This window comes from Ruegeria conchae (assembly GCF_000192475.1).
GTDB classification, from domain to species: domain Bacteria; phylum Pseudomonadota; class Alphaproteobacteria; order Rhodobacterales; family Rhodobacteraceae; genus Ruegeria; species Ruegeria conchae.
Map to the genome: position 1 here is coordinate 114650 of NZ_AEYW01000013.1, position 56175 is coordinate 170824.

General features: G+C 56.4%; 58 protein-coding genes (2 of these 58 only partly in view). 28 read left to right on the top strand and 30 right to left on the bottom strand.

Annotation, left to right across the window (positions count from 1 at the left end):
• From G7G_RS0112445 to gloB, 3 genes are all read right to left on the bottom strand, one after another.
• On the bottom strand, nt 1–113 hold the start of the coding sequence (locus G7G_RS0112445) for a DJ-1/PfpI family protein (RefSeq protein ID WP_010441756.1). The gene continues 496 nt to the left of window position 1, outside the view; the window shows 113 of its 609 coding nt (coding positions 1–113); its start codon is at nt 111–113; the stop codon falls past the left edge of the window.
• Between the two features lie 89 nt (nt 114–202).
• Nucleotides 203–2527, bottom strand: coding sequence for an ATP-dependent Clp protease ATP-binding subunit ClpA (gene clpA / locus G7G_RS0112450; RefSeq protein WP_010441757.1), 2325 nt, complete (start codon nt 2525–2527; stop codon nt 203–205).
• A gap of 170 nt (nt 2528–2697) precedes the next feature.
• Nucleotides 2698–3465, bottom strand: a complete 768-nt coding sequence (gene gloB, locus G7G_RS0112455) for a hydroxyacylglutathione hydrolase (protein WP_029621977.1) — start codon at nt 3463–3465, stop codon at nt 2698–2700.
• A gap of 61 nt (nt 3466–3526) precedes the next feature.
• On the opposite strand from gloB, the gene G7G_RS0112460 reads away from it, so the two are divergent.
• The 8 genes from G7G_RS0112460 (at nt 3527) to G7G_RS0112495 (ending at nt 10672) form a co-directional block, all read left to right on the top strand.
• Entirely contained in the window at nt 3527–4261 is a 735-nt protein-coding gene (locus G7G_RS0112460; RefSeq protein ID WP_010441759.1) for a class I SAM-dependent methyltransferase, read from the top strand.
• A 302-nt stretch (nt 4262–4563) separates the two neighbouring features.
• Nucleotides 4564–5124: a F0F1 ATP synthase subunit delta gene (locus G7G_RS0112465; protein WP_010441760.1), complete on the top strand. Its 561-nt coding sequence runs from the start codon at nt 4564–4566 to the stop codon at nt 5122–5124.
• Nucleotides 5125–6663: a F0F1 ATP synthase subunit alpha gene (gene atpA / locus G7G_RS0112470; RefSeq protein WP_010441761.1), complete on the top strand. Its 1539-nt coding sequence runs from the start codon at nt 5125–5127 to the stop codon at nt 6661–6663.
• Nucleotides 6664–6675: 12 nt separating this feature from the next.
• Nucleotides 6676–7551, top strand: a complete 876-nt coding sequence (locus G7G_RS0112475; protein ID WP_010441762.1) for a F0F1 ATP synthase subunit gamma — start codon at nt 6676–6678, stop codon at nt 7549–7551.
• A gap of 20 nt (nt 7552–7571) precedes the next feature.
• Nucleotides 7572–8996: a F0F1 ATP synthase subunit beta gene (gene atpD, locus G7G_RS0112480; protein WP_010441763.1), complete on the top strand. Its 1425-nt coding sequence runs from the start codon at nt 7572–7574 to the stop codon at nt 8994–8996.
• A 12-nt stretch (nt 8997–9008) separates the two neighbouring features.
• Complete coding sequence (locus G7G_RS0112485; protein ID WP_010441764.1) at nt 9009–9419, top strand: F0F1 ATP synthase subunit epsilon; 411 nt, start codon at nt 9009–9011, stop codon at nt 9417–9419.
• A gap of 111 nt (nt 9420–9530) precedes the next feature.
• Entirely contained in the window at nt 9531–9881 is a 351-nt protein-coding gene (locus G7G_RS0112490; RefSeq protein ID WP_010441765.1) for an H-type lectin domain-containing protein, read from the top strand.
• A 98-nt stretch (nt 9882–9979) separates the two neighbouring features.
• Nucleotides 9980–10672 (top strand): nitroreductase family protein, encoded by a 693-nt coding sequence (locus tag G7G_RS0112495; protein ID WP_010441766.1) that lies wholly within the window; start codon nt 9980–9982, stop codon nt 10670–10672.
• 51 nt (nt 10673–10723) lie between these two features.
• On the opposite strand, the gene G7G_RS0112500 is transcribed toward G7G_RS0112495, so the two are convergent.
• Nucleotides 10724–11743, bottom strand: coding sequence for a ribose-phosphate pyrophosphokinase (locus G7G_RS0112500; protein WP_010441767.1), 1020 nt, complete (start codon nt 11741–11743; stop codon nt 10724–10726).
• Between the two features lie 108 nt (nt 11744–11851).
• On the opposite strand from G7G_RS0112500, the gene G7G_RS0112505 reads away from it, so the two are divergent.
• Nucleotides 11852–12451: a 2-hydroxychromene-2-carboxylate isomerase gene (locus G7G_RS0112505; RefSeq protein WP_010441768.1), complete on the top strand. Its 600-nt coding sequence runs from the start codon at nt 11852–11854 to the stop codon at nt 12449–12451.
• 18 nt (nt 12452–12469) lie between these two features.
• Here G7G_RS0112505 and G7G_RS0112510 read toward each other — a convergent pair whose 3' ends face one another.
• The 7 genes from G7G_RS0112510 to G7G_RS0112540 form a co-directional block, all read right to left on the bottom strand.
• Nucleotides 12470–13504 (bottom strand): threonine aldolase family protein, encoded by a 1035-nt coding sequence (locus G7G_RS0112510; RefSeq protein WP_010441769.1) that lies wholly within the window; start codon nt 13502–13504, stop codon nt 12470–12472.
• Entirely contained in the window at nt 13504–13977 is a 474-nt protein-coding gene (locus G7G_RS0112515) for a YcgN family cysteine cluster protein (RefSeq protein ID WP_010441770.1), read from the bottom strand. The genes G7G_RS0112510 and G7G_RS0112515 overlap by 1 nt, the downstream gene beginning before the upstream one ends.
• Complete coding sequence (locus tag G7G_RS0112520; RefSeq protein ID WP_010441771.1) at nt 13974–14906, bottom strand: bifunctional riboflavin kinase/FAD synthetase; 933 nt, start codon at nt 14904–14906, stop codon at nt 13974–13976. The genes G7G_RS0112515 and G7G_RS0112520 overlap by 4 nt, the downstream gene beginning before the upstream one ends.
• 60 nt (nt 14907–14966) lie before the next feature.
• Nucleotides 14967–15410 (bottom strand): MaoC family dehydratase, encoded by a 444-nt coding sequence (locus tag G7G_RS0112525; RefSeq protein WP_010441772.1) that lies wholly within the window; start codon nt 15408–15410, stop codon nt 14967–14969.
• Between the two features lie 100 nt (nt 15411–15510).
• Nucleotides 15511–16386, bottom strand: coding sequence for a TIGR01459 family HAD-type hydrolase (locus G7G_RS0112530; protein WP_010441773.1), 876 nt, complete (start codon nt 16384–16386; stop codon nt 15511–15513).
• Nucleotides 16387–16582: 196 nt separating this feature from the next.
• Nucleotides 16583–17503 (bottom strand): manganese-dependent inorganic pyrophosphatase, encoded by a 921-nt coding sequence (locus G7G_RS0112535; RefSeq protein WP_010441774.1) that lies wholly within the window; start codon nt 17501–17503, stop codon nt 16583–16585.
• 99 nt (nt 17504–17602) lie between these two features.
• A complete protein-coding gene (locus G7G_RS0112540) occupies nt 17603–18583 on the bottom strand; it encodes a TraB/GumN family protein (protein WP_010441775.1) in 981 nt (326 codons plus the stop codon).
• A gap of 121 nt (nt 18584–18704) precedes the next feature.
• Between G7G_RS0112540 and G7G_RS0112550 the strand changes: the two genes are divergently transcribed.
• Nucleotides 18705–19379 carry a DUF2161 domain-containing phosphodiesterase gene (locus tag G7G_RS0112550; protein ID WP_010441777.1) on the top strand — a complete coding sequence of 225 codons (675 nt, stop codon included), beginning with the start codon at nt 18705–18707 and terminating at the stop codon, nt 19377–19379.
• Nucleotides 19380–19404: 25 nt separating this feature from the next.
• Here the strand turns inward: G7G_RS0112550 and bla are convergent, their stop codons facing one another.
• The gene (bla, locus tag G7G_RS0112555) at nt 19405–20286 is read right to left on the bottom strand and encodes a class A beta-lactamase (RefSeq protein WP_010441778.1); all 882 of its coding nucleotides are present in this window, start codon (nt 20284–20286) and stop codon (nt 19405–19407) included.
• A 228-nt stretch (nt 20287–20514) separates the two neighbouring features.
• Between bla and groES the strand changes: the two genes are divergently transcribed.
• The 5 genes from groES (at nt 20515) to G7G_RS0112580 (ending at nt 25448) form a co-directional block, all read left to right on the top strand.
• A complete protein-coding gene (gene groES, locus G7G_RS0112560; protein WP_010441779.1) occupies nt 20515–20802 on the top strand; it encodes a co-chaperone GroES in 288 nt (95 codons plus the stop codon).
• Between the two features lie 55 nt (nt 20803–20857).
• Nucleotides 20858–22501 carry a chaperonin GroEL gene (gene groL / locus G7G_RS0112565; RefSeq protein WP_010441780.1) on the top strand — a complete coding sequence of 548 codons (1644 nt, stop codon included), beginning with the start codon at nt 20858–20860 and terminating at the stop codon, nt 22499–22501.
• 144 nt (nt 22502–22645) lie between these two features.
• The gene (locus G7G_RS0112570; protein WP_010441781.1) at nt 22646–23488 is read left to right on the top strand and encodes a DMT family transporter; all 843 of its coding nucleotides are present in this window, start codon (nt 22646–22648) and stop codon (nt 23486–23488) included.
• A gap of 38 nt (nt 23489–23526) precedes the next feature.
• On the top strand, nt 23527–24300 hold the full coding sequence (locus G7G_RS0112575) for an alpha/beta hydrolase (RefSeq protein ID WP_010441782.1): 774 nt from the start codon (nt 23527–23529) through the stop codon (nt 24298–24300).
• The gene (locus G7G_RS0112580) at nt 24297–25448 is read left to right on the top strand and encodes an alpha-D-ribose 1-methylphosphonate 5-triphosphate diphosphatase (RefSeq protein ID WP_010441783.1); all 1152 of its coding nucleotides are present in this window, start codon (nt 24297–24299) and stop codon (nt 25446–25448) included. The genes G7G_RS0112575 and G7G_RS0112580 overlap by 4 nt, the downstream gene beginning before the upstream one ends.
• Nucleotides 25449–25510: 62 nt before the next feature.
• Here the strand turns inward: G7G_RS0112580 and G7G_RS0112585 are convergent, their stop codons facing one another.
• The 4 genes from G7G_RS0112585 to G7G_RS0112600 form a co-directional block, all read right to left on the bottom strand.
• Nucleotides 25511–26578, bottom strand: a complete 1068-nt coding sequence (locus G7G_RS0112585; protein WP_010441784.1) for a 5-(carboxyamino)imidazole ribonucleotide synthase — start codon at nt 26576–26578, stop codon at nt 25511–25513.
• A gap of 2 nt (nt 26579–26580) precedes the next feature.
• Entirely contained in the window at nt 26581–27336 is a 756-nt protein-coding gene (locus tag G7G_RS0112590) for an NAD(P)-binding domain-containing protein (protein ID WP_010441785.1), read from the bottom strand.
• A complete protein-coding gene (purE, locus tag G7G_RS0112595) occupies nt 27333–27818 on the bottom strand; it encodes a 5-(carboxyamino)imidazole ribonucleotide mutase (RefSeq protein WP_010441786.1) in 486 nt (161 codons plus the stop codon). The genes G7G_RS0112590 and purE overlap by 4 nt, the downstream gene beginning before the upstream one ends.
• A gap of 77 nt (nt 27819–27895) precedes the next feature.
• The gene (locus G7G_RS0112600; protein ID WP_010441787.1) at nt 27896–28120 is read right to left on the bottom strand and encodes a YdcH family protein; all 225 of its coding nucleotides are present in this window, start codon (nt 28118–28120) and stop codon (nt 27896–27898) included.
• A gap of 164 nt (nt 28121–28284) precedes the next feature.
• On the opposite strand from G7G_RS0112600, the gene G7G_RS0112605 reads away from it, so the two are divergent.
• The 3 genes from G7G_RS0112605 (at nt 28285) to G7G_RS0112615 (ending at nt 29902) form a co-directional block, all read left to right on the top strand.
• Nucleotides 28285–28698 carry an Hsp20 family protein gene (locus G7G_RS0112605; protein WP_010441788.1) on the top strand — a complete coding sequence of 138 codons (414 nt, stop codon included), beginning with the start codon at nt 28285–28287 and terminating at the stop codon, nt 28696–28698.
• A gap of 5 nt (nt 28699–28703) precedes the next feature.
• Nucleotides 28704–28928 carry a DUF1150 family protein gene (locus G7G_RS0112610; RefSeq protein WP_010441789.1) on the top strand — a complete coding sequence of 75 codons (225 nt, stop codon included), beginning with the start codon at nt 28704–28706 and terminating at the stop codon, nt 28926–28928.
• Nucleotides 28929–29014: 86 nt separating this feature from the next.
• A complete protein-coding gene (locus G7G_RS0112615; protein ID WP_010441790.1) occupies nt 29015–29902 on the top strand; it encodes a PhzF family phenazine biosynthesis protein in 888 nt (295 codons plus the stop codon).
• 20 nt (nt 29903–29922) lie between these two features.
• Here the strand turns inward: G7G_RS0112615 and G7G_RS0112620 are convergent, their stop codons facing one another.
• The 5 genes from G7G_RS0112620 to trxB all read right to left on the bottom strand — a co-directional run bounded on the left by G7G_RS0112620 (nt 29923) and on the right by trxB (nt 35972).
• The gene (locus G7G_RS0112620) at nt 29923–30765 is read right to left on the bottom strand and encodes a glycosyltransferase family 32 protein (protein WP_010441791.1); all 843 of its coding nucleotides are present in this window, start codon (nt 30763–30765) and stop codon (nt 29923–29925) included.
• A 136-nt stretch (nt 30766–30901) separates the two neighbouring features.
• Entirely contained in the window at nt 30902–32620 is a 1719-nt protein-coding gene (locus G7G_RS0112625) for a bifunctional sulfate adenylyltransferase/adenylylsulfate kinase (protein ID WP_010441792.1), read from the bottom strand.
• Nucleotides 32621–32821: 201 nt separating this feature from the next.
• The gene (locus G7G_RS0112630; RefSeq protein WP_010441793.1) at nt 32822–34477 is read right to left on the bottom strand and encodes an adenylate/guanylate cyclase domain-containing protein; all 1656 of its coding nucleotides are present in this window, start codon (nt 34475–34477) and stop codon (nt 32822–32824) included.
• Nucleotides 34478–34570: 93 nt separating this feature from the next.
• Nucleotides 34571–35029, bottom strand: a complete 459-nt coding sequence (locus G7G_RS23005) for an RES family NAD+ phosphorylase (protein WP_010441794.1) — start codon at nt 35027–35029, stop codon at nt 34571–34573.
• A gap of 1 nt (nt 35030) precedes the next feature.
• Nucleotides 35031–35972, bottom strand: coding sequence for a thioredoxin-disulfide reductase (trxB, locus tag G7G_RS0112640; RefSeq protein ID WP_010441795.1), 942 nt, complete (start codon nt 35970–35972; stop codon nt 35031–35033).
• A gap of 227 nt (nt 35973–36199) precedes the next feature.
• On the opposite strand from trxB, the gene G7G_RS0112645 reads away from it, so the two are divergent.
• The gene (locus G7G_RS0112645; protein WP_010441796.1) at nt 36200–36700 is read left to right on the top strand and encodes an Lrp/AsnC family transcriptional regulator; all 501 of its coding nucleotides are present in this window, start codon (nt 36200–36202) and stop codon (nt 36698–36700) included.
• Nucleotides 36701–36819: 119 nt separating this feature from the next.
• Here G7G_RS0112645 and G7G_RS0112650 read toward each other — a convergent pair whose 3' ends face one another.
• From G7G_RS0112650 to lgt, 4 genes are all read right to left on the bottom strand, one after another.
• The gene (locus G7G_RS0112650; RefSeq protein ID WP_010441797.1) at nt 36820–37602 is read right to left on the bottom strand and encodes a Hint domain-containing protein; all 783 of its coding nucleotides are present in this window, start codon (nt 37600–37602) and stop codon (nt 36820–36822) included.
• Nucleotides 37603–38327: 725 nt separating this feature from the next.
• A complete protein-coding gene (gene pgeF, locus G7G_RS0112655) occupies nt 38328–39086 on the bottom strand; it encodes a peptidoglycan editing factor PgeF (RefSeq protein WP_010441798.1) in 759 nt (252 codons plus the stop codon).
• Nucleotides 39083–40150: a class I SAM-dependent methyltransferase gene (locus tag G7G_RS0112660; protein WP_010441799.1), complete on the bottom strand. Its 1068-nt coding sequence runs from the start codon at nt 40148–40150 to the stop codon at nt 39083–39085. Before G7G_RS0112660 ends, pgeF begins: the two co-directional genes overlap by 4 nt.
• Entirely contained in the window at nt 40147–41034 is an 888-nt protein-coding gene (gene lgt / locus G7G_RS0112665) for a prolipoprotein diacylglyceryl transferase (protein ID WP_010441800.1), read from the bottom strand. Before lgt ends, G7G_RS0112660 begins: the two co-directional genes overlap by 4 nt.
• A gap of 97 nt (nt 41035–41131) precedes the next feature.
• Here lgt and G7G_RS0112670 point away from each other — a divergent pair, with 97 nt between their 5' ends.
• The 5 genes from G7G_RS0112670 (at nt 41132) to G7G_RS0112690 (ending at nt 44325) form a co-directional block, all read left to right on the top strand.
• Nucleotides 41132–41380, top strand: a complete 249-nt coding sequence (locus tag G7G_RS0112670; RefSeq protein ID WP_010441801.1) for an accessory factor UbiK family protein — start codon at nt 41132–41134, stop codon at nt 41378–41380.
• A 314-nt stretch (nt 41381–41694) separates the two neighbouring features.
• On the top strand, nt 41695–42195 hold the full coding sequence (locus G7G_RS0112675; RefSeq protein ID WP_010441802.1) for a type III secretion system chaperone family protein: 501 nt from the start codon (nt 41695–41697) through the stop codon (nt 42193–42195).
• Between the two features lie 33 nt (nt 42196–42228).
• Entirely contained in the window at nt 42229–43044 is an 816-nt protein-coding gene (proC, locus tag G7G_RS0112680; RefSeq protein ID WP_010441803.1) for a pyrroline-5-carboxylate reductase, read from the top strand.
• The gene (locus G7G_RS0112685; RefSeq protein WP_010441804.1) at nt 43037–43375 is read left to right on the top strand and encodes a tRNA-binding protein; all 339 of its coding nucleotides are present in this window, start codon (nt 43037–43039) and stop codon (nt 43373–43375) included. The genes proC and G7G_RS0112685 overlap by 8 nt, the downstream gene beginning before the upstream one ends.
• Nucleotides 43375–44325 (top strand): 2-hydroxyacid dehydrogenase, encoded by a 951-nt coding sequence (locus G7G_RS0112690; protein WP_010441805.1) that lies wholly within the window; start codon nt 43375–43377, stop codon nt 44323–44325. The genes G7G_RS0112685 and G7G_RS0112690 overlap by 1 nt, the downstream gene beginning before the upstream one ends.
• Here the strand turns inward: G7G_RS0112690 and G7G_RS0112695 are convergent.
• Entirely contained in the window at nt 44322–44900 is a 579-nt protein-coding gene (locus G7G_RS0112695; RefSeq protein ID WP_010441806.1) for a thymidine kinase, read from the bottom strand. The two genes, G7G_RS0112690 and G7G_RS0112695, sit on opposite strands and share 4 nt — an antisense overlap.
• 358 nt (nt 44901–45258) lie before the next feature.
• Here G7G_RS0112695 and G7G_RS0112705 point away from each other — a divergent pair, with 358 nt between their 5' ends.
• Nucleotides 45259–45720 (top strand): hypothetical protein, encoded by a 462-nt coding sequence (locus tag G7G_RS0112705; protein WP_010441808.1) that lies wholly within the window; start codon nt 45259–45261, stop codon nt 45718–45720.
• Nucleotides 45721–45833: 113 nt separating this feature from the next.
• Here the strand turns inward: G7G_RS0112705 and G7G_RS23705 are convergent, their stop codons facing one another.
• Both G7G_RS23705 and G7G_RS0112715 read right to left on the bottom strand, forming a co-directional pair.
• On the bottom strand, nt 45834–46478 hold the full coding sequence (locus G7G_RS23705) for a hypothetical protein (RefSeq protein WP_029621981.1): 645 nt from the start codon (nt 46476–46478) through the stop codon (nt 45834–45836).
• Nucleotides 46479–46665: 187 nt separating this feature from the next.
• Nucleotides 46666–47790, bottom strand: coding sequence for a beta-ketoacyl-ACP synthase III (locus G7G_RS0112715; protein WP_010441810.1), 1125 nt, complete (start codon nt 47788–47790; stop codon nt 46666–46668).
• 154 nt (nt 47791–47944) lie between these two features.
• Here G7G_RS0112715 and G7G_RS0112720 point away from each other — a divergent pair, with 154 nt between their 5' ends.
• Genes G7G_RS0112720 through G7G_RS0112730 form a run of 3 tightly spaced genes read left to right on the top strand, consistent with a single transcriptional unit; the run spans nt 47945 to nt 52498 of the window.
• A complete protein-coding gene (locus G7G_RS0112720; protein WP_010441811.1) occupies nt 47945–48412 on the top strand; it encodes a MarR family winged helix-turn-helix transcriptional regulator in 468 nt (155 codons plus the stop codon).
• The gene (locus G7G_RS0112725; RefSeq protein ID WP_010441812.1) at nt 48409–49446 is read left to right on the top strand and encodes an efflux RND transporter periplasmic adaptor subunit; all 1038 of its coding nucleotides are present in this window, start codon (nt 48409–48411) and stop codon (nt 49444–49446) included. The genes G7G_RS0112720 and G7G_RS0112725 overlap by 4 nt, the downstream gene beginning before the upstream one ends.
• 10 nt (nt 49447–49456) lie before the next feature.
• A complete protein-coding gene (locus tag G7G_RS0112730) occupies nt 49457–52498 on the top strand; it encodes an efflux RND transporter permease subunit (protein ID WP_010441813.1) in 3042 nt (1013 codons plus the stop codon).
• Here G7G_RS0112730 and G7G_RS0112735 read toward each other — a convergent pair whose 3' ends face one another.
• Together G7G_RS0112735 and carB are read right to left on the bottom strand one after the other, a co-directional pair.
• On the bottom strand, nt 52499–52909 hold the full coding sequence (locus tag G7G_RS0112735) for a VOC family protein (protein WP_010441814.1): 411 nt from the start codon (nt 52907–52909) through the stop codon (nt 52499–52501).
• A gap of 109 nt (nt 52910–53018) precedes the next feature.
• Nucleotides 53019–56175 carry the 3' portion of a carbamoyl-phosphate synthase large subunit gene (gene carB, locus G7G_RS0112740; RefSeq protein WP_010441815.1) on the bottom strand. It continues 188 nt past the right edge of the window, so only the last 3157 of its 3345 coding nucleotides appear in the window; its start codon lies off the right edge, out of view — the gene reads right to left on this strand; the stop codon is at nt 53019–53021.

Genomic DNA, 56175 nt, shown 5'->3' on the forward strand with positions numbered 1-56175 from the left:
TCAGCGACAAGTTCCAATTGGAAATCGTCCTCCAGAAGACCGAACATCTCCATCGGACCAAAGACATCCAGCAATTCAAACCCGGGAAATATCAACGCACCGATTCTACGCAATTCTGCACCTGTTCTCAGCCGACTTATGCAAATGAAAAACGCCTGCCAAATGAAGTTGGCAGGCGTTCAAGCAGGTTTCAAGATTAAGGTCAGTCTGCTGTCAGCAGCGGGGGCTTGTCACCGGGTATACGTGGCTGATCGGGCCCCAGGATTTCAAGGCTCAATTCGCCTTTTTTGACCGAAACACGGACCACGCCACCTTTGGCCAATTTACCGAACAGCAGCTCCTCGGCCAGAGGCTTCTTAATGTGCTCCTGAATGACACGTCCCAGCGGACGTGCACCCATCTTGTCATCATAGCCCTTGTCGGCCAGCCATTCGGCGGCACGGGGGGTCAGATCGATGGTCACGCCACGATCCAGCAATTGAGCTTCAAGCTGCAGGACGAACTTTTCGACGACCTGCAAGATGACCTCTTTCGGCAGCGGCGCAAATGAGATCACGGCGTCTAGGCGGTTGCGGAATTCCGGCGTGAACATGCGTTCGATCGCTGCAGTGTCCTCGCCTTCGCGACGGTCGCGGGCAAAGCCGATGGCGGCCTTGGCTTGTTCCTGAGCCCCTGCATTCGAGGTCATAATCAGCACGACGTTGCGGAAGTTCACCGTTCGACCGTTGTGATCGGTCAACTCGCCATGATCCATCACCTGCAGCAGGATATTGAACACATCCGGGTGTGCCTTTTCGATTTCATCAAGCAACAGCACACAATGCGGATGCTGGTCGACGCCATCGGTCAACAGACCGCCCTGATCAAACCCGACATAACCCGGAGGGGCACCAATCAGGCGGCTGACCGCGTGCTTCTCCATATATTCCGACATGTCAAAGCGCAGCAGTTCCACACCCAGCGTATCCGCCAGTTGTTTCGCCACCTCGGTTTTACCCACACCGGTAGGACCAGCAAACAGGTAGTTTCCGATGGGTTTCTCTGGTTCCCGCAGACCGGCACGGGCCAGTTTGATGGCGCTGGACAGCGCTTCGATGGCTTCATCCTGACCAAACACCACGCGTTTCAGCGAGGTTTCGAGATCTTTCAGAACCTCGGCGTCATCCTTGGTAACGTTCTTGGGCGGGATACGCGCAATCTTTGCAACCACCGCCTCGATCTCTTTGACGCCAATGGTTTTGCGCCGTTTGCTTTCGGCCAGCAGATGCTGTGCCGCCCCGGCCTCATCGATTACGTCGATAGCCTTGTCGGGCAGTTTGCGGTCATTGATGTAGCGCGCCGACAGTTCGACAGCCGTCTTGATCGCATCCGCCGTGTATTTGATCGAGTGATGCTCTTCAAAATACGGTTTCAGACCACGCAGAATCTTCACGCTGTCTTCGACCGAAGGCTCGTTTACGTCAATCTTCTGGAATCGGCGGCTAAGCGCACGGTCTTTTTCGAAATGCTGACGGAACTCCTTGTAAGTGGTCGAGCCCATGGTGCGCAGTTTGCCACCCTGCAGCGCCGGCTTCAGCAGGTTCGATGCATCCATGGCCCCACCCGAAGTCGCTCCGGCACCGATTACGGTGTGAATTTCGTCGATGAAGAGAACCGCATCTGGGTGTTCTTCCAACTCGGTCACAACCGCTTTCAGCCGCTCTTCGAAGTCACCGCGATAGCGGGTCCCTGCGAGCAAGGCCCCCATGTCGAGCGAATAGATAGTGGTTTCCGCAAGAACGTCGGGAGCTTCTCCAGCCACTATCTTATGTGCCAAGCCTTCCGCGATGGCTGTTTTGCCAACACCGGGGTCCCCTACCAACAGGGGATTGTTTTTGCGGCGGCGACACAGCACCTGGATGCAGCGTTCAACCTCGTCCGAGCGTCCGATCAGCGGATCAACATCTCCCGCGCGCGATTTTGCGTTCAAATCGATGCAATACTTGCCAAGCGCGCTTTCCTTTTGATCGGCCTCGCCAGAGGTGGTCTGCGCTTCTTCTTCGGCTTCATCCGCACCAGTCACCGGCCGGTTTTCACCATAGGCCGGGTCCTTTGCGACACCGTGGGCGATAAAGTTCACCGCGTCATAGCGGGTCATGTCTTGCTCTTGCAGGAAATAGGCCGCGTTGCTTTCGCGTTCGGCGAAGATAGCGACCAGAACATTCGCCCCGGTCACTTCGGTGCGGCCAGAGCTTTGAACATGGATCGCTGCACGCTGGATGACACGTTGGAACGCAGCCGTTGGCACGGCCTCGGACCCGTCTATGTCGGTGACGAGGTTAGACAGGTCTTCGTCGATGAATTCGACCAAGGTGCTGCGCAACTCATCAAGATCAACGCTGCATGCTTTCATAACGCGTATCGCGTCGGGTTCTTCCAGCAGCGCCAGCAGCAAATGCTCTAGCGTTGCAAATTCATGTCGCCGTTCATTCGCCGCCGCAAGGGCCGCGTGGATGGCTTGTTCAAGTGTGCTCGAGAATGAAGGCACGCGGGTGCTCCTCTGTATTGGGCCGGAAGGGGGCCTTAGGCCGGATCCCCATCCCAACCATGTCCTCATACTATTAGAGTTTGGTTGATCGTGGCCCGGCTTCAAGGGTTTTCTTTCACTTGACAGTCACATTTGTTGTGACCGTGGCCGTGATAGGGGCTTGAAAGGCACTAAAAGCGGTCTTTTCGGGCACGTATTTCGGCAAAAACCGACGCTGGGTCAGAATTTTTCATACCCAGATGGGCCTGAATCACCGGATCCGCAGCGCGCAGAAACGGATTTGTCGCCTTTTCCTGCCCCAAAACTGAGGGCACTGTGGGTTCTCCGGCAGCGCGGGCGCGGTTGATATCGGCCACGCGATCCAGCAGGGCAGCGTTGTCAGGATCGATTGTCAGGGCGAATTTGGCGTTTGACTGCGTATATTCGTGGCCCGAGCACACGATTGTTTCATCTGGCAGGGCCGCTAGCTTGCTGAGAGAGGCCCACATTTGTGCGGGCGTGCCCTCGAACAACCGACCGCATCCCAAAGCCATCAGGCTGTCCGCCGTAAAGACGGCGCCGGATTCCGGCATGTAGAATGCAATGTGCCCGACGGTATGACCCGGGACATCCAGAACTTCGACCGGTTCGCTGCCTATATAGAATGTGTCACCTTCAACAACTGCCTGGTCGAGTTTTGGTAGCCGGTGTTCATCCGCCTTTGCGCCGATCACGCGCGCAGGTTGTTTTTCCAGTATACCACTCAACCCATCCACATGGTCCCAATGGTGGTGAGTCAGCAACACGTGGCTTAATTGCCAGCCTCGCGCCTCAAGTTCCGCCAGTATCGGAGCGGATTCTGGCGCGTCAACCAATGCGGTCTCGCCACTAGCGGGATCGTGGGTGAGAAAGGCATAATTATCGCTCAGGCAGGGGACGGTTACGATCTCAAGAGGCATGGCCTTTTGCCCTTTCATTGCTAGACTGCGCCCAGCTAAGCCGATTGACCGGGTGTCCGCAATGCATCTTGATGTGCAGGATCTGAGGAATTTTTACTATCGCAGCACCCTAGGTCGCGCGGCCCAAGCGGCGATCCGTGGGCGACTGGTGGATCTTTGGCCCGAAGCCAAAGGGCAAACTGTAGTAGGTTTTGGTTTTGCTGTACCTTTGTTGCGGCCCTACCTCAAAGATGCACGTCGTGTGATCGGCTTGATGCCGGGGCCGCAGGGCGTAATGCCATGGCCAGCGGGAATGCCCAATGTCTCGGTTCTGACCGAAGAGACGATGTGGCCAATCGAAACTGGTCACGTTGATAAACTGGTGGTGATGCATGGTTTGGAAAACTCTAACCGGCCCAGCCAGTTGCTGGAAGAATGCTGGCGCGTGTTGGGACCCGGTGGGCGGGCACTATTTGTCGTACCGAACCGGGCCGGACTTTGGTCACGTTCAGACCGGACGCCGTTTGGCTTTGGGCAGCCCTATTCGACTACGCAGCTTGAGAACCAACTGCGCGCGCATCATTTTGTACCCGAAAGCCATTGCTCGGCGCTATATCTTCCGCCCTCGTTTCGTCGGTTTTGGCTGAAATCAGGTAGCCTGATCGAAAAAACTGGACAGCGGATTCCAACCGTCATGGCCGGAGGGGTGCTGATGGTTGAGGCGACCAAACTTATCCGGCCACCCAGTGGAAACGTCACCAAAGACGCCGCGAAACGTCCGATCAAAGCGCTGGATGGTTTGTTGAAACCTGCGTGACAATCCGGGGCACTTCGAATGGAAAAAATGCGGGAAAAAGGTCACAGGAATCGCAAAAACCTGCATATTCGTAACATTTTTCAACTGCCGCAATCGGTCCAAAGGGTCGCACTTAGCTTAAGTGTATGAAAAATATAGATTTGTGGATAAATCTGTTACCGCTATAGCGTATTGCTTGGTTGGAACACCTCTGCTACATCCCCGGTGATTTTGATCCCCGCCCTAAATGGACGGGGTTTCCTCACGCCCCAAGGTAGCGGCCGCTACTCGAAATCGGGGCCTCAAATATCGGAAGGGTGGACGTGTCCGAACCAGCTTCGATTTCCACAGGCATCGCAGAGCGCTATGCCACCGCGATCTTCGAGATCGCGAAAGAGAATAATGACCTCGCAGGTCTGGAAACCGGAATCAACGATCTGGCAGCAGCATTGGGCGACAGCGCCGAATTGCGCGACCTGATTGCATCGCCTCTGGTTTCGCGCGCCGAACAGGAAAGCGCAATCACCGCAGTTGCCGACAAGATGGGCCTGCATGCCATCCTGCGCAATACGCTGGGTCTGATGGCGCAGAAACGCCGCCTGTTTGTTGTACCGCAGCTGGTACAGGTTCTGCGCGACATGCTGGCGGATGAGCGCGGCGAAGTGACTGCCGATGTCTCATCGGCCAAGGCACTGACCAAGACTCAAATGGATAAACTGTCCAAGACGCTGTCCGAGCGTGTTGGCAAGACCGTGACAATCAATGCGACCGTTGATGAAAGCCTCATCGGCGGTCTTGTCGTTAAAGTGGGCTCGAAAATGATCGATAGCTCGATCCGTTCGAAGCTGAACTCCCTACAGAATGCAATGAAAGAGGTCGGATAAATGGGAATCCAAGCTGCAGAGATTTCTGCAATCCTGAAGGACCAGATCAAGAATTTTGGTCAGGAAGCCGAAGTGGCCGAAATCGGCCGCGTGCTGAGCGTCGGTGACGGGATTGCCCGTGTATACGGCCTGGACAACGTGCAAGCGGGTGAGATGGTCGAATTCCCCGGTGGCATCATGGGCATGGCGCTGAACCTAGAAAGCGACAACGTCGGTGTCGTTATCTTCGGTTCTGACCGTGACATCAAAGAAGGTGACACTGTTAAGCGCACCAACTCGATCGTGGACGTTCCGATCGGTGACGAACTGCTGGGCCGCGTTGTGGACGGTCTGGGCAACCCGCTGGACGGCAAAGGCCCGATCAATGCCTCCAAACGTGGCGTTGCAGACGTTAAAGCCCCCGGCATCATCCCGCGTAAATCGGTGCACGAGCCGATGGCAACCGGCCTGAAATCGGTTGACGCGATGATCCCGATTGGTCGTGGCCAGCGTGAGTTGATCATTGGTGACCGTCAGACCGGCAAAACTGCCGTTGCCCTGGACACCATACTGAACCAGAAAGTCTATAACGACGCAGCAGGCGACGACGAGTCGAAGAAACTGTACTGCGTCTACGTTGCGGTTGGTCAGAAGCGTTCAACCGTTGCGCAGCTGGTGAAGAAACTGGAAGAGTCCGGCGCGATTGAATACTCGATCGTTGTGGCCGCGACCGCGTCCGATCCGGCACCGATGCAGTTCCTGGCGCCTTACGCCGCGACTGCGATGGCTGAATACTTCCGTGACAACGGCCGCCACGCGCTGATCATATATGATGACCTGTCGAAACAGGCTGTATCCTATCGTCAGATGTCGCTGCTGCTGCGTCGTCCGCCCGGACGTGAAGCCTATCCTGGCGACGTTTTCTACCTCCACTCGCGTCTGCTGGAGCGTTCGGCGAAGCTGAACGAAGACTTTGGTGCAGGCTCGCTGACGGCTCTGCCGGTTATCGAAACTCAGGGTGGTGACGTTTCGGCGTTTATTCCGACCAACGTGATCTCGATCACCGACGGTCAGATCTTCCTGGAAACAGAACTGTTCTACCAAGGTATCCGTCCTGCTGTGAACACCGGTCTGTCGGTTTCGCGTGTGGGCTCCTCGGCTCAGACCGATGCGATGAAATCGGTTGCTGGTCCGGTTAAGCTGGAACTGGCTCAGTACCGCGAAATGGCTGCGTTTGCGCAGTTCGGTTCGGACCTCGACGCCGCAACTCAGCAGCTGCTGAACCGTGGTGCGCGTCTGACCGAGCTGATGAAACAGCCTCAGTACTCGCCGCTGACCAACGCCGAAATCGTCTGCGTCATCTTCGCAGGCACCAACGGCTACCTCGACAAGATCGACGTATCTGACGTTGGCCGCTATGAGGCTGGCCTGCTGGCACACCTGCGCGGTAAGCACGCTGACCTGCTGAAGTGGATCACCGACGAAGATCCGAAGATCAAAGGTGACGCAGCAGACAAACTCAAGGCAGCGATCGACGAATACGCCGCGACCTTCGCTTGATAGGGGGTTCCGATGCCTAGTCTGAAGGACCTTAAAAACAGGATCGAGTCGGTCAAATCGACCCGCAAGATCACCAAGGCCATGCAGATGGTCGCGGCAGCAAAACTGCGCCGCGCCCAGGAATCTGCCGAAGCCTCGCGCCCTTATGCCGAACGGTTCAATGCCGTGATGGCGGGGCTGGCGGCGTCGGTAGGGGGCAGCGACAGCGCTCCCAAGTTGCTTCGTGGTACGGGCAGCGATGATGTCCATCTGCTGGTTGTGATGACAGCTGAACGCGGCCTGTGTGGCGGCTTCAACGCGAACATCGCCAAGCTTGCCCGCGCCAAAGCGGACGAGCTGCGCGGCAAAGGCAAGACGGTCAAGGTTTTGACCGTCGGCAAGAAAGGCCGCGATGCGCTCAAGCGTGATTTTGGCGATCTTTTCGTTGGGCATATCGACCTGAGTGAGGTCAAGCGCATTGGCTACAACAACGCGCAAGACATCGCCAAGGACGTCCTGTCACGTTTCGACGGGGGTGAGTTCGACGTTGCCACGATCTTCTACTCGAAGTTCGTCAACGTTGTGACCCAGATCCCGACAGCACAGCAGGTCATCCCCGCCTCGTTCGAGGAAACCGAGGGTGACGACAGCGGTGCCGTGTTCGATTACGAGCCCAGCGAAGAGGCCATCCTGGCCGACCTGCTTCCCAAGGGGGTCGCGACCGCGATCTTCTCGGCTCTGCTCGAAAACGGAGCGTCTGAACAGGGTGCACGGATGTCCGCGATGGACAACGCGACACGCAACGCGGGTGAAATGATCGACAAACTGACGATCCAGTTCAACCGCTCGCGTCAGGCCGTGATCACCAACGAGCTGATTGAAATTATTTCCGGCGCCGAAGCGCTGTAGAGACATACCGGAGACGAAACATGGCGAATGCAAAAGGCAAAGTCACACAGATCATCGGGGCCGTCGTCGACGTGCACTTCGAAGATCAGCTGCCTGAAATTCTGAACGCGCTGGAAACTACCAACAACGGCAAGCGCCTGGTGTTGGAAGTTGCTCAGCACCTGGGTGAAAACACTGTCCGCACCATCGCGATGGACGCGACCGAAGGTCTGGTCCGCGGCGAAGCCGTGACCGACACCGGCGCACCGATCTCGGTACCGGTTGGCAACGCCACCCTGGGCCGCATCCTGAACGTGGTTGGTGAACCGATCGACGAAAAAGGCCCGGTTGAAGCATCTGAGGCCCGCGCGATCCACCAGCCCGCACCGACATTCGACGAACAGTCGACCGAGTCGGAAGTTCTGGTTACAGGCATCAAGGTTGTTGACCTGCTGGCCCCCTACGCCAAAGGCGGTAAAATTGGCCTCTTCGGTGGTGCCGGCGTTGGTAAAACCGTTCTGATCATGGAACTGATCAACAACATCGCAAAAGTGCACTCGGGCTTCTCGGTGTTCGCGGGTGTTGGTGAACGGACCCGTGAAGGGAACGACCTGTATCACGAAATGATCGAATCGAACGTTATTAAGCCGGACAACCTGTCAGAATCGCAGGTTGCGCTGGTTTACGGTCAGATGAACGAACCTCCCGGAGCGCGTGCACGTGTTGCTCTGACCGGTCTGACTCTGGCCGAGCAGTTCCGCGACCAGTCCGGTACCGACGTTCTGTTCTTCGTCGACAACATCTTCCGCTTTACGCAGGCGGGTTCCGAGGTTTCGGCTCTGCTGGGTCGTATTCCTTCGGCGGTGGGCTACCAGCCGACGCTGGCCACCGACATGGGCGCCCTGCAGGAACGCATCACCTCGACCAAGTCGGGCTCGATCACGTCCGTGCAGGCGATCTACGTGCCTGCGGACGACCTTACCGACCCTGCGCCGGCAACCTCGTTTGCGCACTTGGACGCGACCACTGTTCTTAACCGTGCGATCTCGGAAAAGGGTATCTACCCTGCGGTTGACCCGCTCGACTCGACCTCGCGTCTGCTCGATCCGGCCATCGTTGGTGAAGAGCATTACAAAGTTGCGACCGACGTTCAGCAGATCCTCCAGCGCTACAAGTCACTGCAGGACATCATCGCCATCCTCGGCATGGACGAACTGTCGGAAGAGGACAAACTGACCGTGGCCCGTGCCCGTAAGATCGAACGCTTCCTGTCACAGCCGTTCGACGTGGCCGAAGTCTTCACCGGTTCGCCCGGCGTACAGGTTCCTCTGGATGTGACCATCGCGTCGTTCAAAGCGGTTGTCGCTGGCGAATACGATCACCTGCCCGAAGCGGCCTTCCTGATGGTTGGCGGCATCGAAGAAGTGATCGCCAAAGCGGAGAAGATGGCCGCAGAAGCCGCCTAAGGAGTATCCCTGATGGCAAACACGATGCAATTCGACCTCGTCAGCCCCGAGCGGAGCCTCGCTTCGCTTGAGGCGACGGCGGTCCAGATTCCCGGCGCGGACGGGGACATGACGGCAATGCCCGATCATGCCCCTACAATTACCACGCTGCGCCCGGGCATCCTGAAGGTCGAGGCACCTGCAGGAGCCAGCGAATACCTGGTCACCGGCGGGTTTGCCCAGATCAACGGCGATGGCCTTTCTGTTCTGGCAGAAAAAGCCATTCCGGTCGCGGAAGTGACCCGGTCGCATATGGATGACCTGATCGCGGAAGCCCGAGCCTCGCATGAGGCCGCGAAAGCGGGTGACGATCAATCCATAGTCGACGATGCAGCTAAGTTGCTGGCTGATATGGAAGCCCTTGGAACGCATATGAGCTTATAAAGGTTCATCTCAACCCATTCGAAACGGCCCTGCTTTGCGGGGCCGTTTTTTTGTCGTGATTTCGTCAAAGGTGCAGGGTAAGGTGCCGGAATTGAAAGAAAAGACGACACGATGAAGAAATTTCTGACCCATCCCATCGGTATTGATCAGGGCGAATCCGTTTTGTTTTCCGATTTCGCCGACGGTGGAGATATGTGGACCGGGCAAGGCGCGCGCGAACGCCGAACCGCCATTCGGTTCAAAGAGGCGTTTCGATCAGTGCCATTTGTGCAGATCGGTGTGGCGCTTTGGGATGTGGATACGTCATCTGCGCTGCGAGCTGAGGTGCAGGCAGAAGATATTACCCCCGAGGGATTTAATGCTGTGTTTCGGACTTGGTCTGATACGCGCATTGCCAGAATTCGGGTATCCTGGACAGCGATCGGCGAGGTAGCGCATGAGGATGATTGGAATATCTCCTGAGTCCGTATTGCACGTAAGAGGAGATTGCACCTTTTTGACAGCCGTACCATAACGGAAAAAGCGCCTGCGACGCGCGATGGATACGGAGGACTTTGCCGGTGTTTGCACGCGAGCACATTGAATACAAAGCTTTGAATCTGCCTGATCGTATGGACATGCCGGATGACGAGATGTTGAGTGAGGCGCTGGCATTTTATGACAAGATGAAGCGTCGCCATACCGTACGGGATTATTCGGACCGCCCTGTGTCACGCGCAGTCATTGAAGAGTGTATTCGGGCCGCAGGAACCGCCCCATCAGGGGCTAATCATCAGCCTTGGCACTTCGTCGCAATTTCAAATCCCGAGATGAAGCGCCGAATTCGTGAGGAAGCGGAAGAAGAGGAACGCAAGTTCTATGATGGCGGTGCCGGGGATGAATGGCTGAAAGCGCTGGAACCGATTGGGACAAATGACCAGAAGCCGCACCTTGAAGATGCGCCGTGGTTAATTGTGATATTCGCTCAGAGATGGGGCCATTTCGACGATGGGGTACGGTTCAAGAATTACTATGTGCCTGAGAGTACAGGTATTGCGACTGGCTTCCTGCTAACGGCATTACATCACGCTGGGTTGGTCTCCCTGACCCATACACCCAACCCTATGAAATTCCTTAATAAACTATTGGATCGCCCTGATCACGAAAAACCGATCATGATCGTTGCGGTTGGTCATCCTAGTGAAGATGCGAAGGTACCGAAAGTGGCAAAGATGAAAAAGCCGTTGGATGAAATCATGACGGTCGCCGAGTAGCAGGCCGTCAAGATATCAAATGGCAGAAGCTGTGGTCAGCAGCTTTGCTGATTAGTCCATGTGATAGAGCGACTCGTAAATCGGGGTCAGCGTCTTATCCTCAAATAGGGATGAAACGCTGGTGCCGTTCCAGATATTCAGGATCGCCTGCGTGAAGATCGGAGCCGTAGGTACGATGCGGATATTTGCGGCCTTTTCGATCTCGGCTGTTGGTTGGATTGTGTCCGAAAGCACCAAAGACTTCATGACCGAATTGGTTACACGTTCAACTGCAGGTCCGCTCATGACGCCATGTGTGATATAGGAATGCACCTCTTTGGCGCCATTATCTATGAGAACCTGGGCAGCTTTACATAGTGTACCAGCTGTATCGCAGATGTCGTCCACGATCAGGCAGATCTTGTCTTTGACGTCGCCGATTACTGTCATCTCAGCAATTTCACCGGCTTTTTCGCGGCGCTTGTCAACGATCGACAACGGAGCGTTGATACGTTTGGCCAATTCGCGGGCGCGCGCTACTCCGCCAACATCTGGCGAGACCACCATCAGATCGTCCATCTGATCTTTGAATTGCTTCTTCACATCCAGGGCAAAGATTGGTGAGGCATAGAGATTGTCCACCGGCATGTCGAAAAAGCCCTGAATCTGGGCGGCGTGCAGATCCATCGTAAGGATACGCTCGATCCCTGCGCCAGTCAGCATGTTAGCCACCAGCTTGGCACTTATTGGTGTGCGCGCTTTAGTGCGGCGGTCCTGTCGGGCATAGCCGAAATAGGGGATCACAGCAGTGATGCGGGCCGCGGACGAACGGCGCAGGGCATCGGCAATGATCAGCAACTCCATCAGGTTGTCATTGGCCGGATTCGAGGTCGGCTGGATGATGAACATATCCTCGCCGCGCACGTTCTCGAATACCTCAACGAAAATCTCGCCGTCGTTGAACCGTTCGACCCGCGCATCGACCAGTCCCTGGTCAACGCCGCGATGTAGGCTCATGCGGCGGGCAATGGTTTCGGCAAGCGGAAGATTGGCGTTCCCAGCGATAAGCTTGGGTTCGTGAAGTGTCGGCATCGGCTGATTTTCCCCGGGCAGCAGTGGCAATGTGACAGATTCGTGATGTTGACACCGCTTAGCATGGGTCTACCGTCCCGCAAAGATAACGCAGCGGAGAAAGTGAACATGGCCCAGATTGACTACTTTTTTGCGACACTCTCGCCCTATTCCTACCTAGCGGGGATGCGACTTGAAGAGATTGCAGCCAAGCATGGTGCGACGATCAATTATAAACCGCTGGATATCATTGCTCTGTTCGGCCGAACCGGGGGAGTGCCTCCAAAAGATCGGCATATCTCACGTATCGAATACCGCGCGCAGGAACTGGTACGCCAAGCGCGTAATCTGGATATGCCGCTGAACCTGCAACCCGCGCACTGGCCTACGAATATGGCGCCGTCCTCATATGCCGTGATTGCGGCCATTCAGGATGGATCAGGGGATGTCGGAAAGCTGTGCCATTCTTTCCTGCGAGCGTGCTGGGCAGAAGAAAAGGACATCGCCGACGATGGCGTTATCCGCGATTGCCTGGAACAGGCCGGGTTTAATCCAAGTATTGCCGATAGCGGTCTTCTGGTAGGTGCGGAAACCTATGCCGCCAATCTTGAAGAGGCCGTGGATCGTGGTGTATTCGGCGCGCCGTTTTATATCACACCGGACGGTCAAAGGTTCTGGGGTCAAGACCGTCTTGACGACCTGGACCGTCATCTCGCTGAGATGAAATAGCCGGGCAGACGCGCCCGACTAAAGAAGGCTTAGAAACTGGTCGATCTGTTCGGTTCCGATGGACCAGTCGCAAACCAGGCGGCAGGCCAGCATCTCGCTTTCGTCTTCACCCGCCAGCGTGTCGCCCCACAGATGATAGACAGCGCCTGCCTCGTGCAGGCGCTTGTGCTGGCCGCGGGGGAAGCTGGCGAATACCATGTTGGCTTGGGGTTCATGCAGGAACTCTGCGCCGACCGCTCGCAACCCGTCCGCCAGACGCGCGCAGTTGGCATTGGCCTTGTGGGCAGATTTCAACCACAGATCATCCTTTAGGTAGGCGGCCATTTGGGCCGAAAGGTAACGGTGCTTGGAAAACAGGTGCGCACCGCGCTTACGTCGCAACTCGAATTCCCATGCTTTGCTTTCGTCGAAGAAGATTACGGCCTCGACTCCCATCAGCCCGTTTTTGGTGCCGCCAAAACTGACCGCATCAACACCGGCTTTCCATGTCATCTCAGCGGGTGAGCAATTTAGGGCAACCAGAGCGTTGGTGAAACGAGCGCCATCCAAATGCACTGGCAATCCAAAAGATTTGGCAACACCACATAGGGCTTGTAGTTCGGCCAGCGAGTAAACCGAGCCGCGCTCGGTCACCTGAGTGATCGAGACAGGCCCGCGTTGAGGACCATGAACGCCGCGGGTTTCTTCCCCCTCAATGGACTTGGTCAACGCTTCGGGTGTCATTTTGTCGCCACCCGGCACCAGTGTTAGCTTTGCGCCGGTGTAGAATTCGGGCGCGTTGCACTCATCCTCATGAATATGAGCGACGGGTGAGCAGAATACGGTTTCCCACGGCTTGCTCAGCGTCGCCAACGCCAGTGAATTCGCCGCCGTTCCCGTAGCGACCAGATAGACCGCGGCACCCGGAGCTTCGAAAATACCTCGGATCTGGTCTCGCACTTCATTCATCAGAGTGTCCGCGCCGTAAGCCATCTGATAGTCCTGATTGGCCTCGGCCAACGCGGTCAGAACTTCGGGATGAACAGGCCCGGAATTGTCAGAGGCAAAATGCATCAGCTCGGCTCCTCGATGATGTAGTCTTCCCATTCTTCCATGGGTGTTTCGAATTCAGATACGGTTCGCCCCTGCACGGAAACTCCGGCGGTATGAACGCTGTCTGGCGTACCTGATACCAAAGGGTGCCAGTCGTAAAGCGGTTTGCCTTCCCACAGCAGTCGGTAGGCGCAGGTCTGGGGCAACCAATAGGCATGACTGTCGATGTTGTCGGGTGTCATGACGATGCATTCAGGCACAAACTGGTGCCGGATGTCGTACTGTGTGCATCGGCAGGATTCGTCATCCAAAAGACGGCAGGCAACACATGTCAGGGCGACCTCGCCAGTATCTTCGTCTTCCAGTTTGTTCAGGCAGCATTTGCCGCAGCCATCGCACAGGGCCTCCCACTCACGCTGGTTCATCTTGCGCAGCGGCTTGCGTTCCCAGAACCGGTGCACGAGGCCAGCTCGATCGATTGGGTCCTTGGTCATGTATTGGCCAATATCTCTCTCGCGCGCGCGCAGTCGGCATCCATCTGCGAGATCAACCCGTCAAGGCCGTCGAATGTCATTTCGGGCCGCAGATAGTCGACCAGACCAACGGACAGTGTGGCACCGTAGAGATCGCCTGAGAAATCGAACAGGAATGTTTCGATGTTGGGAACCTCACCTTGAAACATGGGCCGGGTCCCGACCGATGCCGCCCCGTGATAGCTGCCCTGATGCGGGCCATCCAGGACGTCGACCAGAACTGCATAAACACCGAATCTCGGAGGGTGCAGCCCTTCGATCGACATATTGGCTGTCGGATATCCCAAGTCTCGTCCGCGTTGCTCGCCTCCAATGACCACACCCTCAATCCGGTGCCAGTGTCCCAGCATTGTTGCCGCATCGCGTGGACGCCCTTCGGTCAAAGCTGTACGGATTGCGGTCGATGAAACCACATTCTCGGTTCGCTCCAACAGGGGCGCGATGGTTACACCGAACCCCATCACTTCGCCGAAGCGAACCAGGTCCTGAGGGTTGCCGCTGCGTCCTTTGCCGAAACAAAAGTCAGCGCCTACGACAACATGAGACAGCCCCAGACCATCACATATGACGTTTCTGGCGAAAGCTTCAGGGGTCATTCCCGCCAGCGCCGAATTGAAGGGAAGTTCATAAAGCTTCTGCACGCCGAGCTTTTCCAGCCGGTGCGCGCGTGCATTGCCGCGCATCAGACGAAAGGGCGGAGCCTCTGGGGCAAAATACTCTCGTGGATGCGGCTCGAAGGTCATGACCCCCAAGGGTGCATTCAATTCAGCATTGCGCGCAAGTTCAATGACGGATTGATGCCCTAAATGGACGCCGTCAAAGTTTCCAATGGCGACGCTGGCACCACGATCTTCTGGCTCGACAAACTGGAAGTCACGAATGATCTGCATGAGGATTGCCTAGCGGGACTGCCCGTAAGGTTCAAGCCGCAGATCGGCTAAGCTGCGTGATCAGTCGAACTTGCGGCTTGGTGCCAGCACCATGGCCTCACCCACCAGCACTTTCTTACCGTCGACTGCGCAGTGACAATCCAGCTTAACCCGACGTTTGGAGAAATCGATATCGATCACCTTGACCTCGGCATAAACCATGTCACCCGGACGCACCGGGGCCAGGAACTTGAGCGACTGTCCCATGTACACGGTTCCATGTCCGGGCAGCTGCTCCCCGATCACGGCAGAGATCAGGCCAGCGGTCAGCATGCCATGCGCAATGCGTCCTTCGAAAATCGTATCGCGGGCATAGTCATCATCCAGATGAACCGGATTGCGATCGGTCGAAACCTGAGCAAACATCTCAATGTCTTCATCGGTCACCACTTTACGCAAGTGTCGTGACATTCCCATTTCGATGTCTTCGATACAAATCGTTCCGCGTGGAAGGTTGTCCAACATGCTGCCCTCATCCGAGATCGAAAGAGCAACAAAAGACTATCTTTTGGCGCTCGTCGGCAACTTTATTACTTCGCAGTCGCAGAAAATCAAGTCTTTTTTGCTATCTCAAACGGCCAATCGAGAAGGTTGGGTTAATCTGTTCTTTTTCGTTATGGACCCGCAATGCATCCTCATCCGGGTGATGTGCGGTTTTGGTTTCAGCAGCGGCCAGTCCCCCGGTGATGAACAAGGTGTCAATGCCTTCACCCATGCCCCCCGCGATGTCTGTCTGGGGCCCGTCACCAATCGCCAGTATCTCGGAATCCGAGGCGTCGACTCCGATTGCTTGTAGCCTTCTTCGTGCCAGATCATAGATCGGCGGGTGCGGCTTGCCGAAATACAGGCTTTCACCTCCCATCTCACTGTAAAGCCGGGCTAAAGCTCCTGCGCACCACTCGCGTGTTTCGCCTCGGTCCACGACGATATCAGGGTTGGCGCAAAGCAGTTTCAATCCTTTCTGCTTGGCATACAGAAAGTCGGGCCGGTTTACATCCGGGTCTGCCATCGGGTCGAACGGGCCGCAGCACACAATGCCTTCAGCTTCGTCCAGCGCCACGCGCTCGATATGGATAGGATGATCCAGCAGTTTCAGAGGTTCAAAAAATCCCGCGTCACGTTGCCATTCGCCCATGAAGTAGACTTTTTCACCAACCGTCCCGCGATACATCGCAGAACGTGCCGAATCGCCACTGGTCGCGATGGTGTCATAGGCGTCCGCAGGTACGTTGAATTGCGTTAGCTGCACTGCAACACCGGCTCGGGGCTTGGGAGAGTTGGTCACCAGAACCACAGTGCCGCCTTTTTGCCGATAAGCTTGCAGGGCAGCCACGGCCTCGGGGTAGGCGGTGATTCCGTTGTGAACGCACCCCCACAAATCAACGAACAGCGCTTTGTACCTGTCGGAGATTTCCGCAAGTGAAGAAACGATTTGGGTCATGGCGCGCCTCGTGGAACAGGGAATGCAAGATACCAAGCCTATGGCAGAGCCCGGCCAGATTTGCCAGAGGTCCCGCTTTGGGCGTGCTGAAGGGAACAGGATTCCCTTGTTCATCTGGCCACAAATATCCCGGAGCGCGAGGCAGAGCCTCGCAAAAAGAAAGGCGCCCGGTTCGAGCGCCTTTGATGATCTAAACTCAGACTTTGAGGTTTGGAATGATCTGCTTTTTCCGGCTCATGATGCCCGGCAGGACAACCGCGTCGCCATCCACAGTTGCGCCAAAGCTTTTCTCGGCGACACCTTTGACCAGATCGTTTGGAACCAGCAGGGTCGCCTCTTCGTTCAGAATGTCGACCACGAACAGCAACACCTGATCAACACCGTCTTCTTTGGCCACATCGGTCATCGCGCTTACGATGCTGTCCTTGCGATCCAGCACGACGCCGGGTGCTGTAGTTTCCAGAACCGAGACCCGGAACTTGGTGCCGTCGACTTCGTATTCCTTGCTGTCCATGCGGATCAGTTCGGCGTCCGAGAAAGACGAGACATCCGATTTCGCTGCAAACATGTCGGCGGCGTAGGCCGCGACATCCAGACCAAGCTCAGCCGCCAATTTCTCGGCCACGGCACGATCATGGGCGGTGGTGGTGGGTGAGCGGAACTCCAGCGTGTCCGACAGGATGCAGGTCAGCGCTGCACCTTTGATGGCGTCAGGCATCTTGGCGGCATCGTCACCCATCAGGTCGACCATGATGGTTGCCGTGCAGGCCAGTGGGCGCACGGTGATATCGATCGGGCCTTTGGTTTCAAGTCCGCCAACCAGCTTGTGGTGGTCGATGATCGCGCGGATGTCGGCGCTGTTGATGCTGGCCGGTAACTCAGCCGGATTGTTGGTGTCGACGATGATAACGGGCGCATCTTCTGCCACGTCCTCGATGATCTGAGGCTTGGGCAGGTCCCAGCGTTCCAGCATGAACGCCGCTTCGGTGTTGGGTTCACCCAGCAATGCAGGCTGGGCCTGCTCACCCTTCACTTCGTTCAGATACCAGGACCACAGGATCGGAGAGCCGGTGGAATCGGTGTCGGGAGATTTATGGCCAAAAACTAGCGTTGTCATGTCGCGTGTCCTGAGGAATGTGGATTTGCGCGCCTTATAGGGTGGTCAATCCCGGATGTCACCTGGAAGGAAAGGTGCTGCGACCCTTGGTCTGATTTCCTAGAATTCAGCGCGCTCCAAGGTGTATCCCGCCTGTTGCAACTGGTTTAGCAAGCCGTAGTCATTGCTTAGATGTCCGGCCCCAACAGCGATGACTGCGGTCTGATCCTTCAGGCTCAAAATTATTTCCATCCAATTTGCGTTGCGCTGTACCAGAAGCTGATCCTCAAAACTCTGCCATTCGGCATCAAACTCCTCGGGTGTCAGTCCTGATGCTTCAAGCCCCTGTATCTTGGCCAATTCCATGATTGCGGCGTGCTGTTCCTCGATATACGCATTCGCCATGGTGATCATTTGATCGTCACCCGCCTCCAGTGCGCCTGACATCCGGGTCAGCGAGGCAACCTGATCTTCCAACGAATGACTGTCGAACATGACAATCAAGTCCTCGATGCGTTCGAGCGAATACTGAGGAATTTGATGTTCATCGGCCAATTCGGTCAAGCGCGTATCCATGCCCCGATCGAAATCGGGGGTATTCATCAGGCAAGGCGGAATGCCAAGCATCATGCTCAGGAACCAAGGGCGCATCTTCGCAGCCATCCAACTGGGGATCCCGCGATCAGCCAGCGTTTGTGATAACGCGGCCCAATCTTCTTCTGACATCAGATCGATCAAAGTCGGCCCTGATGTGATCAATACCGGGCTGAGGTCCTCGGCCAGGTCTTTCTCGAAAGCCTCCATCTCTGACTTTGTAACTTCAAAGTAGAACGCGTCGACCTGGCTCAGGATTGGCGCCAATCTATCAACCACTGGCCCCATTCGCGCATCGTTGGTGTGCAGAGTGCCGATCAAATGCAGCACAGTGTCGTCCTTCGTGGCGATCCAGTGATTGCCTTCCGGAAATGGAATAGCGCGAAGCGTCTCGTCCAGCTCAGCCTGAGCTTCGGTCGGCAGATCAAGCCTCAGATCTCGCCCCTCACATGCTGCTTGCGCGGTGATAGGAAATAATAGGCAAAGACAAATGCTGAGCAGACGCATGGGATTCCTTCCGCAGCTTGCGACGATGCCCAATTCATACCCCTGCCTTCTTACCGCCTGCAACGTGGTTTGTTATCAAGCAGCGGCTGGCAATCTGCGCGAAACCGCATAGCATGGCCTCATGAAGCTTGAGCAAGATCTCTACCCTCCAATCAAAGCGTTGTTGGAACGACAGGGCTATACCGTGAAAGGAGAGGTCGGCGCTGCCGACATCATGGCCGTACGCGATGGCGAAGACTTGGTGATCGTCGAACTCAAACTGCGCTTTAACCTTGCGCTGTTTCATCAGGCCATCACGCGCCTGAAAGTGACCGATCAAGTCTACATCGGGGTCTGTAAGCCTAAAGGGCGAATGGCGCGACGGGCTTTGAAGGACAATCTGGCGATGTGTCGCCGTTTGGGCCTTGGCCTGATCACCGTGCGCCCGGATGGTACGGTTGAGGTTCAATGCGACCCTGGCCCATATACGCCACGCAAAGACAAGGTGAAAGCCAAGCGATTGCTGCGCGAGTTTGAGAGGCTGCAGGGCGATCCGAATGCAGGCGGTGCCACGCGCCATGGTATTGTGACGGCCTATCGGCAAGATGCGCTTAAATGCGCGGCACATCTGGCTGAACATGGCGCGGTCAAAGGGGCAACGGTGGCAAAGGCGACGGGGGTCCAAACAGCCACGCGCCTGATGTATGACAACCACTACGGCTGGTTCGATAAGGTGGAGAAAGGCGTATATGCCCTATCTGCCTCGGGGGTCGAAGGATTGAAACATTGGGCATATAGCTGGGAAGAAGCGGAATAGCCGACTTGCCGCGTGCTAAAGGTGATCAGTCAATCCGTGCGCTAATCTCGGCGATCATCGCTTGGCCAATGTCCGAGAGGACCGCGTTGCGTTCAGGAAATGACGCATCGCTTTCAGTCAGATAGATGGCTGCCATATATGTTCGTGGTTCAGGTGTCTGCAAAAAGGCGATGATCGCGCGGCTGCCGTAACCTCCTGCTCCGGTTTTGTCGCCAATTATCCAACTATTTGGCAGATGAGCGCGGATAAGCCCGTCGGCCACCTGATCATCAATCATCCATTGCCCAAGCTGCGCGGCTGAGGCGGGTGAAAGCACCTCGTCGAATAACAGCCGTTCTATTGTCTCCAGTATTGCCCGTGGTGTCGTTGTATCACGCGGGTCGCCAGGGGTGGCTTCGTTCAGGGCAGTCTCCCAACGATCCAGGCGTGTAGTGCCGTCGCCCGTTGCCCGGAGGAACTCGGTCAGCCCGGCTGGCCCGCCCAGTTGTTTTAACAAGAGGTTGGCCGCTGCGTTGTCGCTGATTGTCATGGTTGCCTGACATAACGCACCAATTGTCATTCCCGTCTCAACGTGTTCGCTCGTAACTGGTGAGTATTCCACAAGGTCTGATGTCTGAATTGCCACATTTTCTGACAGGTCTACTGCACCAGAATCCACACCTGCCAAAATCGCGCCGCACAAGAGTGGCTTGAATGTACTGGACATCGGGAACAGCTCATCGGCCCGATGCGAGACTTCCCAAGCAGCGTCAGTTTCATACAGAAGGACGCCAATTCGCGCGTCCAAGCGGTGCTCCCATAATCGGGTGTTTTGGATAAGGGTTTGGGCCTGCGCCATAGCGGCGAAACAGATGATCAGAGCAAGTGAAAGCACATTCGCGGCGGCAAGGAACTGGCATCTAGGCATCAAAGTTTCCGCCTCAATCAAGGGTGCGACCAGATTAGTCTGCCGGGGTTTTGAGTAAACCAATTACTCTGGATTCTTTAAGCTGCAAAAAATATTCATGCAGCTTGTTGACTCACTTTGGGTTACTCCCTAGCTATGCGTCGTTATCACTCATGAGACCCGAGTGCTAACGCCTCGTCAGTCGGCGAGGGGAGGATAAACAAACTTTGAGCCCAAGGAGCTGCAAAGATGGCATTGAAACCGCTTCACGACCGTGTGCTGGTTCGTCGCGTAGAAAGCGAAGAGAAAACCGCTGGTGGTCTGATTATTCCCGATAGCGCAAAAGAAAAGCCCAGCGAAGGCGAAGTCGTCGCAACCGGCGAAGGCGCGCGCAAGGACAGCGGCGAACTGATCGCGATGGCTGTAAAAGCTGGTGACAAGATCCTGTTCGGCAAATGGTCGGGCACCGAGGTTCAGGTCAACGGCGAAGAGCTGCTGATGATGAAAGAAAGCGACATCATGGGGATCATCGAGTAAGCCCAAGCGCTTTCTCTGATCTTCATCTCAATACATTTTCTCAAGGAGAGACAACATGTCTGCAAAGGACGTCAAATTTGACACCGATGCCCGTAACCGCATGCTGGCCGGTGTGAATGTTCTGGCCGATGCTGTTAAAGTGACCCTGGGCCCCAAAGGCCGTAACGTGGTTCTGGACAAATCCTTCGGCGCACCGCGCATCACCAAAGACGGTGTTTCGGTTGCCAAGGAAATCGAACTGGAAGACAAGTTCGAAAACATGGGCGCGCAGATGGTGAAAGAAGTCGCCAGCCGCACCAATGACGAAGCCGGCGACGGCACCACCACTGCAACCGTTCTGGCACAAGCCATCGTTCGCGAAGGTCTGAAGCAGGTTGCTGCTGGCCTGAACCCGATGGACCTGAAGCGCGGCATCGACCTGGCAACTGCCAAGGTTGTTGAAGGCATCAAAGACGCCTCGCGTGAAGTTAAAGACAGCGCAGAAGTTGCTCAGGTTGGCACCATCTCGGCCAACGGCGAAGCCGAAATTGGCCAGCAGATCGCAGACGCAATGCAGAAGGTTGGCAACGAAGGCGTTATCACCGTCGAAGAAAACAAAGGTCTGGAAACCGAGACCGATGTTGTCGAAGGTATGCAGTTCGACCGTGGCTACCTGTCGCCTTACTTCGTCACCAACGCAGACAAGATGATCGCAGATCTGGACGACTGCATGATCCTGCTGCACGAAAAGAAACTGTCCTCGCTGCAGCCGATGGTTCCGCTGCTGGAACAAGTGATCCAGTCGCAGAAGCCTCTGCTGATCATTGCTGAAGATGTTGAAGGCGAAGCGCTGGCAACTCTGGTTGTCAACAAACTTCGCGGCGGCTTGAAAATTGCTGCTGTCAAAGCACCGGGCTTCGGCGATCGCCGTAAAGCCATGCTGCAGGACATCGCGATCCTGACCGGCGGTCAGGTTATCAGCGAAGATCTGGGCATGAAGCTCGAGTCCGTCACCATGGACATGCTGGGCACCGCCAAGAAGATCGAAATCACCAAAGACGAAACCACCATCGTCGACGGTGCTGGCGAGAAAGCCGAGATCGAAGCACGTGTTGCACAGATCCGCACTCAGATCGAAGAAACCTCGTCGGACTACGACCGGGAGAAGCTGCAAGAGCGCGTTGCCAAACTGGCAGGCGGTGTTGCCGTTATCCGCGTCGGCGGCATGACCGAAGTTGAAGTGAAAGAGCGTAAGGACCGTGTGGACGATGCTCTGAACGCAACGCGCGCTGCCGTACAGGAAGGCGTTGTTGTTGGCGGTGGTGTATCGCTGGTTCAGGCGGGCAAGGTGCTGGAATCTCTGGAAGGTGCAAACGCCGATCAGGACGCAGGCATCAACATCGTTCGCAAGGCAATCGAAGCGCCGTTGCGCCAGATCGCCGAGAACGCAGGTGTTGACGGTGCGGTTGTTGCGGGTAAGGTTCGCGAAAGCGACGACGCAGCATTCGGCTTCAACGCTCAGACCGAAGAATATGGCGACATGTTCTCGTTCGGCGTTATCGATCCGGCCAAAGTTGTCCGTACCGCTCTGGAAGATGCGGCATCGGTTGCTGGCCTGCTGGTCACTACCGAAGCAATGGTTGCTGACAAGCCCGCCAAAGAAGGCGCGGCACCTGCCGGCGGCATGCCCGACATGGGCGGCATGGGCGGCATGATGTAAGCTGCTTGGGCCATAGTGCTTATCGACGGGGTCGCCTTTGGGCGGCCCCGTTTTAGTTTGCGCTGATAAACACGGCGAGCCGCGTGCTGTGTTCGCGCAGAAAAGTGAGTGTGCAAACCGCGTTGAAACCTCTATGCCGTTGATATGCGCCTGTTTCTTTTGACCTCACTGACCATGTGCGCCTTCGCGGCAAACTCGATCCTAAATCGGCTCGCGATTGATAGCGGTGCCAGTGATCCGGCGGGATTTGCTGTCGTCCGAGTATTGTCTGGTGCTTTGGTTTTGGCTGCACTGGTGGCTATGCGAGGCGGCACAATCCCAGTGTTTAGCCGCCGGCGCATAGCTGGGGCAGGGTCGCTATTACTCTACATGATCGGATTCTCGGTCGCCTATCTGACGCTCGATGCAGGGCTTGGCGCATTGATCCTGTTTGGAGTGGTGCAGATCACGATGTTCGCCATCGGGGCTTTGACTGGCTCGGTACCCATGATGCGGCAGCTACTGGGTGCCGGGGTTGCGCTGGGCGGTCTGGTATTTGTCCTTTGGCCTGCCGGGCCGGTGCAGGTCGATCCGTTGGGTGCGAGTATGATGACGGCTGCCGGGATTGGATGGGCTATCTATTCCATCTCTGGGCGATCAGAACCAGACGCGTTGTCGGGAACTGCTGCAAACTTCATTGTGGCTTTGCCATTTACGGCACTCGCCTTGTTCCTAATGGGCAGTGACTGGCATATGACGACGCTAGGCTATGTATTGGCGGCGTTATCCGGAGGCGTCACGTCCGGTCTGGGCTATGCGCTGTGGTATCGCGTTGTGCCGCAGCTTTCGCCTGCTGTCGCCGCGATCGTACAACTCAGCGTTCCGGTCATCGCCATTGCCGCCGGTATCATTCTGCTATCAGAGTTTGCGAACCTACGGCTGTTGCTAGGAGCAAGTTTTGTGCTGGGCGGAATTGCGCTGGCAGTGACGCGGCGGCGCGGCGACTAGGGGTTTTCTCAACTTTGGTTAAGTCTTATTTGGCGGGTATGAAGTTTGTAGCAGCGATCTTTCTTACTATTGCTCCCTTGGCGGTACAGGCGAAATGCGTCGTGCTGCTCCACGGGCTTGCGCGTACCGAGGCTTCGTTTACCGTCATGGAGCAGCTTTTCCATGCCCATGACTATACGGTAATCAGGCCGGGTTACCCATCGACAGATTTGCCGATACCCGAGCTCGCCAACCAGACATTGCCCGATGCTTTCGAGGCCTGTGGTGACGACACGGTGAACGTCGTGGCCCATTCGATGGGAGGCATTCTGTTACGGTATTGGTTGCAGGATAATGAACCCGAGAAACTTGGGCGCGTCGTTATGCTTGGCCCCCCGAACCAAGGCAGCCAACTGGTAGATGAGCTTGGCGCTTGGGAGGTGTTCGGTTTTCTGAATGGACCCGCCGGTCTGGCATTGGGAACAGGCCCCGAGGGCATTCCGCGCCGCTTGCCGCCTGTCGACTTCGATCTGGGGGTGATTGCGGGAGAGAATTCTTTAAATCCGCTTTTTTCGTCTCTTATTGACGGGCCCGATGACGGCAAGGTCTCAATTGAGACTACCAAGGTTGAGGGTATGTCAGATCATATTGTCCTGCCGGTTACCCATACGTTCATGATGAATAACCCACGCGTCATGGCGCAGACCCTGCATTTTATCGAATTCGGACAGTTTGATCCCCAGATCACATGGCTTGATGGGGTGATGGATATCATCGATCAGATCTGTCTGGGCGAAGATTGCTCGGAACCCGAATCGGAGCGCACTCAATGAGCTCATTGGAACTGACATTGACCGGCGCAGATGTTCTGATGCCGGAGAATGGGCTTACGAGCGGTGAATTGTCCATCGCAGACGGTCTTGTACAGTCGGGCAGGGCAGGGAGGCAGATTGATTTGTCGGGCTATTTTGTTCTGCCCGGGATCATAGATCTGCATGGCGACGGGTTCGAACGCCATATCGCACCGCGTCGTGGCGCGATGAAGCAGATGGCAGAGGGCATTTTGTCGGTTGAGGCGGAATTGGCGGCAAACGGAATTACGACCGCTGTTCTGGCGCAGTTTCACAGTTGGGAAGGTGGCGTGCGCGGACCAGAATTTGCCGGGCAAGTCTTCGAGGCCATCGCGGCGGTCCGTGATGATGTGGTGACAGATCTGATCCCACAGCTACGCTTTGAAACCCATATGCTGGACGACTATGAGGGGCTGCCAGAGCTCATTGAAAGCTGGCAGGTCCCCTACGTGGTCCTAAACGATCATCTGCCTCATGATCGGTTGGCGGAAGGGCGCAAACCACCGCGTCTGACGGGGCAGGCGTTGAAGGCGGGGCGTAATCCGGAAACCCATTTTGATATGCTGCTATCAATGCACGCACGCAGTACCGAGGTGCCAGCTGCGTTGGATGGGCTTTGCGTTAAACTCACAGAACGAGGCATACGACTGGGCAGCCATGATGACTCCACTTCTCAGGATCGTACGGTCTGGCGCGATCGCGGTGTCATGATCTCGGAATTCCCCGAAACGCTTGAAGCCGCCGAAGCCGCCAGAGCGGGTGGGGATCACATCATTCTCGGTTCGCCAAACGTCGTTCGTGGCGGTTCGCATAAAGGGAATGCCAGTGCTTTGGACCTGATCACAATGGGTCTGTGTGATGCGCTGGCATCGGATTACCACTACCCCAGCCCACGCCGTGCTGCGTTGATGCTGGTTAAATCCGGTTTGCTGGATCTCACAAATGCTTGGGCTTTGGTTTCTTCGGGTCCCGCAGAAGTTCTGGGCCTCAAGGATCGTGGAGTACTGCAGCCCGGAAAACGCGCTGATCTTGTAATATTGGATGCAGCAACCCAACGTGTTGCGGCCACTTTGTCAGGTGGGCGCGTCAGCTACATGTCCGGCGATGTCGCTACGCGGTTTCTAAGCTGATCCCAGCTTCATCGGGCTAAAAATATCCCCGCCAGAGGCATCGAGCGACAGCGCGATTACTTCTAACGCACGATACGATTGAAATGCCCCATCTTGCGGCCCACCTTGACGTCGGTCTTGCCGTAGAGATGCAGCGCGATATCCCGCTCACGCGCAAGCTCGGGCACGCGGTCCATGTCGTGACCTATTAAGTTCTCCATCACAACGTCCGAGTGCCTTTGCCCGTCGCCCAGTGGCCAACCTGTCACTGCTCGAATATGTTGCTCGAACTGATCTACGGCACAACCATTCTGCGTCCAATGACCCGAGTTGTGAACCCGAGGCGCGATTTCGTTCACGATTAAGCCTTCAGGCGTCACGAACAGTTCAACTCCCATCACGCCAACATAATCCAGCGCGTTCAGGATATTGGCTGCGAGTAAAACAGCGTCTGTTCGTTGCGCCGGAGACAGGCGTGCTGGGATTGTGGTCGTATGCAGGATACCGTCACGATGCACGTTCTCTCCGGGATCGAAACAGGCGACCTGACCGTCGAGGCCACGCGCTGCGATAACCGACACTTCATGGCTGAATTCCACGAACCCTTCCAGAATGGACGGCGCACCTGCCATATCACCCAAAGCTGCCTCGGCGTCGTCGGGTGTACGCAGGCGGGCTTGCCCTTTGCCGTCATATCCAAAGCGGCGGGTTTTCAGGATCGCAGGGGTGCCGATTTCATCAATTGCAGCCTGCAGACTGTTCAGATCGGTAATGTCTGCAAAGGGCGCAGTTTTAAGGCCCAGACCTCGCAGAAAGGTCTTCTCAGTCAGCCGGTCCTGACTGACCCGCAGCGCCTCACGGCCGGGGCGGATTGGGCGATGTGCTTCAAGCAGATCCAGCGCCTGAGTGGGGATGTTTTCGAATTCATAGGTGATGACGTCTACCGATTCCGCAAAGGCCTTGAGAGCGTTCTCATCATCATACGCAGCGGTTGTGACACGATCCGCCACCTGTCCGGCGGGCGGGTTCGTACCTGGTTCAAAGATATGAGCCTTGAAGCCCAGTCGTGCTGCGGCGACCGACAGCATACGGCCCAGCTGGCCACCGCCCAGTATTCCGATCGTTGCACCGGTCGGGAGCATATCTGCCATCGTTACGTCTCCAATCGTTTGCCAATCGCTGTAAGAGCGCTGCGCAAAGCATCATGCGCGCCCTCGGACTGCAAGGTATCTGTCATCTGAAGGCTTAGCGTGCCTTCGGTCGCAAGTGCGTCGCGCTCTGTAGCCAATTGACCCGCTTGCCCTTTCTGCGTGGCTTCAAGGAAACCTGACATCAGTTGAGTGATGTAGAACTCGGCACCGTGTTCGTCGCCGGTTTGCTCGGCCAGCCATCCTGCACCGGTTGCCATCAGATCCAGTAGGCCTGGCACCATGGCGCAGATTGCGAAATGGGCGTTCAATGCCGTCTCGTCAGCGACTTTTACCACGGGGTTTTCTGGCTCAAATAACTCGGCCAGCAAGCGATCATTGCCGTAGGCGGCGAGTGGGCATCCTCCGGTCTGCAAAAATCCCAACGGGATGGTCTGCACGAAATTTGATGCTGGAGCGCATAGTGTTGCAAGCTGGGTCTGAGGCACCGCAGCCATCACAGATACGATCTGCTGATCAGAGCGAAAGGTCAGCGGGCTTAGAACGTCTTCTGCAATATGTGGGCGCAGGCAGAGGAACACGATGTCTGAGCCATCAAGTACCTCCTGCGGAGTGCCGACGCCGACTCCAAGCTCTGCCTTCAAGGCCTCGGAAACCTGCGCGTTGCGCTCGGTGACACAAATTTCATGACCTTTTGAAGCCATTAATCGTGCAATCGGCGCCGCGATGTGGCCGGTGCCGATGATGCCGATGCGGCTCATCCCTGCGGTTCCTCGGGAATCGAGGCCGAGAGCGCCTCGCGCCAAGCCTCCAACCGATCCGCCAGTGCCGCATCCTGTAGCGCTAGTATTCCCGCAGCCATCAGCCCCGCATTGGCCCCACCGGCCGAGCCGATCGCCATGGTCGCCACCGGAAAGCCTTTGGGCATCTGCACGATCGAATAGAGCGAATCCACGCCCGACAGTGCGCGTGTCTGCACAGGCACACCAATCACCGGTACGCGGGTTTTTGACGCCATCATGCCGGGCAAATGCGCTGCGCCGCCCGCACCTGCGATAATCACGTTTAAGCCGCGCGAAACAGCGGATTTTCCATAGTCCCAAAGACGGTCTGGCGTGCGATGAGCCGAGACGATGCGTGCCTCATATGCGATACCCAATTCATCCAGAATGTCGGCGGCCTCTTTCATCGTGGGCCAGTCGGACTGGCTGCCCATGATGATCCCTACTTTCACATCGCTCATAGCTACTGTGCCCCTGCCTTCGGAAAGAGCGCGCACTATAGCCAAATCCACTTATGTGGCAATGCGGTACACGCGCTTCAGGCGATGATATCTGGGGTTAAACGGTCTTCGATCAGACGAATAATGTCTTTCAGGCGCAGTTTCTGCTTTTTCAGTCGTTTGATCGTCAGCTGGTCCGAGGTTCCCTTGGCCTGCAGAGCTTCAATTGCCTCGTCCAGATCGCGGTGCTGGCGGCGAAAAACCTCCAACTCAACACGCAGGACTTCATCGGTTTTCATCGAAAGATCGGTGGGCGCGTTCATTGGCGACTCAGTAGCTCATGTGGTGCTTTACACACAAGATAGTGTGTCAGGCTTTATCCGGCCAGACCTTGTGGACATCCCTGTATCTTCCCATATTCTATAATACGCGGTTGCCAGAACGGGGCCGCACAAAACGTCGCTTTGACAAAGAAGGACGAAAATACGTGTCGAAACTTACCTTAGGCTCATACCCGCATCTTTTGGGGTTCGAGCAGTTGGAACGCCTTCTGGAACGGTCTGCAAAGGCCGGAAATGAAGGGTACCCGCCCTATAATATCGAACAGACCTCGGATTTTTCCTATCGCATCACACTGGCAGTGGCCGGTTTCGCGGAAGAGGACCTGTCGATTACCATCGAAGATCGCCAACTGGTGATCCGGGGCCGTCAACGCGACGACAGTGAAGGGCGCATTTTCCTGCATCGCGGCATCGCGGCCCGTCAATTCCAGCGAATGTTTGTGCTGGCAGATGGTGTCGAAGTGGGCGAGGCGATCATGGAGAACGGTCTGCTGCATGTGGATCTGACCCGCGCCGTGCCAGAAACCGTGGTTCAGACAATCAACATCAAGAAGGGGTAAGAGCAATGAACACACCGATTGAGATAAACACCGAAGGCAACCGGATTGTCTATGTGAAGGCGGTCGATGTGGCCGATTTGCCGCGCGACGTGCGCGAGCAGGCAGGCGACTTGGATCAGCTTTATGCGGTTCACGATTCCGATGGTCAGCAACTGGCTTTGGTGGCCGACCGCAAACTGGCCTTTGTGCTTGCACGGGAGCATGATCTTTCGCCCGTGGCCGTTCACTGAACCGGCTCCGCACTCTGCTGAAATGACGTGACATTTGCCTCGACTACGGTGATCTTGCCGCAGTCGGCAAAGCAGGAGTGTGCATCATGAGCTGGTATGATTTTGACTGGGTGGACGCATTTAGTGATCGGGCCTTTGGCGGTAACGGCTGCTCAGTCGTGCATGGCGGGGCCAGCCTGACGGATGAGGTTTGCATGTCTTACGTGCGCGAAACCTCATTGGTTGAATGCACCTTCACAGGGCCATCAGATGTTGCCGACGTCCGAGTCCGATATTTTCTTGCCAGCCGGGAAATCCCGTTTGCTGGGCATCCGACAATCGCAACCGTTGCGGCAATGCGTTCGCGTGACCTGTTCGAAGGCGACGCGCTGACGCTGGAAACCGGGGCAGGGATCGTATCGATCGATCTTAATGGCGATGAAATTGAGATGACGCAGGTCGCTCCGCAATTTGGTGATCAGGTGCCGGCCGAATTGGTTGCTGCTGCTATCGGGTTGCCTGAGGCTGCAATTGTCTCTCCACCTCAATTCGTTTCGACCGGGCTGCCGTTCTGCATCACGGTTTTGCGCGATCACGCAGCGCTGCGTGCGGCTAAGCTTGACGTGGATTCGCTTGGAAGAATTGCTGAAAGGGCTGGATTCTCGGGGTCCGACATGGCCGAGCCGTTTCTGGTCACGCTCGATGGCGCAACGGCGGAAGGTGATACATTTTCGCGCCTTTTGATGGCGCCGCCAAGTCCTTCTGAAGACCCGTTTACGGGTTCGGCGACTGGCGCGATGGCGGCCTATCTGTGGAAATATGATTTGATGAAGAAGGACTGTTTTATCGCTGAGCAGGGGCACGATATGGGGCGGCCCGGCCAGGCGCGCGTTACGAAGGTTGGGCCCTCCCAAGCCATGACTGGAATCAAAGTTGCCGGGCGCGGCCATGTGCTGATGCGTGGGCAGGTGGACCTGCCTGACGGGGTGTCATAGCGCATTGGGTCTGTCGCAGCTTACTGCTTCATCCAATCTGCCTGAATGATTGGTCGCGAAGCCGGATCAATCGAATGCCTTTCGCAGATCCTTTCCAGATATGACCCTCTCTGCGGCAGGCCTGCATTTTGACTTGCGAGCCATTTCTTTTGATGGCCGTAGATATGAACTGAATAGGTCCGCTCACCCTCAAACTTTGTCAGCGCGATGTTCGGGGCGTGCAGTTTCCAAAGCTCTTGCCGTTCAAGTGGATAAAACGCATCTGGCGGTTTTGCTTGGCGATCCTCACCCGTCTTGTTCATGAAATGAGTCAGCGCCTTGGGGTCGGAACATCCCCAGGGCAGCGTCTCGATCCCCCATGTTTCTCCACGCATGGAACGATCGCGGTTCTTTCGGTGCAAGCGTGGTCCACGCCATGGTTGAGTTGGGTTTTCGGCCGCCACAAATTCCAACATCTGCGTCAGTGCCTGTGACTCACTCGGCAGCCGGAGAACCTCGTTGGGAAGTGATCCAGAGGAAGTGGATCCAAAGACATAAGGGCCTTCGAACTCAAATGGCCTGACGCAGTACGCGTCCATATCAACCCAGATAGAACTGGTTTTCCGCATCAGATGCAGCCGGAAGATGTCTGAGAAAACTGCGATCCGATGTCTGTCGTTATTCTCAAGATCGAACGGAGCAGGCCAGAGTATGTCAGATGCAGGGCGAATTACGGCACCGTCTGGTACACCATCGATCTGTTCGGCGGTGTATAGAACGAACTCGTGACCGTTATCGAGATAGGATTGGATGCAAAGCGCCTCGATCCAGGATAAATTCGAACCGTACCAGAAGCCGGCGATAGTTGGCAGAGGCTGCGCCATTCAGTGACCTGACCACACCCGATCATTCGATTGCTCAATCTATATTCGGTTTTCACCAGATCAGGCAACGTGGGGTGTTTCAGACGAATGTGGCAGCCTCCGAATGACGGAGGCTGCCGTGACTTTTACGAGGTGCTCAACCGGCAGCGATCAATCCCATGCTTTCCAGTTTCAGCAGAACCTGATGGGCGCAGTTATCGACTTCGACATTCTCGGTCTCGACGCTAAGCTCAGGGTTTTCAGGTACATCGTAAGGGTCAGAAATTCCTGTAAATTCCTTGATTTTCCCCTCCCGTGCGAGTTTATAAAGGCCTTTACGATCGCGGCGCTCGCATTCCTCAATGCTGGTGGCCACATGTACCTCGCAGAACGCACCGAATTGTTCGATCTCTTCGCGCACGGCGCGCCGGGTGGTGGCATAAGGTGCAATCGGCGCACAGATGGCGATACCGCCGTTTTTGGTGATCTCGCTGGCCACATAACCGATGCGGCGGATGTTCAGGTCGCGGTGCTCTTTTGAGAAGCCCAGCTCAGAGGACAGGTTCTTTCGCACGATATCCCCGTCAAGCAGGGTGACAGGACGGTCCCCGGTCTCCATCAGTTTGACCATCAAAGCATTGGCAATTGTGGATTTGCCTGAGCCCGAGAAGCCCGTGAAGAACACTGTGAAACCCTGTTGAGACCGCGGCGGGAAACGATTGCGCAATTCCTGTACAACTTCGGGAAACGAAAACCATTCCGGAATCTCCAGCCCTTCGCGCAAACGTCGGCGCAGTTCCGTGCCCGAGATGTTCAGGATCGTGACGTTGTCCTTGTCCAGAATCTCGTCATTCGGCTCGTATTGGGCGCGTTCCTGCACGTAAACCATATGTTTGAAGTCGACCATCTCGACGCCGATCTCGTCCTGATATTTTCGGAACAGGTCCTGCGCGTCGTAGGGGCCATAGAAATCTTCACCAGCCGAGTTTTTGCCCGGACCGGCGTGGTCGCGACCAACGATGAAATGGGTGCAACCGTGATTTGCGCGGATCAACCCGTGCCAGACTGCCTCGCGCGGGCCAGCCATGCGCATCGCAAGGTTCAGTAGCGACATCGAGGTTGTTGAGGCCGGATATTTGTCCAGCACGGCTTCGTAGCAACGCACGCGGGTGAAATGATCCACGTCACCCGGTTTGGTCATGCCAACCACGGGATGGATCAGCAAGTTGGCCTGTGCCTCTTTCGCCGCGCGGAAGGTCAATTCCTGATGCGCACGGTGCAAAGGGTTGCGTGTTTGGAACGCGACGATCCGACGCCAGCCAACTTTGCGGAAGTACGCCCGCAATTCGTTTGGCGTGTCGCGACGGGCTTTGAAGTCATAGTGAACTGGCTGCTGGATGCCAGTGATAGGGCCACCCAAATAAACCTTGCCTGCCACGTTGTGCAGGTAGTTCACCGCCGGATGGGCATCATCATCCGCACCAAAGACCTTCTCGGCCTCGCGTGCCTTGTCCGGCGTCCAGCGGTCGGTCACTGTCATGGTGCCCAGAATGACGCCTTCCTGATCACGCAGGGCAATGTCCTGACCCAGTTCGATGGCCGCCGCAAATTCCTCATCAACGTCCAGCGTGATCGGCATTGGCCACAGCGTCCCATTGGCCAGGCGCATGTTTTCGACCACGTTGTCGTAGTCGGCTTCGCTCAGGAAACCTTTGAGCGGGTTGAACCCGCCATTCATAAGCAGTTCCAAGTCGCAGATCTGTCGGGGGCTTAGGTCCCAACTGGTTAGGTCGGCTGCTTCGACCTTCAGTTTTTGTGCGGATTCGTAAGAAACGTATAATTCAGGGATCGGGGCCAGATTGCTTAGCATCGTCATAGGAAATCTCTTATCGCAGTGTAGTTTTCTGTTGTTACAGAGGTGTTAGTGAGGCATTTGCCCCGACCTCGGTGCGATGTCCATAGACCGGTAGAAACAAAGGAGGATATGCGCGGTTTTTTCCCGAAATGGAACGATTTTCTGTTTTTTTGTTTCAGGTTATTGAAAAAATCCCGCTGCTCAAAGACATTAGGCGCATTCTCAGGCAATCTGTTCCAGGGGCGTGGTTTGCGATTCAAGGTAGGCTGCGTGTCTGACGGGCAGGGCGGGGACAGGTTCAGAGACACCCCGCAGGCTGAATTCCCGCAGATCGCGCGGATCACATTGCAACCCCGCCGCGTCCAGAACCTTGTCCGATACAAGAAGTTCGACCCCCAGCGCTTTGGTTTCGGCCTCTAGTCGGCTGGCAACATTTACCGCGTCTCCTATGATGGTGCGCGGCGCGTGTTTCGCGGCACCAATTTCGCCCAATACAAGATCACCAAGATGCAGGCCCATGCCAATACGTACGGGCTGGCTGCCTTCTGCTTCAAGCTGTTGATTGAAACGCTCCAATGCCCGCCCGATCCCAGCCGCCGCCCTTAGACCGGCACTTGCTGAACTTGCGGCATTGGCTGTTTCGAACATCGCCAACAGACCGTCGCCCATATATTTATCAACCACTCCGCCCTGCGCGGTGATCGCGGGAACGATTGCGTCGAAGAAACGATTCAACAGAAACACGATGTCATACGGCAATTGCCCGGTCGTGCGGGCGGTGAATCCGCGCATGTCCAGAAACAAAACTGCCAATTGCCGCTCTTGCCCCTGACTGGCATGCGCACGATCGCGCGCACCGTCCGGGCGAAAAACGCGAAACACGGTGAGCGGGTCGGTCGGCCGCATCTGACAGGCAAGGCGGGTACCTTTGGGCGCGCTGACGGCTTTCAGACTGCGGGCTTCGACTTCGGTAGGCGGGTGCAACTGATCGGCGCCTTCTTCAACCACAACACGACAGGTCGTGCAGCGCCCCTTGCCACCGCATAGCGCAGTATGGGGAATGCCGTTTGCGCGCGACATCTCCAAAAGGGTCATGCCTTTTTCTGACACGACTTCGGGACCGTTGACATAGCGTACCCTCACCGAATGCCGCCGCCGCCAAAGCTTGCGCCCGAGATAGACCATTCCGGTCAGCGCCAGCGCGGCCCAGAATACCCACTGCGCATAATCTTTGACTGCAAACAGGGCCTGAAACTCGTCTTGCGAGGGCCAGTTATAGTGTTCGATATACTGTTCTCGCAGATCGGGGTCAGCAAAATCGGCCCAGATACGCCGCCCCTCGGTAAGAAGACCGGCGAAGGCAAAGCCCGGTACAAAGACGGCGATGCCGATCAGATATGGAACCAGCGCGCGCCACCATGTGGTCAGCCGCAGCCACATATGCAGCCCGATACACCCGTGAATCCACACCAGCAGCAGCAATAGGCTTTGGAACCAGATCGCGGTGCTGGGCCACATCAGGATGATGATGTACCCCATTTCATCATTCACCCCGAAAATCTCATGCGCATAGCGGGTCTGGACCAGATGAGAGACTAGCTGCAGCGGGATCAACAGGCCAAGAATAACCTGAAGCGCGACGCTGAAAGGCATCCTGAGCGTACGGCGCTGCGCAAGCGAGACCAGCGCGAGACCCATGTGCATCAGCAATGCGCCATATATCACGATGCTGCCGATCTCATGGCGGTTGACAGCTTTGCGCCCGCCCTGCATCCCGTGCAGCAGGTCGGTGTGAAACAGACCGAGGCCGATATTGATGAAGTGAAAGAACGCAAAGACAAACAGCACGAGGCCGCTTGCGATTCTGAGCCGGCTCATCCATCCGCCGCGCCAAAGTGCGTTATCCAAAAGCTTACCTGTTCGTCGCGTTGCTTGAAACGATCCTGATACGGCGGTGTGCGCCGGTCAAGGTTACCTTTCGGGACGCCAATCGTTAGGCGTGCTAGCCGGCTGTATCAAATTGACCCCAGTACTGAACAACACGAGATGGCTAAGTTCGGTCCGCGAACGCGAACTGTACAACAGCCCGTCCGCGCCAACTGCGCGTGCTTCATCCGAAAATCGCCAAGTTGGGGAAGGGGTGCCGTTGTCCCGCAGGTCTTGCCAGACAATCGAGACATCGGCGCGCCCCCGCAAGTCCATCAAATGCGCTGCGGAAACCTGAAACTGTTGAATTACACGCGGTGGATCGCATGGCGAGACATAACGCCGTATGGCGATCCCAGCTCCTTCTGCGCTTAGTGAAGCATACAGGGCGAATTGGCCGGAATGATGAAACCGGCCTTCGGGTGCGCGGGCAGGTGCCAATGGGATGCCCAATTGGCTGCGGAACAGAATTCTCCAGACCGGGCCGGAGAACTCTGTGATCATTCTAGTCGTTCTCCGCCAGGAACCGCTCGGCGTCCAGCGCAGCCATGCAACCCATGCCAGCGCTCGTTACAGCCTGACGATACACATGATCGGTCAAGTCCCCGGCTGCGAAGACGCCCGGAACCGAGGTCTCGGTCGTGCCCGGTTTGGTAATGACGTAGCCCCCCATGTGGGTTTCCAAGGTGTCTTTAACCAGTTCATTCGCCGGGGCGTGACCGATAGCGACAAACACGCCTTTGCACGGGATTTCGGTGATCTCTCCGGTTTTGACGTTCTTGACCTTGACGCCTTCGACGCCCAGCGGAGCATCGGTGCCAACGACCTCGTCCAATTCATGGAACCACAGCGGCTCGATCTTTTCGTTCTTGAGCAGCCGGTCCTGCAGAATCTTCTCGGCGCGCAGCTCATCGCGGCGGTGGATCAGCGTGACTTTGCTGGCAAAATTGGTCAGGAACAGCGACTCTTCCACCGCGGTGTTCCCACCTCCGATTACCACAATTTCCTGCCCACGATAGAAGAAACCGTCACAGGTGGCACAGGCCGAGACGCCAAAGCCTTTGAATTTTTCCTCGGATGGCAGGCCGAGCCATTTGGCCCTCGCGCCTGTGGCCAGGATTACTGCATCGGCAGTATAAACTGTGCCGCTGTCACCCTTGGCCGTGAAGGGGCGCTGGCTGAGGTCCAGATCGTTGATGATGTCACCGATGACCTCGCATCCCATGGCCTTGGCGTGATCCTGCATCCGCACCATCAGATCCGGCCCTTGCACCTCGGTGTCACCGGGCCAGTTCTCGACTTCGGTAGTAGTGGTCAGTTGCCCTCCAGGCTCGATCCCCTGCACCAGAATCGGCTCCAGCATGGCGCGGCTTGCATAGACGCCAGCAGTGTATCCGGCCGGTCCCGATCCGATGATCAAAACCTTTGTGTGTCGTGTTTCAGCCATGGTATCCCCACTCGATCTGCCTTTTAGGGCAATTTTCCAATCCGGATCGATATAGCGACCACAACGCAGAGCTTAAAGCCCTTTCATATTGCAAGCTCGTGATGCGACTGATGACAGGATGATCGGGCGAACATACATTTGAGATAACGAAAATTGCTCAGTCGTGAAATATTATTGCGCCCACCGGGGCTGCTGATATAACAACCGGAAAAATTTAGGAGCATTCGATGGTCGCGACCCGATTGGATGAAATCGACCGCAAGATTCTTGCGGAGCTGCAGGCCGACGGCCGAATGACCAATGTTGAACTTGCCAAACGCGTTGGAATATCGGCTCCACCCTGTCTGCGACGGGTGCGGACATTGGAGGATTCGGGCTATATCCATGGTTACCATGCGGATGTGAACGCCCGCGAACTTGGATTCGAGGTGCAGGTTTTTGCGATGGTCGGGTTGGAAAGCCAGGCTGAATCCGAACTCAGTGCCTTTGAAGACCGTTGCCGCGAATGGCCTTTAGTCCGTGAATGCCACATGCTGAACGGCGAAGTGGATTTCATCCTGAAATGCGTTGCACCGGATCTCAGCAGTTTTCAGCAATTTCTTACGGGCGAGTTGCTAACGACGCCAAACGTTGCCAGCGTGAAAACCTCGCTCGTTATCCGAGGCGCAAAAGACGAGCCAGGCGTACCATTTGACGTACTGGAAGACCGGATGAACCAGACGGCCTGACCCTGATGCCAGATTGATCCACCGCGCATGGTGACAGCACCGCTGCCACAGCCAGGGATAGTGCCCAAATTACTAATATCTGCATGATGCCTCTACACTTGCAGTAATCGTTAACCATTTCACGCTGTTAAGGCGTCAATTTCACCATCTCCGGCCCTTGGCAAGAGCAATGGGCCAAAATCGTTCAGTGATTCGATATGTGAGAATAGATTCAGATAGATCGATCGCAAAGAGTGGCTGATCATCCGTACGGCGTTAACGCCGGGATGGTAGGTTTCGAATTGCAGACCATCAACCCGGATGACCGAATGTCGCGCGACGCAGATATGGAACAACTCGACCGGAGTCGGCGGTAGTGTTTCAATTACGCTCGTACCGTCTTGGAACTCATTCACGGGTGTCAGCATAGGTTGGCCGGCATGCAAATGGCGCATATGCGCTGGTGTCGCGAGCAGGCGTGCTGCGGGACCAGCGATAACGCCCGACATTGGTTTCTGCATTCCAAAGGTGTCGGCCATAATTCGGGTCAGCGGACGGGTCCGTCCACGCGAATCTTCGCGCCCCGGGATTAGTGTTACAGACCCCTTCCAAAGCACCGTTTCGGATGATCCGTCCTGAGTAAGAACATCATCACCGGGCATCAGGTCTTCAATGGCCATTGGACCATGCGTTGTCTCGACCAACGAGCCACGTGTAAAGGCGCAAAACGCATCTTCGAACATCGGTAAGGCCGGTGCGATATGCCTTGTCTGTGAAACATCCCCATTTTCCAGCAGGCAAGAAACTTCGTACCTTCGAAGTTGGGCCTTAGGTTTTGTTGACGGCCCAGGCACATCGCGCAACAGCGCTGACGTCTCGACCGCGTTTCTGGCAGCTTGTGCCAGAGAATTTGGAATAGCCATATATTCCGTCTCCTCTAAATACCGTCCGGGCATTTTGAACCCCCGTGCAACTGCGCCAAACGGCAATGTTCTTTGTCTTTAATCAAAGGGATAAACACCGGTCGATGCTGCACGTGCGCAGCGCCGCGAAAAGTAAACACCAATGTTCATGGTCAATTTCATGACCCCCCAGACAAACTCGTAAACTGCAGGCTTCAATTGCCCGCACGCACACGCTCCGAAACATGGTCGCAATCTCGATCGCGACCCCACATACCGAACCGGAGCATTACCCGGTATGTGGCTTGCCCGTTGAGACCGGCAGCTGGTCCCATGGGGTTGCTTGTCAGCGTCTGGCCGCCAGGCGGCGCGCGACTCTGACAGAGTGACTAGAAACCCGCTTCCAGGGCATTTCTGGTTCCTGATCCTTAATGGCCGTAAGCACGGCATTCAGAAAGCGCGATTTCATTCTCATATTCATCATCCTGCTTCGTTGGGGCGAAACGCCCGGTTCCTGTATGTCGACCAAATGTGATGCGGCTTTGCGGCACCGATAAGGCTGATCCGGGATGAATTCAGGACAATAAGAAGGTTTTAGTTACCTCTTGGCTACGTACGCCAACGCTCAGTTGCCCCAATTTCGGGTAACCGTCTGAGCATTGGTGAAAATTTGAGACGATTCTGTGACAGATAAACACAATAAATGTGGCAGAATCTGGGCGAAGTTGCCTTAATTCGGGCTAGATCTACAGCCTGATCGCTGAAATCAACCTGCCGTAATCGACCTCATTGGCGTGGGTTGAACGCCGATAGGAATAAAATCTATCAGGGTCAGAATACGTGCAGTGCTTAATCCATTCAGCTTGTCCAACACCGGCCTGACGCAAACGGTGCAGGCCAAACGCGGGTAAGTCAAAGTGCAGGCGGTCGCCTTCGCCATTTGCGAAGAAACGCGTGTTTTCCGATGAGTCAGCGACAAAGCTGTCCAGAAATTCCGGGCCAACTTCGTATGCACGTTGTGAAATGGTTGGACCAATAACCGCTGCAGTGTTTGCCCGTGTGGCCCCCAATCCCTCCATCGCATCAAGAGTTGCCTCTAGAACGCCGTCTAACGCTCCGCGCCAACCCGCGTGCGCCGCACCGATCACTTTCGCGTCAGAATCAGCCAATAGAACTGGCTGGCAATCCGCCGTCAATATCGTCAGGGCGAGGCCTGGCGTCGCCGTAACAACTGCGTCTGCTTTGGGCTTCTCGCCATTAATTGGTCCGTCCACGGTGATTACGGTCGGAGAATGCACCTGATGCACGCCGATCAAGCCCTCTGGGGTGACTTCCATGGCCTGGGCAACGCGCCAACGATTCAAGGCTACGGCCTCGGCCAGATCAGTCGATCCGGTTCCGCAATTGAGACCGGCATAAATACCGGACGAGGCGCCGCCACGACGACTGAAGAACCCGTGTCGTACAGGGGACAGAATATCAGATGTGAGGATTTCCAATGTCATGGTTCCAGTCCCGGTGGCGGTGCAGCGTGTTGCGGATATAGGCCCAGTACTTTGAATAGGTTTCCCATTTCATCCGGGTGCGTCAACCGTCGATGTGCGGATATCAGCGCCTCAAGCTGTGACCCGCTGAGCCGGGCAGCAAGAGATTGAGCACGCGCGGTGATCCCTAGTCGTTCAAGAAACACCCCTTGCGGTGTCAACCTTGAATGGACACAGCCCGCAGCGCGCGCCGCAATCGCCAATGCCTCAAAGTCGACATGCGCTGTCAGGTCAGCCTGGCCGGGTTGGTTCAATGGGTCGACTGTTTTATGTGTCTGCAAGGCTTGCAAAGTGTCTCCAAGAGATCGCCAGTCGCCATAATCGATGATGAGCCCAGCCCCGCCATTCCGTGAAATCTGCCCCGCGACGCTGCTCAGAATGGAGGATGCAGCAGCGCATAACTCGACCAGATCGCCATCCTGTGTATCCTGTAATCGTTCGTTCAGTGCAGCCTGAGGGGTCTGCGCGCCAAGTCCGAATGCAAGTGAAGTGCCGTCACCCCCGACCAATCGCTCGCGCCAACCTTCGCCGTCACGCAGGAACTGACGTACGGGAAGAGCATCGAAGAATTCGTTTGCCACCAGATACAGCGGAAGATCAGGTAGATCAGAAATGGCCTCGACCCATTGGGGTTTATAGCTCTGCAGGGTTTTGGACTGGATGCTGCGCAAGACCGGAGAGGCCTCGAACAGCATAACCTCGATCGCGTTATGAAATCCGGGAACACCTTTTGTCGCGCGCAAGATGTCTGCCATTAGCGTGCCACGACCGGGGCCAAGCTCTGCCAGTGCGACGCGTTCGGGTTTGCCCTGATCAAGCCAGCATTGCGCTAGACACAAACCGATCAACTCGCCGAACATTTGGCTGATTTCCGGAGCAGTGATGAAATCACCTTGGGCGCCCAGCGGGTCGCGGGTCGCGTAATAGCCATGCTCGGGATGCATCAGGCATTCGGTCATGTAGTCGGCGACGGTCATGGGGCCATCATTTTGAATGCGGAGGAGCAGAAGATCCTTCAGATTCATGATCTACGCCGCGCCCGCAGCGCAAACCAAAGGCCAAGTGCAATCATCGGCAATGATAAAAGCTGCCCCATGGTCAAGCCGTACCCACCCACATGCCATGCAAGCCCCAGCGGGTTGCCGGGTGTGATAAATTGGGCGTCCGGCTGGCGAAAGAACTCGACCAGGAACCGCGAAGCGCCGTAGCCTGCAAGAAACACGCCCATAATCAGACCGGGTTTCTGAAACGCGCCACGCCGATAGGCCAACCAGATCAGGAGTGCACCAAGAAGCAGCCCCTCAAGTGCTGCTTCATACAGCTGCGAAGGATGGCGGGCGCACATTCCGGCCACAACGCCGGGACAATCCTGTGCCGCGCTGCCGGGAAAGATCACCGCCCATGGCAGCTCACTGGGCCGCCCCCAAAGTTCGGCATTGCTGAAATTCGCGAGCCGCCCCAGCAGTAACCCGGGTGGCACCGTGTGGGCGACCAGATCGGCTAGCGAGAGAAGCGGAATCTTGTTGCGCTTACCGTACAGATAGCTGGCGATGATCACGCCCAGCAGGCCGCCATGAAACGCCATGCCGCCTTGCCAGACCATCAGGATTTCCAGCGGGTGCGATAGGTAGTAGGCGGGCTGATAGAAAAGGACGAAACCCAAACGGCCCCCGAGGATGACACCCAGAATGATCCAGGTGACCAAATCCTCAAGCTGGTCGGGACGCATCGGGGGTGTCTCGTCTGTCCAAAGCCCAGGTCGCCGCAGCGCCATCAGCGCCACGCGCCAAGCAATCAGAATGCCAACGATATAGGCCAGCGCATACCAGCGCAGCGCAAACTCCATCCCGAACACAGAGATCGAGAAAACGTCGGGTGACAGATCGGGAAAATTCAGTACAGCCTGCATGTGCGTCTCATTGCCCGGGGTTTACGGGGCAAGTCAACCTTGAGCCCGGGCCATTCTTTACCCATATAGAGAGCAATCGTGAAATCGGAGAAAGCCCATGCAAACCCGTAACAAGATTCTGGACGATATGTCTCAACTCATGACCAACGCCATGGGCGTGGCGCAAGGGGCGCGGGAAGAAGCTGAAAATGCGATGAAGTCGATGATGGATCGCTGGCTGGCTGATCGCGACTTTGTCACCCGGGAAGAGTTTGATGCCGTGCGGGCCATGGCGCAAAAAGCGCGCGAAGAAAATGCCGCGCTTGAACAGCGTATTGCCGCACTTGAAGCGAAGCTGGACAAGTAAGTCCGACTGAATCGCAAATTTCAGGCAAAGATGATCAGCCGCGCAATCCAGACTTGGATTGTGCGGTGTTGTGTATGATGCCGCCTTGCAGAAAATAATCAAGACAAAGCTGCGTGAGACGCCAATATTTTGATCGGCGTTGCCAACTGTCCACAACTTATTGCTGTTATCCCCAATAATTAGGGTTGCCAGAACCCGGCGTGCGTCGCACCATATTTAGTACAGACAGACTGGGGAAGCCCGGCTTGTAGAGCAGGCAACTAGCGCTGGGGCGCTGCCAGCCCCAAATTGCTAGAGATTAGTGAGGTGGCATTATGGCCCTTTCCGAGCAGTATCTCGAAGAAGACCTTCATCCGATCGACATTGTTGAACATCTTGCAGAACATCACGACTGGGATTTTGACCGGATCGGGGATGATCAGATTGCCATGGCTGTTGAAGGACAGTGGCGCACATACTCGATCACACTGGCCTGGTCGAATTACGACGAAACGCTGCGCATGGTGTGTTCGTTCGAGATGGAGCCTCCAGCCGAGCGTGAAACCGAGCTTTATGAACTGCTGAACAAGATGAATGATCAGTGTTGGGCCGGGGCGTTTACCTACTGGGCCAATCAAAAATTGATGGTCTATCGCTATGGCTTGGTACTGGCCGGTGGTCAGACCGCCAGCCCGGAACAAATCGATACCATGATCACCGCAGCGGTACTGAGCGCCGAGCGCTACTACCCCGCGATCCAACTGGTGACCTGGGGCAACCGTGATCCCGAAGAGGCAATGCAAGTCGCCATTGCAGAGGCTTACGGCCGCGCGTAAAGCTTTGCCCCAAACCATAGGGGAGGGGCAATCATGAATATCTCACGCGTTGCCGAACAGGGGTTGGTGCTTCTGGGATGCGGCAAGATGGGTTCAGCGATGCTTGCGGGTTGGTTGGAACATGGCCTGCCCGCAGCATCGGTTTGGGTGATCGATCCTTATCCCTCTGACTGGCTGAAGGCGCAGGGCGTCAACATAAACACGCCCCTTCCCGAATCCCCCGCGGTGGTTTTGGTGGCCGTTAAGCCGCAAATGATGGGTGAGGCTTTGCCTGCCATTCAGGCGCTGGGCGGTGGCGATAGTCTGTTCATTTCGGTCGCTGCCGGCACATCTTTGGCCACTTTCGAAAACGTTCTGGGTGCGGACACACCCATCATCCGAGCAATGCCAAACACACCTGCAGCGGTTCGGCAGGGGATTACGGCGCTGATTGGTAATTCGGAAGCCTCGGATGCCGATATTGTATTGGCCGAGGGATTGCTTTCGGCGATTGGCGAAACGGTGCGCCTTGATGATGAGACGCAGATGGATGCCGTCACTGGCGTTAGTGGCTCAGGTCCGGCCTATGTTTTCCACTTAATTGAAACGCTGGCACAAGCAGGTGAAGCACATGGCTTGCCGCCTGAGCTGGCGATGAAGTTGGCCAAATCAACCGTAGCCGGGGCAGGGGCGTTGGCGATGGCCGCAGATGAGCATCCCTCGCAATTGCGGGTCAATGTAACCTCGCCCAATGGCACCACGCAGGCAGCGCTTGAGGTGCTTATGCACGAAGAGGAAGGGTTCCCAGACCTGCTGCATCGTGCCGTCAAAGCCGCAACCAACCGATCCAAGGAGCTGTCTCGTGAGTGAGATCACATTTGACGAATTTCTCAAAGTCGACATTCGTGTTGGCGAGGTCGTCCGTGCTGAACCATATCCAGAGGCTCGCAAGCCCGCGATCAAGATGTGGATCGACTTTGGTGATGAGATAGGTGAGCGCAAGACGTCTGCCCAGATCACCGCCCATTACGACCCGTTGACTCTGGTGGGCAAGCAAGTGATGGCTGTTGTGAACTTCCCGCCGCGTCAGATCGGCAAGTTCATGTCCGAGGTTCTGGTGCTGGGTCTTCCGGACGAAAACGGAGAGATCGTCCTGATCGGGCCGGACGGAGAGGTTCCTACCGGGGGGCGGATGCACTAATGAAATTGCTGATTGCCCGCCCAATGACTGAGGCTGTCGAAGCCCGCGCCCGAGCAGAGTTCGACGTCGAAATTCGTGAGGCGACCTCGCCTCTAACACAAGACGAGATGGTGCGCGCGCTGACCGAATTTGATGTCGTTATCCCCACGCTCGGAGATCAGTTTTCGGCACAGGTGTTTGCCCAAACGTCTGAGCCACGCTGTAAACTGCTGGCAAATTTCGGCGTTGGCTACAATCATATTGATGTGGACGCTGCGCGGACAGCAGGCCTTTCGGTAACCAACACGCCCGGCGCTGTTACAGATGCCACGGCAGACATTGCCATGACTCTGCTGTTGGCTACCGCGCGCCGTGCGGGTGAGGGGGAGCGTCTGGTTAGATCAGGCGGCTGGGAAGGATGGCACCCGACGCAAATGCTGGGCCATCATGTAAGCGGTAAGAAGGTGGGTATCGTGGGTATGGGGCGGATTGGGCAGGCGATTGCTCAACGCTGTCATTTTGGATTTGGCATGAGCGTCGCGTATCAATCGCGTAGCCCAAAGCAGGTGGATTTCCCAACTGAGTACTTTCCCAATCTCGACGCATTGGCGGCGTCTGTAGATTTTCTTGTATTAGCCGTTCCCGGCGGGACTGAAACGCGCCATCTGGTTAACGCCGAAGTGCTGGAGGCGATGAAACCCGATGGATTTCTGGTCAACATCGCACGCGGTGAAGTCATAGATGAGACAGCGTTAATTGCTGCTTTGCGAGAAGGGCAGATCGCTGGTGCCGGATTGGACGTTTACGAATTCGAACCCGAAGTTCCACTTACTTTGCGTGAGATGCAGAATGTGACGCTGTTGCCGCATCTGGGTACGGCAACGGAAGAGGTGCGCACCGATATGGGCCATATGGCGCTGGACAATGTGGCGGCATTTGTTGCCGGGCGAGCCTTGCCCAACCCGGTCTAGTCGCCGACAACCTCGCGCCAGTGTTTGCGGCAGAGCGAAACATAGGTCTCGTTCCCGCCGATCTGGACTTGGGCCCCTTCGGTGATGGCGTTCCCGTTCTCATCCTGACGAATCACCATGGTCGCCTTGCGGCCGCATTCGCAGATGGTTCGCACTTCGCGCATCTCGTCAGCTAATGCCAGAAGTGTGGCAGATCCCGGAAAGAGCTTGCCCTGAAAATCCACCCGCAATCCGTATGTCAGCACCGGAACCTTCAGGTCGTCTACAGCACGCGCAAGCTGCCAGACCTGTTCTTCCGACAGAAACTGGGCCTCATCAATGAACACGCAGGCAATCTGCCCCTGTTTCAGACGGTTTTCGATCATGGCAAACACATCGTCGGCGGGGTGAAATTTATCCGCCTGTTCGGAAATTCCGATTCGCGAGGCGATCTGCCCCTCACCCGCGCGCCCATCGATGGCAGCGGTCATAAGATAGGTATCCATACCGCGTTCACGGTAGTTGTGCGAGGCCTGCAGTAACACGGTCGATTTGCCCGCGTTCATGGTCGAATAGTTGAAATAGAGCTTTGCCATGCCGTGGGTCTAATTCGCCTGATCGGTCTGGGCAAGCGGTCTCATGTACGGCGAAAGCGACGCCGCCATTACAGCAGCAGAGGCCGAGCAGTTGCTCTTGGGGATGGATAACCTCGCGCCCGCAACAGCGGCGTCTTCGGCCTATAGTTGGCCTATTTACTTTGCAAAGCGGTAATATTGCCCTGCAATCACTCTTTACCGGCACGAACGGCCGCCACTCACTCACAAAATCCCTGCATATCTGAGGGATAGTCAATTTATGGCATTTCAATTATGACTCGAATATGGGAAATTTCCCCACCCTTTCCCCCGGCACGGACAGGCGGGGGACAGGAACGCAGGTAACAAGGGTAGCAACATGGCAGATATCGGGGCCTATCTGAAAAAGCATACCGAGGCATTGGTAAAGGATGTCGGGATCGAAGCCGCGTGCGAGATCACTGGTAAATCCAAAGCCACCCTGGGAAGATATTATTCAGACAATGCCGAACACGTTGACCGCTTCATGCCTGTGGATGCTGTTGCGCAGTTGGAAAACGCCGCAGCTTACCCGCATGTCACCTCGGCACTGGCCGATTTGCAGGGTATCACCCTGTCTTATAACGGTCGGAATTCAGAAGGCCCTCGTACCGGTGGCGTGAATTCTGACGTCATTGCATTAAGCCAACGCTTTGCGATGCTGATGACCGAATATCAGACCGCAATCGAAGATGGCATCATCACCGTCAACGAGGCAAAGCGCTTGCTGAAAGAGACCAGCATGCTGCAGCAGGTGCTCATCGAGATGAAGCTGCACCTTGAAGAAGAAAGCGTCAGCTGACACATCCGCACTTGTTGGTGCCAAGTCTCTGCATGGATTTGCACTGATTTCTTGTTGAAGAAGGCGGCACGCAGGCCGCCTTTCTTCGTATTGGAGAAGGACAGCCCCTTCAATCAGCCTTCGTCGTTGTTGGCATTCTTTCCACGCCCGGGGCTGGCACCTTCTGAGCCATTCCCACCACCGTTGTTGCCTTTGGCCCCGCCCTTTCCGGGCTTATCACCGCCATGGCCACCTTTGCCACCGCCCTTACCGGGTTTGTCGCCACCCTTGCCGGGCTTGTCACCGCCATCACCGGGGTTGCTGCCTCCATCGCCAGGGTTGTCTCCTCCATCTCCGGGTTCGCCCCCGCCGTTTCCAGGCGTATCTCCTTCGCCAGCTCCCGTGCCTCCGCCTGCATTTGGTCCTGTGTCTTCATCTTTTTCAGCTACGGCAGACCTTAAATTCGGATCACTGCTGCGATCCTCTCCAGTCGATGCGCCGGTGATCGACGCCGTTGGAAGATCGACAAGCAAATTGGTTAGCCCTGGGCATAGCGCTGACGTGTTCTGCAAGATATCCGGCAGGTCCGAGCGTTTTTGCAGATGTTTGATAAAACCGGGCGTGACATGTGAGCAGTCGCAAAGCGATCCATAGTCACCGCTATTCGCGGCGCTGCGCGCTGTGTTGACTGTACAGACCTGAGCCTCGGCAACAGCCGCGCTGCTGGACATGACTCCGATGAATGGCGCAGCAACCAGCGCGACCATCTCAGTTTTCATCGATTTTCCCATACCTTAGGGCTCCCATCAATACTCCACTCGGATGCCCGGGGCACCCGTGTATGAAGTGTTGATCGAAGATGAAGGATCGGTGGGGCTTATCTGAAGAAATTTTCAAGCAACAATTTCGGGCTGAAACGATGCAGGCCGAAAGGAACGGGTAGGCAAAGAAATGAATATATGCCGTTTATTGGTGCCGCTTCACAATCACCGATCCTACGGAATACCCAGCGCCAAATGAGCAGATTAGCCCCACATCGCCGTCACTCAGATCATCGGAGTGTTTTGAAAAAGCAATGATCGATCCTGCCGAGGATGTGTTGGCATAGTCTTGCAGAATATTAGGTTGCTCTTCCGCCTCAGGTTCACGGCCCAGAACCTTTTTGCCGATGAAATCATTCATAGTCTTGTTGGCCTGATGCAGCCAAAGACGCTTGAGGTTATCGCTGCTGATACCCTCGGCCTCCATATGGTCGCTGATATGTTTGCTGACCATAGGCAGCACTTCCTTGAACACTTTACGCCCGTTCTGCATAAACTGCATGTCGCGGCGATCCTGAACCCCATCTGGACGAGAGCGGCGAAGGAAGCCGTTATTGTTCCGGATGTTGTTGGAAAATGATGTAGCGCAGCGGGTCGAGATGATCTCGAAATGCGGGCCATTTGCATTGTCACGGCGTTCGACCAATGTTGCTGTGGCCACATCACCAAAGATGAAGTGGCAATCCCGGTCGCGCCACTCCAGATGGCCCGAGCAAATCTCGGGGTTCACCACCAGCGCCGCACGTACCGATCCCGAACGCACCATATCAGCCGCTGCCTGTATGCCGAAGGTGGCCGAGGAACAGGCCACGTTCATGTCAAACCCGAACCCTTCGATCCCAAGTGCCTGTTGAATCTCGATTGCAATCGCCGGGTAGGCGCGTTCGTGGTTCGAGGCGGCGCAGATCACCAGATCGACATGCTCGGCATCGCGCCCTGCCTGAGCTAGGGCCTTGCGGCACGCATCCACGGCCATCTCGGTCATGATCCCAGGTTCGTCGTCGCTGCGCTGGCGCAGCGCGGGATGCATGATCTCGGGGTTCAGAACGCCGGTCTTATCCATCACATACCGGTTTTCAATCCCCGATGCTTTGACGATGAATTCTTCCGAGGAATGCTGCATCGGTTCCATCTCTCCCGCTGCAATCGCATCCGCATTTTCGGCGTTCATCCGGTCAGCATAGGCATTGAATGCTTTCACCAGTTCGGCGTTGGTGATGATGTTCTCGGGCGTATAGACGCCGGTACCGGTGATGGCAGGAGTGTACATGGCTGATCCTGAGTTCATGATCTGCACAAAATGCAGTCCCCACTGGTTTTGATCAAGATGTGTTGACCCAAGGGAATGCACACGCGGCCGCTTCAGAACTTGAATAGTTCATTATTCGAAGTATATTTCGCCGCGATTCGGATGGAAGAGACCCATGTCTGACGAAATCAGCACCCGACTAGGCCGCCTCAGCCCTGAGATTCAGGCGATGATGGGGGTCTATGCGCTTTATTGGAAACTGGAAGAGAGCTTTGATTGCATCGAAACGGACCTGAGCCATCAGGAATGTCATATGCTGATCAAGCTGGATGCGCCCAAACGTATGGGGGTGTTGGCGGCAGATATGCTGACCGTTCCGTCTACGATCACTGCGACTGCGGACGCGTTAGAACAGGCAGGCTATCTGACCCGTCAGCGTGACCCGGAAGATCGCCGCGCCTGGCTTTTGGTCCTGACCGAACAAGGCGAAGAGGCCCGCAATATGCTGGTGGCCGTGGCCGGAGAACTGTTTCGCAGCGCCTCTGGCCTGAACGCCGAAGAAACCGCTGAATTTGCCCGACTGGCGCGCAAAATCCGCGATAATATTCTGAAAACCGGAATTCCCGAGGGATTGAAGAAATGAAACTTCTGACCTCTGTTTGCCTCGCACTGTCCTTGTTGACTGCCCCAGCTATGGCGCAAGAGCCTGCAAAGCCTGTGAAACTGATGCAGGTCAGCGAAACTTCACCCGGCTTTTCGCGCCAGTTCTTTGGTCGGATCGCCGCGCGTCAGACCGTTGATCTGGCATTTCAGGTCGCGGGGCAGATCGTCGAGATGCCTGTGACCGAAGGTTTTGTTATCCCCAAAGGTGAACTGATTGCCCGTCTCGATCAGGAACCGTTTGAGCTGCAGTTTGACCGCACGCGCCTGCAGAAAGATCAGGCGGACCGCACCCTTGCCCGTCTGTCTCGACTGCGTGGAACGGCAGCCAGCCAAGTGGCTGTTGACGATGCCGAAACAGCGGCGCAATTGGCTGCGATTGCCGTACGGGACGCCGAGTACGCGTTAGAGCACGCAACTCTGACGGCTCCCTTTGACGCGCTGGTCTCAAGCCGCGCTGTTGAAGCGTTTACGACTGTTTCAGCGGGCACCCCCATCGTGCGACTCCACGATATGTCTGAACTGCGGATTGAGGTTGATGTGCCTGAAATCCTGTTTCAGCGCTCCGGGCAGCAGGATGATATCACGATTACCGCCAAGTTCCCGGTCAGCGACGAGATTTTTCCGCTGGAGATACGAGAATTCGATGCCGAATCCTCAAGCGTGGGCCAGACGTTCCGCATCCAGTTTGGTTTGACCCCGCCAGAGGGGTTGCAAATTCTACCCGGCTCCTCCGTCACGGTTACGGTGCAGGTGCAGGATGAGCGTACCGGGATCATCATCCCACCAACGGCTATAGTAGCTGATGCCAGCGGCGCGCTGGGCGTTATGGTTTTCTCGCCGGTTGGCGCCGACGAAGGCACGGTCCGCCGGGTTCCAGTTACGATCGAACCAACGCAGAGCGGCGATGTCCGCGTGCTCACCGGCCTGACCGATGGCGAAGAAATCGTCGTCGCGGGTGGGGGTGCATTGACCGAAGGTCAAACCGTCCGCCGCTTTGTCGGCTTCTCGAACTGAGGGCGGTTTCATGAGCATCGCACGCGCTTCGATCGACCGGCCGCTTTATACGTGGCTGTTCATCCTGATTGCCTTGTTCGGCGGCATCTGGGGCTTCACGTCGCTGGGTCGCCTTGAAGACCCGGCTTTCACAATCAAACAGGCGGTGATCGCCACGCAATATCCCGGTGCGACTGCTGAACAGGTGGCGCTAGAGGTCTCGGAACCGCTGGAATCCGCGATACAGCAGATGGGCGAGGTGGACGTCATCACTTCGGTCAATCGGCCCGGCCAATCGCTGATCGAGGTCGAGATAAAGTCAACCTATGACGGCAGCGAATTGCCGGACATCTGGACCCGCCTACGCGCAAAAGTGCGTGATGCCGCGCGCGGACTGCCTTCGGGGGTGGGTGCGCCCTACGTGAATGACGGGTTCGGGGATGTATTTGGACTGTTCTATGCGGTCACAGCGGATGGGTTTTCGGACGCCGAGAAACACGAGCTTGCGACATTTCTACGCCGCGAATTGCTGACTGTGAGCGGAGTCGCTGATGTCGAGGTGCAGGGCTTGCCGGACGAAGCGATTTTCATCGAACCCGACCTCTCGATCTCGGTCAATCAGAACGTGCCCTTACAGGCGATCAATGAGGCAATTGCAAACGCGGATTCGGTCAACGCCTCGGGCTCATTGCGGTCGGAAGGTGACCGGACGACGATCCTGACTGCCGAAGGCTCGGACAGCGTGTCGGCCATCGCCGGGCTGTCGGTCGGTTCGCAGGGGCAAGTGATCAACCTGTTTGACATGTCCGATGTCTATCGCGGGCGGCAGAACGATCCCGACATCATGATCCGCTTCAACGGGACCGAGGCGTTCACGCTGGGCATAGCCGGACTGGCCACCGAAAACATCGTCGAGGTCGGCCAGCGCGCGGATGCCAAACTGGCGGAACTGGATTCGGAAATTCCCTTTGGTGTCAAAATCCTGCCCATCTATCAGCAGCATGTTGTGGTCGATGAGGCCTCGAACGCCTTCCTGCTGAACCTCGCCATGTCGGTCAGCATCGTGGTTGCGGTTCTGGGCATTTTCATGGGCTGGCGCGCCGCCATTGTTGTGGGTTCGACCCTGCTGCTGACCGTTGTCGGAACGCTACTGTTCATGTCGATGTTCTCGATCGAGATGGAGCGCATATCGCTGGGTGCTTTGATCATCGCGATGGGAATGTTGGTCGATAATGCCATCGTTGTGGCCGAAGGGATGCAGATCTCGATGTTGCGGGGCAAAAGCTCTCGTGATGCGGCAGAAGATGTGGCCTCGAAAACGCAAATCCCGCTGCTGGGCGCGACGGTGATCGGGATTATGGCCTTCGCGGGGATCGGGCTCAGCCCCGATGCGACCGGGGAGTTCCTGTTCTCGCTATTCGCCGTGATCGGCATCTCACTTTTGCTTAGCTGGGTTCTGGCAATCACAGTGACACCTTTGCTCGGCCACTATTTCTTCAAGCAGGGCAAAGAAGGTGAGATTGATGCCTATGGCGGATTTCTGTTCCGCGTCTACGGAGCAGTCCTGAACTGGGCGCTGCGGTTCCGTTGGCTGGTAGTGGCAGGATTGATAGCGATCACGGTCGCTTGCTTCGCAGGGTTCGGCCTAATGAAACAGCAGTTCTTCCCCAACTCAAACACGCCGCTGTTCTTCGTGCACTACAAACTGCCGCAAGGCACGCCGATTGCCCGTACGGCGGAAGATATGGCTGTGTTTGAGGATTGGTTGGCTGAACGTGATGACGTCGTCTCAGTCGCCACGTTTGTAGGGCAGGGGGCCACGCGTTTTATGCTGACCTACGCCGCCGAGAAGCCCAACCCAAGCTATGGCCACATGATCATTCGCACCGAAACGCTCGACGATATCCCCGCCTTGCAGGCAGATCTCGAAGCATTCGGCTCAGCCCAATTCCCCGAAGGAGAGTTCCGAACCAAGCGTCTGATCTTTGGCCCGGGCGGAGGTGATCCGATCCAGGCGCGGTTCTCGGGCAGTGATCCGGTTATTCTGCGCCAATTGGCCGAAGAAGCCGTGCAAAAAATGTCAGCGGCCTCCCCGAATGCGCTGCATGTGCATCACGATTGGCGCGAGCAGGAACTGGCTGTGCAGCCAATCTATGCGACAGAACGGGCGCAAACGGCAGGTGTGTCGCGAGAAGATATTGCCGCCACGCTGCAGTTTTCGACCGATGGGATTACCGGCGGTGTTCTGCGCGAACGTGACCGCCAGATCCCGATCATCCTGCGCCGTCCGGCAGATGGGGACTATTCGATTGTCGATCAGGTGGTTTATTCCGATCAATCGGAACGGTTCGTGCCGATTGAACAGATGGTGGACGGGTTCGACTACAAAGCGCTCAATACCTTGGTTCATCGCCGTGACCGAGTGCTGACCATCACGGTTGGCGCGGATATCCCTCCTGACATGACCGCCGCACAAGTCCACTCCGAAGTGCGAAGCGCCATTGAAGAGATGGAACTGCCCATTGGCTACAGCATGGAATGGGGCGGAGAGTTTGAAGACTCGGGCGATGCGCAGGCCAGCCTAGGGCGGCAATTGCCGCTGAGCTTGCTGATCATGGTGCTAATCTCGGTGCTGCTGTTCAACGCGATCAGGCAACCGGTCATCATCTGGCTTTTGGTCCCGATGTCCGTCAATGGAGTGGTTATCGGTCTGCTTGGAACGGGTCTGCCATTCACCTTTACAGCGCTTTTGGGGCTGCTCAGCTTGTCAGGAATGCTGATCAAGAATGGCATCGTACTGGTGGAAGAAATCGATCTGGTTCGCGCCACAGGCAAAGCCCTGCGTCCCGCGATTGTCGAGGCCTCGGTCTCGCGTCTGCGCCCGGTGATGTTGGCGGCGATCACGACGATTCTGGGGATGGCTCCACTGCTGACGGATGCGTTCTTTGTGTCGATGGCGGTCACGATCATGGGCGGTCTGGCCTTTGCCACCATCCTGACCATGGTTGCTGCGCCGGTTTTCTACATGTTGTTTTTCAACCGTGAAGAAAAGCGACGTCTGGCTGCCGGCTGATCAGCTGCCGGCATCCTTTTCGGGATCATAATGGTAATAAAAACAGGATAGCTTGTTGCCATCAGGATCACGCAGATAGGCCACATAGAAACCGGGCTCGTAGTGGGGTCGCACGCCTGGCTTTCCTTCGTCTGTGCCGCCGTTTTCCAGACCAGTGGCATGGAACCGCCGGACCTGATTGGCGTTTTGCGCTGGGAAGGCGATCATCGTGCCATTGCCGGTACTGGCGGGGGCTCCATCAAACGGCCTGCAGACCCAAAAACCAGTCCCACTGTGGGGATCGGTGCCCCATCCGGCCCAGCCATCGATCCATCCGGGCAGGCGTGGTTGTTCGAGAACCGCAAAGATCGCATCAAAAAAACGGATCGCCCGTGGTAAGTCATTACTTCCGTATGTCGTATAGAGATCCATAAGCAGTCCCCCTTTGTCATCATCATGTGGAGGCCTGATGCAAAGGGGAAGTAAAAATGAAAGACCCCAGCCTGAGCCGGGGTCAAATCGCAAGAGGTTCTACCAGGATTTAGCCCTGTAGCGACTTCACTTCAACATCCTCTTCGGCCTGCGCCTTTATTGCCAGCGCTGCAGCGTGGCTTGCGGCGGCGGTGGTGTAGTAAGGGATCTTGTCATAGAGCGCGATAGAGCGGATGGCCTTGCTGTCCTCGACCGCTTGCGCGCCTTCGGTTGTGTTCATGAGCAGTTGAACCTGACCGTCTTTCAGCATGTCGACGACGTCGGGTCGGCCCTCATAGACCTTGTTGACTACTTCGCAGGCAACGCCTTGTTCTTCAAGCCAGCTTTGCGTGCCGCGTGTTGCGACAAGCGAAAAGCCCTGCTGTGTCAAAACCTGAGCGGCCTCAAGCATTGCATGACCCTTGTCTGCATCCTTGATCGAAATAAACGCACGACCCGAAGATGGCAGCACCATACCCGCCCCCATTTGCGCCTTCAGGAAAGCGCGTGGGAAGTCGCGGTCCCAGCCCATGACCTCTCCGGTTGAACGCATCTCGGGGCCGAGTATCGTATCGACGCCGGGGAAACGGGCAAAGGGCAGTACCGCCTCTTTGACCGAGAACCAGGGCATGTTCGGGTCGGCCAGAGTCATCTGGTCGGCGATCTTGGTGTCGTCTACTGTCTTGTAAGGTGGGCGTTTGGGGAAATCCGCCAGTTTTTCACCTGCCATTACGCGTGCGGCAATCGATGCAATCGCGCTGTCCGTCGCCTTAGCTACAAAGGGCACGGTACGCGAGGCGCGGGGGTTCACTTCGATCAGGTAAATCTCATCATCCTTGATCGCGAACTGGACGTTCATAAGGCCGACGACATTCAGCGCCTTGGCCAGTTTAAACGCCTGTTCTTTGATCTGCTCGATGATCTCGTCGGACAGCGAATATGGCGGCAGAGAACAAGCCGAGTCGCCCGAGTGGACGCCAGCCTCTTCGATGTGCTGCATGATGCCTGCGACGTGCACGTCGGTGCCATCGCACAGCGCGTCCACATCCAGTTCGACCGCACCGGCCAGATAGCTGTCCAACAGCACAGGACTGTCGCCCGAGACGACCACGGCCTCGTTGATGTAGCGCCGCAGCTGATCCATATCGCGCACGATTTCCATCGCGCGACCACCCAGAACGTAGGACGGGCGGATCACCAGCGGGAATCCGATCTCTTCGGCAATCTCCAGCGCTTGCTCATCAGTCGAAGCAATGCCGTTCTTCGGCTGTTTCAGGCCCAGATCGTTGACCAACGCCTGGAACCGCTCGCGGTCTTCGGCAAGGTCGATGGCGTCTGGAGTGGTGCCAAGGATCGGAATGCCTTCAGCTTCAAGCGCGTTGGCCAGTTTCAGCGGGGTCTGTCCGCCGAACTGAACGATCACACCGTGCAGCGTGCCGCTTTCCTGTTCTTTTGTCAGGATTTCCATGACGTGCTCGAAGGTCAACGGCTCGAAATACAGCCGGTCAGAGGTGTCATAATCGGTTGAAACCGTCTCGGGGTTGCAGTTGATCATGATGGTCTCATAGCCCGCTTCGGTCAGAGCGAAACAGGCGTGGCAGCAGCAATAATCGAACTCGATCCCCTGGCCGATCCGGTTCGGACCACCACCAAGGATGACGACCTTTTTGCGGTCGCTCGGGCGCGCCTCGCACTCAACCTCACCCATCATGGGGGCCTCGTAGGTCGAGTACATGTAGGGTGTCTGCGCTTCGAACTCAGCGGCGCAGGTGTCGATGCGTTTGAAGACAGCATTCACACCCAGATTGCGGCGGGCGCGGCGAACATTGTCTTCGTCGCGGCCGGTCAGATTGCCGAGGCGCGCATCCGTGAAGCCCAGCATTTTCAGCTTGCGGATACCGTCCTCGGTCACCGGCAGGCCGTCTTTACGAACTTGACGCTCGGCGTCGATAATCTCGCGGATGCGAGCTAGGAACCATGGGTCAAACTTGGTAACGCCGAAAATCTCATCATCAGTCAGGCCGTGGCGCATCGCCTGGGCAATGGTGCGCAGACGATCTGGGGTCTGCTGGCTGATTGCCTTGATCACGGCAGCTTTGTCGTCGGCTTCTTCCCAAACACCTACATTCAGGCCGGGGATTTCAATCTCATCAAAGCCGGTCAGACCCGACTCCATCGACGCCAGGGCCTTCTGCATCGATTCGTGGATCGTGCGGCCGATCGACATGGCCTCGCCCACCGATTTCATTGCAGTGGTCAGGTAGGGCTCAGAACCTGGGAATTTTTCAAAGGCGAATTTCGGGATCTTGGTGACGACATAGTCGATGGTCGGCTCGAACGAGGCCGGTGTGACTTTGGTGATGTCGTTGTCCAATTCGTCCAGCGTATAGCCCACGGCCAGTTTCGCGGCGATCTTTGCAATCGGGAAACCCGTCGCTTTCGATGCCAGCGCGGACGACCGGGAAACGCGGGGGTTCATCTCGATCACGACCATGCGGCCGTCATCCGGGTTAATCGCCCATTGCACGTTCGAGCCGCCCGTTTCGACGCCGATTTCACGCAGCACGGCAATCGAGTGATTGCGCATGATCTGGTATTCTTTGTCGGTAAGCGTCAGGGCAGGGGCCACTGTGATCGAGTCACCTGTGTGCACGCCCATCGGATCGACGTTTTCGATGGAACAGACGATAATGGCGTTGTCGGCGGTGTCGCGCACCACCTCCATCTCATATTCTTTCCAGCCCAGCAGGCTTTCGTCGATCAGGATCTGACCCACGGGCGAGGCATCCATGCCCGAGCGGCAAATATGGATGTAGTCCTCGCGGTTATACGCCACACCACCGCCGGTGCCGCCCAACGTGAAAGCGGGGCGAATGATGGCGGGCAGGCCCACGGTTTCAAGCGTGTCCAGCGCCAGCGCCACGCCCGCGTCGAGGTCCTTCTTGCCGTCCTCATCCTTGGGCGCGGTCACGATTTCGGCCTTGGGGTTTTCGATACCCAGCCGGTCCATTGCTTCGCGGAACAGAGCACGGTCTTCGGCCATTTCAATGGCGTCGCGTTTGGCGCCAATCATCTCGACACCGAACTCGTCCAGCACGCCCATCTCTTCCAGTGCCAACGAAGTGTTCAGGCCGGTCTGTCCACCCATTGTGGGCAGCAGGGCATCGGGGCGTTCTTTTTCGATGATCTTGGCGACAACCTCGGGCGTGATCGGTTCGATATAGGTC

Bases quoted from the DNA above. Each gene is read 5' to 3' on its own strand.
- G7G_RS0112660 (WP_010441799.1), bottom strand. From the start codon at position 40,150: ATGAATCTGAAGGATCTTCTGCTCCTCCGCATTCAAAATGATGGCCCC.
- G7G_RS0112610 (WP_010441789.1), top strand. From the start codon at position 28,704: ATGAACACACCGATTGAGATAAACACCGAAGGCAACCGGATTGTCTAT.
- G7G_RS0112705 (WP_010441808.1), top strand. From the start codon at position 45,259: ATGGCAGATATCGGGGCCTATCTGAAAAAGCATACCGAGGCATTGGTA.
- bla (WP_010441778.1), bottom strand. From the start codon at position 20,286: ATGCCTAGATGCCAGTTCCTTGCCGCCGCGAATGTGCTTTCACTTGCT.
- G7G_RS0112460 (WP_010441759.1), top strand. From the start codon at position 3,527: ATGCATCTTGATGTGCAGGATCTGAGGAATTTTTACTATCGCAGCACC.
- G7G_RS0112630 (WP_010441793.1), bottom strand. From the start codon at position 34,477: ATGAGCCGGCTCAGAATCGCAAGCGGCCTCGTGCTGTTTGTCTTTGCG.
- G7G_RS0112725 (WP_010441812.1), top strand. From the start codon at position 48,409: ATGAAACTTCTGACCTCTGTTTGCCTCGCACTGTCCTTGTTGACTGCC.
- G7G_RS0112720 (WP_010441811.1), top strand. From the start codon at position 47,945: ATGTCTGACGAAATCAGCACCCGACTAGGCCGCCTCAGCCCTGAGATT.
- G7G_RS23005 (WP_010441794.1), bottom strand. From the start codon at position 35,029: ATGATCACAGAGTTCTCCGGCCCGGTCTGGAGAATTCTGTTCCGCAGC.
- G7G_RS0112600 (WP_010441787.1), bottom strand. From the start codon at position 28,120: ATGAACGCGCCCACCGATCTTTCGATGAAAACCGATGAAGTCCTGCGT.
- gloB (WP_029621977.1), bottom strand. From the start codon at position 3,465: ATGCCTCTTGAGATCGTAACCGTCCCCTGCCTGAGCGATAATTATGCC.
- lgt (WP_010441800.1), bottom strand. From the start codon at position 41,034: ATGCAGGCTGTACTGAATTTTCCCGATCTGTCACCCGACGTTTTCTCG.
- G7G_RS0112590 (WP_010441785.1), bottom strand. From the start codon at position 27,336: ATGAGCCGCATCGGCATCATCGGCACCGGCCACATCGCGGCGCCGATT.
- G7G_RS0112580 (WP_010441783.1), top strand. From the start codon at position 24,297: ATGAGCTCATTGGAACTGACATTGACCGGCGCAGATGTTCTGATGCCG.
- G7G_RS0112650 (WP_010441797.1), bottom strand. From the start codon at position 37,602: ATGGCTATTCCAAATTCTCTGGCACAAGCTGCCAGAAACGCGGTCGAG.
- G7G_RS0112625 (WP_010441792.1), bottom strand. From the start codon at position 32,620: ATGACGATGCTAAGCAATCTGGCCCCGATCCCTGAATTATACGTTTCT.
- G7G_RS0112520 (WP_010441771.1), bottom strand. From the start codon at position 14,906: ATGCAGATCATTCGTGACTTCCAGTTTGTCGAGCCAGAAGATCGTGGT.
- G7G_RS0112525 (WP_010441772.1), bottom strand. From the start codon at position 15,410: ATGTTGGACAACCTTCCACGCGGAACGATTTGTATCGAAGACATCGAA.
- G7G_RS0112670 (WP_010441801.1), top strand. From the start codon at position 41,132: ATGCAAACCCGTAACAAGATTCTGGACGATATGTCTCAACTCATGACC.
- groL (WP_010441780.1), top strand. From the start codon at position 20,858: ATGTCTGCAAAGGACGTCAAATTTGACACCGATGCCCGTAACCGCATG.
- G7G_RS0112715 (WP_010441810.1), bottom strand. From the start codon at position 47,790: ATGTACACTCCTGCCATCACCGGTACCGGCGTCTATACGCCCGAGAAC.
- G7G_RS0112730 (WP_010441813.1), top strand. From the start codon at position 49,457: ATGAGCATCGCACGCGCTTCGATCGACCGGCCGCTTTATACGTGGCTG.
- G7G_RS0112620 (WP_010441791.1), bottom strand. From the start codon at position 30,765: ATGGCGCAGCCTCTGCCAACTATCGCCGGCTTCTGGTACGGTTCGAAT.
- G7G_RS0112485 (WP_010441764.1), top strand. From the start codon at position 9,009: ATGGCAAACACGATGCAATTCGACCTCGTCAGCCCCGAGCGGAGCCTC.
- G7G_RS0112475 (WP_010441762.1), top strand. From the start codon at position 6,676: ATGCCTAGTCTGAAGGACCTTAAAAACAGGATCGAGTCGGTCAAATCG.
- proC (WP_010441803.1), top strand. From the start codon at position 42,229: ATGAATATCTCACGCGTTGCCGAACAGGGGTTGGTGCTTCTGGGATGC.
- G7G_RS0112535 (WP_010441774.1), bottom strand. From the start codon at position 17,503: ATGACAACGCTAGTTTTTGGCCATAAATCTCCCGACACCGATTCCACC.
- atpD (WP_010441763.1), top strand. From the start codon at position 7,572: ATGGCGAATGCAAAAGGCAAAGTCACACAGATCATCGGGGCCGTCGTC.
- G7G_RS0112550 (WP_010441777.1), top strand. From the start codon at position 18,705: ATGAAGCTTGAGCAAGATCTCTACCCTCCAATCAAAGCGTTGTTGGAA.
- G7G_RS0112735 (WP_010441814.1), bottom strand. From the start codon at position 52,909: ATGGATCTCTATACGACATACGGAAGTAATGACTTACCACGGGCGATC.
- G7G_RS0112500 (WP_010441767.1), bottom strand. From the start codon at position 11,743: ATGCCGACACTTCACGAACCCAAGCTTATCGCTGGGAACGCCAATCTT.
- G7G_RS0112645 (WP_010441796.1), top strand. From the start codon at position 36,200: ATGGTCGCGACCCGATTGGATGAAATCGACCGCAAGATTCTTGCGGAG.
- G7G_RS0112675 (WP_010441802.1), top strand. From the start codon at position 41,695: ATGGCCCTTTCCGAGCAGTATCTCGAAGAAGACCTTCATCCGATCGAC.
- G7G_RS0112530 (WP_010441773.1), bottom strand. From the start codon at position 16,386: ATGACCCAAATCGTTTCTTCACTTGCGGAAATCTCCGACAGGTACAAA.
- trxB (WP_010441795.1), bottom strand. From the start codon at position 35,972: ATGGCTGAAACACGACACACAAAGGTTTTGATCATCGGATCGGGACCG.
- G7G_RS0112515 (WP_010441770.1), bottom strand. From the start codon at position 13,977: ATGACCAAGGACCCAATCGATCGAGCTGGCCTCGTGCACCGGTTCTGG.
- G7G_RS0112575 (WP_010441782.1), top strand. From the start codon at position 23,527: ATGAAGTTTGTAGCAGCGATCTTTCTTACTATTGCTCCCTTGGCGGTA.
- G7G_RS23705 (WP_029621981.1), bottom strand. From the start codon at position 46,478: ATGAAAACTGAGATGGTCGCGCTGGTTGCTGCGCCATTCATCGGAGTC.
- G7G_RS0112570 (WP_010441781.1), top strand. From the start codon at position 22,646: ATGCGCCTGTTTCTTTTGACCTCACTGACCATGTGCGCCTTCGCGGCA.
- G7G_RS0112490 (WP_010441765.1), top strand. From the start codon at position 9,531: ATGAAGAAATTTCTGACCCATCCCATCGGTATTGATCAGGGCGAATCC.
- pgeF (WP_010441798.1), bottom strand. From the start codon at position 39,086: ATGACATTGGAAATCCTCACATCTGATATTCTGTCCCCTGTACGACAC.
- G7G_RS0112615 (WP_010441790.1), top strand. From the start codon at position 29,015: ATGAGCTGGTATGATTTTGACTGGGTGGACGCATTTAGTGATCGGGCC.
- G7G_RS0112690 (WP_010441805.1), top strand. From the start codon at position 43,375: ATGAAATTGCTGATTGCCCGCCCAATGACTGAGGCTGTCGAAGCCCGC.
- G7G_RS0112510 (WP_010441769.1), bottom strand. From the start codon at position 13,504: ATGCATTTTGCCTCTGACAATTCCGGGCCTGTTCATCCCGAAGTTCTG.
- atpA (WP_010441761.1), top strand. From the start codon at position 5,125: ATGGGAATCCAAGCTGCAGAGATTTCTGCAATCCTGAAGGACCAGATC.
- G7G_RS0112695 (WP_010441806.1), bottom strand. From the start codon at position 44,900: ATGGCAAAGCTCTATTTCAACTATTCGACCATGAACGCGGGCAAATCG.
- G7G_RS0112505 (WP_010441768.1), top strand. From the start codon at position 11,852: ATGGCCCAGATTGACTACTTTTTTGCGACACTCTCGCCCTATTCCTAC.
- purE (WP_010441786.1), bottom strand. From the start codon at position 27,818: ATGAGCGATGTGAAAGTAGGGATCATCATGGGCAGCCAGTCCGACTGG.
- G7G_RS0112540 (WP_010441775.1), bottom strand. From the start codon at position 18,583: ATGCGTCTGCTCAGCATTTGTCTTTGCCTATTATTTCCTATCACCGCG.
- groES (WP_010441779.1), top strand. From the start codon at position 20,515: ATGGCATTGAAACCGCTTCACGACCGTGTGCTGGTTCGTCGCGTAGAA.
- G7G_RS0112585 (WP_010441784.1), bottom strand. From the start codon at position 26,578: ATGGCAGATATGCTCCCGACCGGTGCAACGATCGGAATACTGGGCGGT.